This window comes from Zarconia sp. (assembly GCF_057467645.1).
In genome coordinates this window covers 1-57,671 of record NZ_JBRJXU010000028.1, presented here as the reverse complement: position 1 = coordinate 57,671, position 57,671 = coordinate 1, and the positions used below count along the sequence as shown (strand labels likewise).

The 57,671-nt window shown below is 50.9% G+C and carries 42 protein-coding genes and 1 tRNA gene (1 of these 43 running past the window's edge); 21 read left to right on the top strand and 22 right to left on the bottom strand.

What is annotated here, in order from left to right:
• The 4 genes from AC2215_RS04665 to AC2215_RS04650 all read right to left on the bottom strand — a co-directional run.
• Positions 1 to 386, bottom strand: partial view of a PH domain-containing protein gene (locus AC2215_RS04665; protein ID WP_486808795.1) — the 5' portion only. It extends 7 nt beyond the left edge of the window; the window shows 386 of its 393 coding nt (coding positions 1–386); the start codon lies at positions 384 to 386; its stop codon lies off the left edge, out of view.
• Positions 358 to 750, bottom strand: a complete 393-nt coding sequence (rnpA, locus tag AC2215_RS04660; RefSeq protein WP_486808794.1) for a ribonuclease P protein component — start codon at positions 748 to 750, stop codon at positions 358 to 360. Before rnpA ends, AC2215_RS04665 begins: the two co-directional genes overlap by 29 nt.
• A 6-nt stretch (positions 751 to 756) precedes the next feature.
• Positions 757 to 894, bottom strand: a complete 138-nt coding sequence (gene rpmH / locus AC2215_RS04655; protein ID WP_486808793.1) for a 50S ribosomal protein L34 — start codon at positions 892 to 894, stop codon at positions 757 to 759.
• A gap of 362 nt (positions 895 to 1,256) precedes the next feature.
• Positions 1,257 to 1,841, bottom strand: a complete 585-nt coding sequence (locus AC2215_RS04650) for a DUF2808 domain-containing protein (protein WP_486808792.1) — start codon at positions 1,839 to 1,841, stop codon at positions 1,257 to 1,259.
• Positions 1,842 to 2,709: 868 nt separating this feature from the next.
• Between AC2215_RS04650 and AC2215_RS04645 the strand changes: the two genes are divergently transcribed.
• The 4 genes from AC2215_RS04645 (at position 2,710) to AC2215_RS04630 (ending at position 11,585) form a co-directional block, all read left to right on the top strand.
• On the top strand, positions 2,710 to 5,352 hold the full coding sequence (locus tag AC2215_RS04645; protein WP_486808791.1) for an AMP-binding protein: 2,643 nt from the start codon (positions 2,710 to 2,712) through the stop codon (positions 5,350 to 5,352).
• A gap of 982 nt (positions 5,353 to 6,334) precedes the next feature.
• The gene (gene pntA / locus AC2215_RS04640; RefSeq protein ID WP_486808790.1) at positions 6,335 to 7,945 is read left to right on the top strand and encodes a Re/Si-specific NAD(P)(+) transhydrogenase subunit alpha; all 1,611 of its coding nucleotides are present in this window, start codon (positions 6,335 to 6,337) and stop codon (positions 7,943 to 7,945) included.
• 283 nt (positions 7,946 to 8,228) lie between these two features.
• Entirely contained in the window at positions 8,229 to 9,662 is a 1,434-nt protein-coding gene (gene pntB, locus AC2215_RS04635) for a Re/Si-specific NAD(P)(+) transhydrogenase subunit beta (protein ID WP_486808789.1), read from the top strand.
• 879 nt (positions 9,663 to 10,541) lie between these two features.
• Entirely contained in the window at positions 10,542 to 11,585 is a 1,044-nt protein-coding gene (locus tag AC2215_RS04630) for a class I SAM-dependent methyltransferase (protein WP_486808788.1), read from the top strand.
• Positions 11,586 to 11,649: 64 nt separating this feature from the next.
• Here the strand turns inward: AC2215_RS04630 and AC2215_RS04625 are convergent, their stop codons facing one another.
• The 4 genes from AC2215_RS04625 to AC2215_RS04610 form a co-directional block, all read right to left on the bottom strand.
• A complete protein-coding gene (locus tag AC2215_RS04625) occupies positions 11,650 to 12,018 on the bottom strand; it encodes a four helix bundle protein (protein WP_486808787.1) in 369 nt (122 codons plus the stop codon).
• Between the two features lie 87 nt (positions 12,019 to 12,105).
• Complete coding sequence (gene purH, locus AC2215_RS04620) at positions 12,106 to 13,656, bottom strand: bifunctional phosphoribosylaminoimidazolecarboxamide formyltransferase/IMP cyclohydrolase (protein WP_486808786.1); 1,551 nt, start codon at positions 13,654 to 13,656, stop codon at positions 12,106 to 12,108.
• Positions 13,657 to 13,960: 304 nt separating this feature from the next.
• Positions 13,961 to 14,716 (bottom strand): phycobilisome rod-core linker polypeptide, encoded by a 756-nt coding sequence (locus tag AC2215_RS04615; RefSeq protein ID WP_486808785.1) that lies wholly within the window; start codon positions 14,714 to 14,716, stop codon positions 13,961 to 13,963.
• Positions 14,717 to 15,148: 432 nt separating this feature from the next.
• Positions 15,149 to 16,744: an MBL fold metallo-hydrolase gene (locus AC2215_RS04610; protein ID WP_486808784.1), complete on the bottom strand. Its 1,596-nt coding sequence runs from the start codon at positions 16,742 to 16,744 to the stop codon at positions 15,149 to 15,151.
• A 242-nt stretch (positions 16,745 to 16,986) separates the two neighbouring features.
• Here AC2215_RS04610 and AC2215_RS04605 point away from each other — a divergent pair, with 242 nt between their 5' ends.
• The 4 genes from AC2215_RS04605 (at position 16,987) to AC2215_RS04590 (ending at position 21,677) form a co-directional block, all read left to right on the top strand.
• Complete coding sequence (locus AC2215_RS04605; RefSeq protein ID WP_486808783.1) at positions 16,987 to 17,511, top strand: GbsR/MarR family transcriptional regulator; 525 nt, start codon at positions 16,987 to 16,989, stop codon at positions 17,509 to 17,511.
• Positions 17,512 to 17,720: 209 nt separating this feature from the next.
• Positions 17,721 to 19,310 carry an efflux RND transporter periplasmic adaptor subunit gene (locus AC2215_RS04600; RefSeq protein ID WP_486808782.1) on the top strand — a complete coding sequence of 530 codons (1,590 nt, stop codon included), beginning with the start codon at positions 17,721 to 17,723 and terminating at the stop codon, positions 19,308 to 19,310.
• Between the two features lie 351 nt (positions 19,311 to 19,661).
• A complete protein-coding gene (locus tag AC2215_RS04595) occupies positions 19,662 to 20,879 on the top strand; it encodes an ABC transporter permease (RefSeq protein ID WP_486808781.1) in 1,218 nt (405 codons plus the stop codon).
• Between the two features lie 228 nt (positions 20,880 to 21,107).
• Positions 21,108 to 21,677, top strand: coding sequence for a DUF2808 domain-containing protein (locus tag AC2215_RS04590; RefSeq protein ID WP_486808780.1), 570 nt, complete (start codon positions 21,108 to 21,110; stop codon positions 21,675 to 21,677).
• Positions 21,678 to 22,336: 659 nt separating this feature from the next.
• Here the strand turns inward: AC2215_RS04590 and AC2215_RS04585 are convergent.
• Both AC2215_RS04585 and AC2215_RS04580 read right to left on the bottom strand, forming a co-directional pair.
• A complete protein-coding gene (locus tag AC2215_RS04585; RefSeq protein ID WP_486808779.1) occupies positions 22,337 to 22,894 on the bottom strand; it encodes a L,D-transpeptidase in 558 nt (185 codons plus the stop codon).
• Between the two features lie 341 nt (positions 22,895 to 23,235).
• Positions 23,236 to 24,207: a DUF3747 domain-containing protein gene (locus AC2215_RS04580; RefSeq protein WP_486808778.1), complete on the bottom strand. Its 972-nt coding sequence runs from the start codon at positions 24,205 to 24,207 to the stop codon at positions 23,236 to 23,238.
• Between the two features lie 249 nt (positions 24,208 to 24,456).
• Between AC2215_RS04580 and AC2215_RS04575 the strand changes: the two genes are divergently transcribed.
• Positions 24,457 to 24,606: a hypothetical protein gene (locus AC2215_RS04575; protein WP_486808777.1), complete on the top strand. Its 150-nt coding sequence runs from the start codon at positions 24,457 to 24,459 to the stop codon at positions 24,604 to 24,606.
• A 246-nt stretch (positions 24,607 to 24,852) separates the two neighbouring features.
• Here AC2215_RS04575 and hflX read toward each other — a convergent pair whose 3' ends face one another.
• A complete protein-coding gene (gene hflX / locus AC2215_RS04570; RefSeq protein WP_486808776.1) occupies positions 24,853 to 26,481 on the bottom strand; it encodes a GTPase HflX in 1,629 nt (542 codons plus the stop codon).
• A gap of 411 nt (positions 26,482 to 26,892) precedes the next feature.
• On the opposite strand from hflX, the gene AC2215_RS04565 reads away from it, so the two are divergent.
• Both AC2215_RS04565 and crcB read left to right on the top strand, forming a co-directional pair.
• Positions 26,893 to 27,567: a response regulator transcription factor gene (locus AC2215_RS04565; protein WP_486808775.1), complete on the top strand. Its 675-nt coding sequence runs from the start codon at positions 26,893 to 26,895 to the stop codon at positions 27,565 to 27,567.
• 61 nt (positions 27,568 to 27,628) lie between these two features.
• A complete protein-coding gene (gene crcB / locus AC2215_RS04560) occupies positions 27,629 to 28,078 on the top strand; it encodes a fluoride efflux transporter CrcB (protein WP_486808774.1) in 450 nt (149 codons plus the stop codon).
• Positions 28,079 to 28,327: 249 nt separating this feature from the next.
• Here crcB and AC2215_RS04555 read toward each other — a convergent pair whose 3' ends face one another.
• From AC2215_RS04555 to AC2215_RS04540, 4 genes are all read right to left on the bottom strand, one after another.
• Positions 28,328 to 29,053: a DUF928 domain-containing protein gene (locus AC2215_RS04555; RefSeq protein ID WP_486808773.1), complete on the bottom strand. Its 726-nt coding sequence runs from the start codon at positions 29,051 to 29,053 to the stop codon at positions 28,328 to 28,330.
• Positions 29,054 to 30,472: 1,419 nt separating this feature from the next.
• A complete protein-coding gene (locus AC2215_RS04550) occupies positions 30,473 to 30,742 on the bottom strand; it encodes a hypothetical protein (protein WP_486808772.1) in 270 nt (89 codons plus the stop codon).
• A 592-nt stretch (positions 30,743 to 31,334) separates the two neighbouring features.
• Positions 31,335 to 32,798 carry a glutamate--tRNA ligase gene (gltX, locus tag AC2215_RS04545; RefSeq protein WP_486808771.1) on the bottom strand — a complete coding sequence of 488 codons (1,464 nt, stop codon included), beginning with the start codon at positions 32,796 to 32,798 and terminating at the stop codon, positions 31,335 to 31,337.
• 76 nt (positions 32,799 to 32,874) lie between these two features.
• Positions 32,875 to 32,948: transfer RNA gene (locus tag AC2215_RS04540), tRNA-Asp, on the bottom strand.
• 189 nt (positions 32,949 to 33,137) lie between these two features.
• On the opposite strand from AC2215_RS04540, the gene AC2215_RS04535 reads away from it, so the two are divergent.
• Positions 33,138 to 33,380 (top strand): ferredoxin-thioredoxin reductase variable chain, encoded by a 243-nt coding sequence (locus tag AC2215_RS04535; protein WP_486808770.1) that lies wholly within the window; start codon positions 33,138 to 33,140, stop codon positions 33,378 to 33,380.
• Positions 33,381 to 33,728: 348 nt separating this feature from the next.
• On the opposite strand, the gene AC2215_RS04530 is transcribed toward AC2215_RS04535, so the two are convergent.
• Both AC2215_RS04530 and AC2215_RS04525 read right to left on the bottom strand, forming a co-directional pair.
• A complete protein-coding gene (locus tag AC2215_RS04530) occupies positions 33,729 to 33,959 on the bottom strand; it encodes a hypothetical protein (protein ID WP_486808769.1) in 231 nt (76 codons plus the stop codon).
• Between the two features lie 74 nt (positions 33,960 to 34,033).
• Positions 34,034 to 35,002, bottom strand: a complete 969-nt coding sequence (locus tag AC2215_RS04525; protein WP_486808768.1) for a diguanylate cyclase domain-containing protein — start codon at positions 35,000 to 35,002, stop codon at positions 34,034 to 34,036.
• Between the two features lie 848 nt (positions 35,003 to 35,850).
• Here AC2215_RS04525 and AC2215_RS04520 point away from each other — a divergent pair.
• The 5 genes from AC2215_RS04520 (at position 35,851) to AC2215_RS04500 (ending at position 42,718) form a co-directional block, all read left to right on the top strand.
• A complete protein-coding gene (locus AC2215_RS04520) occupies positions 35,851 to 36,648 on the top strand; it encodes a segregation/condensation protein A (RefSeq protein ID WP_486808767.1) in 798 nt (265 codons plus the stop codon).
• 333 nt (positions 36,649 to 36,981) lie between these two features.
• Positions 36,982 to 38,157, top strand: a complete 1,176-nt coding sequence (locus AC2215_RS04515; RefSeq protein ID WP_486808766.1) for a sugar phosphate nucleotidyltransferase — start codon at positions 36,982 to 36,984, stop codon at positions 38,155 to 38,157.
• A gap of 1,511 nt (positions 38,158 to 39,668) precedes the next feature.
• Positions 39,669 to 41,135 carry a carotenoid oxygenase family protein gene (locus AC2215_RS04510; RefSeq protein ID WP_486808765.1) on the top strand — a complete coding sequence of 489 codons (1,467 nt, stop codon included), beginning with the start codon at positions 39,669 to 39,671 and terminating at the stop codon, positions 41,133 to 41,135.
• A gap of 848 nt (positions 41,136 to 41,983) precedes the next feature.
• Complete coding sequence (locus AC2215_RS04505; RefSeq protein ID WP_486808764.1) at positions 41,984 to 42,160, top strand: hypothetical protein; 177 nt, start codon at positions 41,984 to 41,986, stop codon at positions 42,158 to 42,160.
• A 186-nt stretch (positions 42,161 to 42,346) separates the two neighbouring features.
• Positions 42,347 to 42,718: a hypothetical protein gene (locus AC2215_RS04500; RefSeq protein WP_486808763.1), complete on the top strand. Its 372-nt coding sequence runs from the start codon at positions 42,347 to 42,349 to the stop codon at positions 42,716 to 42,718.
• 228 nt (positions 42,719 to 42,946) lie between these two features.
• Here the strand turns inward: AC2215_RS04500 and AC2215_RS04495 are convergent, their stop codons facing one another.
• A complete protein-coding gene (locus AC2215_RS04495; RefSeq protein WP_486808762.1) occupies positions 42,947 to 43,249 on the bottom strand; it encodes a small RNA NsiR4-regulated ssr1528 family protein in 303 nt (100 codons plus the stop codon).
• Positions 43,250 to 43,407: 158 nt separating this feature from the next.
• On the opposite strand from AC2215_RS04495, the gene AC2215_RS04490 reads away from it, so the two are divergent.
• On the top strand, positions 43,408 to 44,034 hold the full coding sequence (locus AC2215_RS04490) for a class I SAM-dependent methyltransferase (protein WP_486808761.1): 627 nt from the start codon (positions 43,408 to 43,410) through the stop codon (positions 44,032 to 44,034).
• 42 nt (positions 44,035 to 44,076) lie between these two features.
• On the opposite strand, the gene AC2215_RS04485 is transcribed toward AC2215_RS04490, so the two are convergent.
• The 3 genes from AC2215_RS04485 to fumC all read right to left on the bottom strand — a co-directional run bounded on the left by AC2215_RS04485 (position 44,077) and on the right by fumC (position 47,248).
• Entirely contained in the window at positions 44,077 to 44,889 is an 813-nt protein-coding gene (locus AC2215_RS04485) for a CPBP family intramembrane glutamic endopeptidase (RefSeq protein ID WP_486808760.1), read from the bottom strand.
• Entirely contained in the window at positions 44,886 to 45,485 is a 600-nt protein-coding gene (locus AC2215_RS04480) for a helix-turn-helix domain-containing protein (RefSeq protein WP_486808759.1), read from the bottom strand. The genes AC2215_RS04485 and AC2215_RS04480 overlap by 4 nt, the downstream gene beginning before the upstream one ends.
• Before the next feature lie 356 nt (positions 45,486 to 45,841).
• Positions 45,842 to 47,248 (bottom strand): class II fumarate hydratase, encoded by a 1,407-nt coding sequence (gene fumC, locus AC2215_RS04475; protein ID WP_486808758.1) that lies wholly within the window; start codon positions 47,246 to 47,248, stop codon positions 45,842 to 45,844.
• Between the two features lie 719 nt (positions 47,249 to 47,967).
• On the opposite strand from fumC, the gene AC2215_RS04470 reads away from it, so the two are divergent.
• The 3 genes from AC2215_RS04470 to AC2215_RS04460 all read left to right on the top strand — a co-directional run bounded on the left by AC2215_RS04470 (position 47,968) and on the right by AC2215_RS04460 (position 56,579).
• The gene (locus tag AC2215_RS04470; RefSeq protein WP_486808757.1) at positions 47,968 to 50,322 is read left to right on the top strand and encodes an EAL domain-containing protein; all 2,355 of its coding nucleotides are present in this window, start codon (positions 47,968 to 47,970) and stop codon (positions 50,320 to 50,322) included.
• Between the two features lie 71 nt (positions 50,323 to 50,393).
• On the top strand, positions 50,394 to 50,525 hold the full coding sequence (locus tag AC2215_RS04465) for a hypothetical protein (RefSeq protein ID WP_486808756.1): 132 nt from the start codon (positions 50,394 to 50,396) through the stop codon (positions 50,523 to 50,525).
• Between the two features lie 252 nt (positions 50,526 to 50,777).
• Entirely contained in the window at positions 50,778 to 56,579 is a 5,802-nt protein-coding gene (locus AC2215_RS04460) for a PAS domain S-box protein (protein ID WP_486808755.1), read from the top strand.
• A 17-nt stretch (positions 56,580 to 56,596) separates the two neighbouring features.
• Here AC2215_RS04460 and AC2215_RS04455 read toward each other — a convergent pair whose 3' ends face one another.
• Positions 56,597 to 57,379 carry an RNA polymerase sigma factor SigF gene (locus AC2215_RS04455; RefSeq protein WP_486808754.1) on the bottom strand — a complete coding sequence of 261 codons (783 nt, stop codon included), beginning with the start codon at positions 57,377 to 57,379 and terminating at the stop codon, positions 56,597 to 56,599.
• Positions 57,380 to 57,671: the final 292 nt, after the last annotated feature.

Sequence of the window (57,671 nt, the reverse complement as noted above, 5' to 3'; positions counted from 1 at the left end):
CTGGCTGCCCCACTGGTCTTGCGAGCTTTGGGGGAAATTTTGTCATTAATATAGTCATAAATCTCGCGGAACCGAGGAATGGCCCTTAATTCTAGGCGACTACCGTCTTTGAGGGTGACGACCATATCGCCCCAACTTCCCCAGCCTCGGGGAATTTTCACGATTTTTACGATCTCCGGGTAAATCAAATCCGTACGATCGCGCCCCATCCAGCCACCGGTGACGGTGATGCGGCGATTGGTGATTCGGAAGCGCAACCAAACCGCCCGCACGATCGCCCCGATAGTAATTGGCAGACCGATAATTGTCAAACCGAGTAAAATCCCGATAATCAAATCGCCAACGTGCGGTCCACCTTCATAAAAGGTTTCCTCTCGAATGCCCATGCAGTACCTCTGCTTTTGCCAACAACTGCTTTAATTCTTGCAGAAATTGAGAATAATTGCACTGAACTGCACTGGGTTTGACAGAGAGGACACAGTCCCAACCCGGCTCGATCTTGGGTAAGAGCTGGCGCAGTGCCGATCGAATTTGCCGCTTAATTCGGTTTCGGCTGGTGGCTTTTTTGTTAACCTTGCGGCTAATCGAAATTCCAAAGCGAGTGGGGGGCTTTTCCCCACCATCGCCTTCAGCTAAAGTCGGGCGACGTAATGCTCTGAGCATCAGGACCTTTTCCTGTCGCCGAGTTCCGAGCTTGTACACGGCTTGGAAATCTTTCCAATGTCGAAGCCGATGGGCAACGGGCAGCACGACGCATTAAACGGCCAACCGATGCCGTCCCTTACGGCGGCGGGCACCGATCACTCTTCTGCCGGTTTTGACTCGCATGCGGACGCGAAAACCGGAAACTCTTTTTCTTTTACGGCTCGTGCCGTGTAACGTACGCTGGGGCATGGTATTTTTTTGAGATTATTTTTTATGAGATTTCGAGGGAAAAGTCACAGTCTCTCATTGTATCAGACTCATCATACCAATGTGACGCGCGGCACATCCAACCCATCGATTTTAGGGGTTCGATCGCATGCGGTAACGGTACCTTTCACCAAAGCCCAACGGGACGCTCGGTAATCAGTAATAAGTCGTATCCGTTAAACCCGAATTAAACGGAACGTGCGCCTCTGAGTTCGTGACGCAAAAATCTAGATTCAACAAATGAGTTGAATCTTTCGATCGTCAGCACGGGTCAAACCTATGACTTATTACCGATGACTTTCCACTTATTGCTTGTGAACCCCAAGTTACACGACGTTCGATTGCTAATTCCCGATGCTAATCACCCAAGTTCCCAGATACCGTAGTAACGGCAAATCACCAGGGGACAGAACTTTACAATTGAAATAGAACATCCCACCGTTGCGCGGGTTTTTCACGTTGGAAAAGACGAGTTCGACTTTGTAGCCGGCCGGAACGGGTTCGAGGGGATAGATTTCGACGATTTGATTTTCTTGGTCCCAAATCACTTCATCGATGGGGAGGGAAACGTAATCTCCATCTTTTTGGATGCGGATTTCAATGGGTTGATCGTCGGGTTCCTTTTCCGGATCGAACTCCAGATCGAATTTGCCCGAATAGTAGTCCGGGTAGTCGATGGAAAATTGCGCCACGGCGAAAGTCATCTTTTCAGCGGGGATGCGCAGTCGATAGCGATCGCTCGGATGGCGGCGAGTGCCGTAGTCGAGGCGGAAGTTGAGTTCGTTCGCCCGTTCTACACCACCAAAAATCGTCAATCCAGGGGTTCCTTGCGCCCAGCTGACGGTGGCTTTGGCGGTTGCCAAACATCCAGCAACGGCGAGAAGGCCCAAGAGTCGCCCGGTCGTAGCTTTGACTTTTGCAGACAACATAGCTTGAATAATAGGTCGCTTACGTGGTAAGGGATGAGGTTTATGAAGGGAATCTTAACAAATCCCTCGAAATTTTGGGGGATTCTCAACTGACGTGACCGCTTCAGATTGGTGAAAGTTCCGATTCGGGGGTTGCTCGAACATCGACCCCAAAAGCTCAAGACGATCGAACGCTCCCATGTTCATTCTCGAGCGAGTCATCGCTCCAGCTGTCGCCACTTCAAACGCAGACAGTTTGAGAATTCACCCGTGGTCTTTTTCCCCAGCAAGGCTTGCTCGCTCTGGGGATGTCCGAGCTGCGTTTCGCGACTGCGATCGATGCTCTCTTACTTCTTTAACGTCAGTTTTGCTTAAGCCCGTCGGGATGCCAACTCTCGATGATTTCGAGGCGAGGGTACAACACTGGGTACATCGAGTTGCTGGGGAGGAAAGTGCTCCATGCCCTATTCCCTACCCTCACCTGAGACAGTTTTATCTAAAACTGACGTTTCTTTATCAAAAAAATATTTTTAGTTTAACAAAATATTTTTTTGATTTTTTCATCTTGTGATATTAAGTAAATCGAAAATCGACATGACTAATTTTTTTTACACTTTGCATAAAAAAACGCAAACGTACTGAGAAATAAATAAGGCAAACCCGAGTCCTCTATCTCGAAATTCACGAGTGAAAATCTCCAGAGTGAATTGAATGTGTATCTCCAGGAAATTGTGCGAATTCAAGACCAAATCGCACTTAGGGTGTTGATTGAATTTCAATGTGGAGCGTACGGATCTGTGTAGATGACATCTCAGTCCCCAACACATCATCGAACGTTTCATATTTATTCCTTAAACAACCTTCATTACCAACCCATTTTTTGATTACGATGCATGCACTCAAAACCCACTGGAATGTCGAACAGAAACAAGTTATCGGTGTGGTTTCTGTAAATTCAATTGATTTTGTAAACGTCATCTTCGATTGTTTCGATCGAGGTCAAATTGTTGCCTTTTTACGCAGCGACACGGATGTTGAAAAGATTAAGGTGACCGGTGCGAGTGAGATTATTACGCCCCGATCGAAATTCGGCTGGTGCGATCGAAAATTTACCCCCCAGCCGCCAGCCTCCATCGCCCAGATTTCTTTCACCTCGGGCACAACCGGCCACCCCAAAGGGGTTCTACTCACCCATCGCGCCCTCAACGATGTCGTCGAACGCCTCAATGACATTATGGAAGTCGATTCGAGCATTCGAGAGTACGTTGGCGTTCCCACCAATTACTCCTTTGGTTTCGGTCGATGCCGCGCCGTTGCTACCGTTGGCGGACAGTTCTACATTCCCGAAACTGGGTTCAATCCCTTAGAAATCCGAGAGATGCTCCGGGAAGGCTCCATTAACGCCATCTCCGCCGTGCCCAGTTTGTGGCGGACCCTGTTTCAGTGCCAAGAGATTTTCGGCAACGAGACCGATGCCGTTCGCTGGATCGAAATTGGTTCTCAGTATATGAGCCGCGCGGAGAAAGAGCGGTTGCGCGTCCTTTTTCCCAAAGCCAACATCGTTCAGCACTACGGTTTGACCGAAGCCTCCCGCAGCACCTTCCTGAGAATCGATCGCACTAACGGAGAGCACCTCGAATCCGTGGGAAAAGCCTACGGACAAACCGATATCAAAATCTCGCCAGAGGGCAAGATAACGATCAAAGGGCCCCATGTTGCTGAAATGTTGCTGGTGGAGGGCGAACCGAAAACTAACCTCGATGCCGATGGATGGCACACCACCAACGATTTGGGGGCCATGAAAAATGGCTACGTTTACTATCAAGGTCGAGCGGACGACCTGATTAATTGCGGTGGCGTGAAAGTGTCTCCCGACGACATGGAAAGAGCGATCCGCAATCTCTTGAATATCCAATCTGGGATTGCCGTCGCCCGCGCGAAAGACCCGGTTCGGGGTGAGGTTATCCTAGTGAGTACCCTCGTCCAAGCTGGACTCGACGCGAAACGGGTGCGGGATGCTGCCCTCCAAGCCGCCGCAGCCCGCAACATTCACAGTCCCGATGCGGTTAAATTCCTAGAACTCAATGAATTTCCAACAACGGCGACGGGCAAAGTCAAACGAAAAGAACTCACCGAATGCTACGCAGTTCATCTGGCTTCCCTAGAGGCAGCACGACAAGTGCGAGAAGTGGGATTTTCTGAGGCCCAAGAGACCCTAAGCGATTGCGAACGAGAAATTATTGGGGTCTGGAAAAGCGTCCTCAACGTCGAACGTATTGATGCGGATAGTAATTTCTTTGAAATGGGCGGAGATTCTCTGACGGCCATCTCGGTGATGGTGAAAATGGAAAAACTCGGCATCTCACCAAAAATCGTCAAGGGAATGCTCCAGGGTTTGTCGGTGCGAGAGTTAGCCGAACGCATCGACAACACCGCACAGGAGAAACCCACGTCTCATACCCTCACCAGTCCTTATACGAAAACCGGCATGAATATTAACATCATGCGCGGCTTGTTAGTCCTCTGCGTCATTTTTGCCCACTGGTATGACGGCTTTGCAAATCTGCTGCCGGCGGCAATTGGTAGCATCAAACCTTACATCTCGCCCATTCTGGCTGCGGGGACTCCTGGATTTGCGATTGTTTACGGGGTGTCGGCGGGATATTCGATGTTTAACATCTTCCAACAAGATCGAAACCGCCTGCAAAAATTGCTCGGGTCGAGCTTTGCGATCTTAGCGGGGGGAATCTTTCTGAGTGCGTCACTGAGGTTAGGTCACGAGTTTGTTTCGGGTCAAATTCAATCTGTAACCGATATCACGAATGCCTTTTACTCGGTGCTGACCTACTATTTATTGATTACGGCGACTTTACCGCTGTGGTTCAAGGCGATCGAAAAGGCGAAAAATCCGGCGGCCAAATCGATTTGTATCAGTATTGGGTTGTATTGTCTTTACTATTACTTGATTTCTCGCCTGTCCGTCTACGAAACCTCGGGTTTGCTAGAACTCGCCAAACTCTCGATCGCGGCGAAATATAGCTACTTTAACCTGGCGGCGGGAACCCTCGGTGGTGTGGCGATCGGTCTGATCCTCCGCAAAAACAGCCAAAAGTCTGGAATGCCTAATAGTTTCGCTTGGGTGGGTTTGGCTTGTTTGGCTGCTGGATTTGTGGTTTCTTCCCACGCTGGAATGGCGGATAGTTGGTTTGTTTGGCCGACAAAAGGGACGAGTCTTTGGGGATGGCTTTTTTATGTAGGCTGGGTACTGCTCGGTTTGGATATTACCCACAAAATTCTATCGCGTTATAATCAGTTTTCTCCCGTCGCGAAGTTCGGGTGGCAAGCATTATCAACCATTGGTATTTTAGCCTTTCCGCTATACGTGACTCATGGGATGGTACTGCCTTTGAGACAATTGATGGTTGCCTTCGGTATGCCCGGTAGTTTCTCCCTATTAATGGCGATGTCGCTCTTTGTTGGCTCATTCCTGGTTATGTTTAAAAAGATTTACAGCGCTAACTTTACCTGGTAATTTTTTGTAAGCCATCAGCTTTCAGCTATCGATCGTAATAGCCGTACCGCTTCAGTCCTTCAATAAATAAAATAGACATCTAGAGTAAGCATTTAGCTGAGGGCTGAATGCTTACTTTGTACTGATTAGATGTTTAACTTTAAGCTAAGCTACAGCGGTTCTCATACTCGATACGGGTCATCTCTGAATGTTAGTTTGGGAGCGAACATCGTCAAAAGACGATTGATATTGAAAAATTACTAATAGCAATTCTCAGTCGTATAAGGAACACCCAAATTCTCTTTCCCATTCCCTATTCCCCAAAACCAGAAACTCTGTCTCTCATGAGTATGAAAACCGCTATATATTGAAAAATTACTGATAGCAATTTTTAGTCTTATAAGGTACACTCAAATTCTCTTTCCCATTCCCTATTCCCTATTCCCCGTTCCCTAAAACCAGAAACTCTGTCTCTCATGAGTATGAGAACCGCTATATTCCAACAAATTATTAATTTGTCAAGATCGGAATTTATACTTACTCCTCAAAAAATCAGTACTTTCACCGGTCTTGTGTAATAAAAATAAACTAAAATTTACGATTTTTGGTTTAAATGTTAGTCAATTCTCAATAGAGATTAAGACAAGTTGAAGATATCGATCGCTCCGTAAGGATCGGCATAGGATGCAAGGAGTACGATCGTCTACTTAAAGCGACTCAAAAACGCTTTTGCCAACAACACCAATTTGAGACATCTCCGTTTTTAGTACCGAACGTCCAAAACCTCACATCCAACAACTCAAGCCCACGCACCCCTCGGACCCAATATTAACGTTCAACCCGATCGCTCTTTCGTTCGATCGCACTGGTTAATTGAGGTTTGGGTGCGTGACTTTACTCAACTCGATCGCCACTCAGCACCAAAAGGGTTTCCTTTCATCGATCGAGTCTCTGTTGTGTCAGAAATTTTGACCCGCAATCCACAACATACCAAGGAGAATTTATGACCGTAGCGGTTCCCAAAGAGATAGCAACGCCTTCAATCCCCGAAAAGCAAACTCGCCTGAAAGTGGGCGTTCCCAAAGAAGTATTTCCTGGGGAATCTCGGGTTGCTGCCACCCCCGAAACTGCCAAAGTCCTGCAAAAATATGGCTTTGACGTACTGCTCGAATCCGGTGCGGGGGCGGCGGCAAACTTTTCCGACGATGCCTACCGCCAAGTTAGCTGCGAAATCCTCCCCGATGCGGCGAGTCTTTGGGAAAGTGCCGATATCGTCCTCAAAGTGCGTCCTCCCCAAGAGCATCCCGATTTAGGCAAACACGAATCGGAATTGCTCAAAGAAAACGGAACCCTGATTAGCTTCATTTGGCCGGCGCAAAACGGCGAATTGCTCGATCGCCTCGCCGCCCGCAAAGCCACGGTTCTCGCGATGGATGCCATCCCCCGGATTTCTCGGGCGCAGAAGATGGATGCCCTCAGTTCCATGGCCAATATTGCCGGATACCGGGCGGTGGTGGAAGCGGCGAATCGGTTCGGACGGTTCTTCACCGGACAGATTACCGCCGCCGGGAAAGTGCCCCCCGCCAAAGTGATGGTCATCGGGGCCGGGGTGGCTGGACTGGCGGCAATTGGGGCCGCCCGCAGTTTGGGGGCGATCGTGCGCGCCTTCGATACCCGCCCCGTGGTGAAAGAACAGGTGGAAAGCCTGGGGGCGGAATTCCTGGAGTTGGAATTTGAGGAAGATGGCACCGGACAGGGCGGTTACGCCAAGGTGATGAGTAAAGAGTTCATCGAGGCGGAAATGGCGCTGTTTGCCGAACAAGCCAAAGAGGTGGATATCATCATCACCACCGCCCTGATTCCGGGCAAACCGGCACCGTTGCTGATTACCGAAGAAATGGTATCGAGCATGAAAGACGGTTCGGTGGTGGTGGATATGGCTGCCGAACAGGGGGGCAACTGCGCTGTCACCAAACCGGGTGAAATTTACAGCTACAAGGGCGTCACCATCGTCGGTTTGACGGATTTGCCCAGCCGGATGGCCGCCCAATCGAGCCAACTCTACGGCACAAACCTCTGCCATCTCCTCAAAGATATGGGAGGTTCGGAGAATTATAAAGTCGATTTTGAAGATGAAGTAGTGCGCGGGGCACTGATACTCCACACCGGCGAGGTGACGTGGCCGGCCCCCAAACCGAACACGCCGCCTCCCGCCCCGACACCGAAGCCTGAACCGAAAGTGGTGACACCGGCTGCGGAAGAAGAAGAATCGAGCGGTGGTGGCTGGCTGTGGATGGTACTGGCGGGACTCGCCCTGGTGGGAGTGGGTGTCGGCGCGCCGTCGTCGTTCCTGTCTCACTTCACCGTGTTCGTGCTGGCTTGTTTTGTGGGCTGGCAGGTGATTTGGAACGTGAAACCCGCTCTACACACGCCGTTGATGAGCGTTACCAATGCCATTAGCGGCATTATCATTCTCGGCGGGATGCTGCAAATTTCCGGGCCGCTGAGTTCGCCGACGACAATTCTCGGGGCGCTGGCGATTTTGGTGGGAACGATTAATATTGCTGGGGGCTTTTTGGTGACTCAGCGGATGTTGAAGATGTTCCAGAAGTAGGGAATCCGGATGGGCGCGCTTCGGTGCCATGCGTATATATAGCCTTTGGATATTTGTGCTTGGATTTATCGTCTGAATATAAATCCGGAAGGGCATTAGCGTTAGCCATGCGTGAGGGCTATAGCATTTGGATAGCTAAGTTTGCGCAGGTGCGAGAAGTTATCGCCCAAATGCGCGCGCCCCTACAGCCCCTACGTGCCCTACAGGTCGCCCGAATGATGGGTTTGAAATGAATGTGCCCGATCGATTCGGGTTTAACAAGAGATTTGACAACAAGGAAAAGATGTCCAATAACTTGATAACTGTTGCGTATATCGCGGCCAGTGCTTTATTTATCCTCAGCTTGGGGGGACTTTCCAACCAAGAAACGGCCCGCAAGGGTAATCTCTTCGGAATTGCCGGAATGTCGATCGCCTTTGTGGCAACGGCATTGAGTGCGTCAGTGACGGGGTATGGAACCCTAGCGGCGATGATTCTCCCCGGTGCGATAATTGGGGCGATCGTTGCCAGTCGAGTGGCGATGACGTCCATGCCGGAATTGGTGGCGATTCTCCACAGTTTCGTGGGATTGGCGGCGGTTCTGGTGGGGATTGCCAACTACCTGCAACCGGATTCCACCTTAGTTGGGGCAGAAGCGACGATCCACGAAATCGAAATCTTTATCGGCGTGTTTATCGGGGCGGTGACGTTCACCGGTTCGATTATCGCCTTTGGTAAGCTGCGGGCAATCCTCAGCAGCAAACCCCTGATGCTACCGGCGCGCCACTTCCTGAATCTGGTAATGCTGGGGGCTTCGGTTTGGTTGGGCGCTCAGTTTATGGGCACCGAAAACGGACTGACTCCTCTGCTCGCGATGACGGGAATTGCCTGCGTGTTGGGGGTTCATCTGGTGATGGCCATTGGCGGCGCGGATATGCCAGTGGTGATTTCCATGCTCAACAGCTACTCCGGTTGGGCCGCAGCCGCAGCTGGGTTCATGCTGTCGAACGATTTGCTCATCATCACCGGGGCGCTGGTGGGCAGTAGCGGGGCAATCCTCAGCTACATCATGTGCAAGGCAATGAATCGATCGTTCTTTAGCGTCATTCTCGGCGGTTTCGGCGCAGCCGATGGTGCGGCAGCCGGTGGTGGCGGCACGCAAGTGGTTGGAGAAGCCACGTCTACCAACGTTGAAGAGACGGTGGAACTGCTCGAAAATGCCAAAAGTGTGATTATCACCCCCGGATATGGGATGGCGGTTGCCCAAGCCCAGCACGGTGTTTCTGAGATTACCAAAATTCTGCGCGATCGCGGTATCGAGGTGCGTTTCGGCATCCACCCCGTCGCCGGACGCTTGCCGGGACACATGAACGTGTTGCTGGCGGAGGCGAACGTCCCCTACGATATCGTTCTGGAAATGGACGAGATGAACGACGATTTCCCGGAAACCGACGTGGTGTTGGTGATTGGGGCCAACGATACGGTGAACCCCAGCGCCATGGAAGACCCCACGAGTCCGATTGCCGGGATGCCGGTTTTGGAAGTGTGGAAGGCAGCCAACGTGGTGGTGATGAAACGCAGTTTGGCTAGTGGCTATGCGGGGGTAGATAATCCTTTGTTCTACAAGGAAAATACCCAAATGCTGTTCGGCGATGCCAAACAAAATGTCAACGCGATTTTGAGTAAGCTGTCGGAGTCGAGTGCAAGTTCGACGAAGAAAGTGTTGACGACGGCGTAGTATTGATGCGATTGCCTTTGAAGGGCGATCGCTAACAGTAATGTTCCAAACAACTGAATCCTAAAAAAGCTTGCTGGGGATGTTTTTCCCTGGCAAGCTTTCTTTTTGGAAATTTCCAACTAATCGAATTGAACTCGATCGGTAGGGGGAGGCTTGCCCCAAGACCCAGTACGACACAAAAACTGGGGAGTTTCCAACTAATCCGATTTAACCCAATCGGTAGGGAGTTCGTCTGAGAGACCAGACAGAGCAAGGGTTTCAGGCGTCAAATCGATGCAGTATCGGTGAAATTGATGCACGAAAAAGCAAATTGGGGGAGAAAAAAGAGAAAAACTGAGGACGATCGCCAAGATAGAAAACGCTCAAACCCAAAATATGTAAAGGTTATTGCCATTTCAAATCGAGATCGAGATACCATGCAAAAGGCATAGAAAGGGGGATGTCTATTTTTGAGGGTAGACAGGGGCATTTCCCCAATTTTTTCTTGACATTCCCGAACGCTCCCTCAACATTTATAGTAATTCGCGAGCTATGTCACGATCGATTTTACGCATTTGGGAACGGAGAGTGAAAAAAAACGGTCATCCCGAGTAAATCTGCGATCGCCGCGATCGCCATTCAATCACGTTAGTCCGGATTGAAGGATATTTGAACATCCCGGAGGCAATGTGGGTTCGAGTCATTTTTGTAGATTCATCGATCGACACTGCCAAGAATCAACCCTAGAATGAGATGATAGCCCAGAACCCCATACCCGATTCACCCTTAAGCTGATGCGCATTTAAATCGTATATTCTCAAAACCTCTTCTCCGCGTCCCCGCGTCTCCGTGTCCCCGTGTCCGTCAAAACTAGTAAATTAGATGCGTGACAGCTTCGCAATGTCTCAATCTTCCCCCATCACCGATCCGGCTTTACTCGAACAAGCGATTCTTGGCAAAATCAACACCCGGACGACAGCGAAGGGGGAAATTACATTTCCGTGTTTGCCTCAGTTACTCGACCATTACCTTCGCCAAATTGAGGAGCTTTTCATCTCCCTGCACAAACCCTTCTCTGCCGGCGAAATCGAAAATATCCGTCAGATGTTCGCCCTAAATCTCGAACGGGGATTTCAGATAACACCTCACGCCTACGTCATCTTCAAGTACCAACCCGCACAACCCCCCAAACAAGGCTATCTCTGCAACTTTCAGCTCACGGGAGGGTCGGTCGCGCAGCAGTACGAAAATTGGGTACGCCATCGCAAACCGCCGCTATTCGGCACTCACCCCGATGCTAAAGTCATCGCCATTGCCAAACAATTACAACCGCCTCAAGCCAACCCGATTTTAGATGTGGGTGCGGGAACCGGGCGAAATACCATCCCCTTAGCGCAGTTGGGGCATCCCGTAGACGCGATCGAACTCACTCCCTCTTTTTGCCAACAAATGCGATCGAGTGCCGCCGAAAAATCCCTCCCCATTACCGTCACCCAAGGCAACGTGCTCGATCCCACCATCCGGATGCAACCCGCCCATTACCAACTGGCGGTAATTTCCGAAGTGATTTCTCATTTGCGATCGACTGACGATTTACGATTGCTACTGGCGAAAATGTGCGATTTCTTGCGTCCGGGGGGATTGCTCTTATTCAACCTATTTTTACCCGTAGAAGGGTACCCACTCAGCGATCGAGAACGGGAATGGGCTCAGATGACCTTCTCCTCGATTTTCTCGAGATCGGAACTCGCCGCAGCGGTCGATCGATTGCCTCTACAAATGTTGTCGGAAGAATCCGTTTACGAGTACGAAAAAGCCCATCTCCCCCCCCAAGCCTGGCCGCCGACGGGATGGTTTGAGAATTGGTCGACGGGACGGGATGTTTTCCCCGTTTTGGCACAACCTCCGATTTCATTGCGTTGGTTTTTGTATCGGCGATTGTAGGGGGTGTGGGGTGTAGGGGTGTAGGGTGTGGGGTGTGGGGTGTGGGGTTAAAAGTTGTAAAACTTCATTTCTCTAAGGCTTTAATCAACGCGAATAAGAGTCTCCCGACAGATTCACATTGCGTTAAAGCTACATTAACATTCTCACTTGTAGAGAGTTGAACTCTTTGAGACAGCAAAAGATGAGTTTCGAGTTCTTTAAGCGAGCCTTGGGCAATATACAGAAAGTGGATGTATTCTTTCCGATTTTTCCGTCCGTATCCCTCAGCAATATTCGCAGGAACTGAACTCGAAGCTCTACGAATTTGGGAAGTCATTCCATACATTTCTTCTTTGGGAAATCCTTTCGTTAGGCGATAGCAGACTTCTGCTAGATTCATCGCCCCTTGCCACGCTATCAAATCTCGATAAGATTCGATCGATGTATTTCCCATTAAATATCCTTCACTGTTCTCCTTACCAAAATCTTACCCCCACACCCTACACCCCTACACCCCACACCCTACACCCCACACCCTAATTTAATGCAAGAAATGCCGAACTCCCGTTAACACCATCACCAAACCCAATTCGTTCGCTGCGGCGATCGAATCCTTATCGCGAATGCTGCCACCCGGCTGGACGATCGCCTCAATTCCTGCCGCCGCCGCCGACTTCACCGAATCGTCGAAGGGGAAGAACCCATCACTGGCAAGGGTTGCTCCTGTTGCCTTATCTCCTGCTTGTTCGAGAGCAATTTTCGCCGCACCGACGCGGTTCATTTGTCCAGCCCCAATGCCTAATGTGGTGCGATCGCGAGTCACGACGATCGCATTAGATTTCACGTGTTTTGCCACCTTCCACGCAAAGAGTAACTCATCCAATTGTTGCGGTGTCGGTTGCTTTTCAGTAACCACTTGCCACTGACTCGGTTCTTCAACTAAATCGTCCGCCGTTTGCACCAAAAATCCACCGGCAATTGCTTTAATAATCTCCTTTTCTCCGGTTGCTAAACTCGGTAAAGTCAGCACCCGCAAATTCGATTTCTTAGCTAAAATTTCCTGGGCTTCTGCCTCGCAATCTGGGGCGATAATGCATTCGAGGAAGGTTTTAGTTAAAGCCGTTGCCGTGGGGGCATCGATGGGACGATTGAGGGCGACGATACCGCCAAAAGCCGAAACCGAATCGGCGGCAAATGCCCGTTCGTAGGCGATCGCCAAACTTTCATCCACGGCAACCCCGCAAGGATTGGTATGCTTGAGAATTGCCACTGCCGGGGGGCTGTTGGGATCGAGAAATTCGGCAATAATTCGCCGTGCCGCTTCCAAATCCACTAAGTTGTTGTAGCTGAGTTCTTTCCCCTGCAATTTTTTAGCCGTTGCCCACCCCGTTGGTGTTTGCCCCACTTGATACCACGAAGCGGGTTGGTGGGGATTCTCGCCGTAGCGGAGGGATTGGATTTGGGCGCCGACGATGCCGAATCGTTCCGGCATTCCTTCTGTTTCCGATGGGATTTCAAGATAAGTGGCGATCGCTCGATCGTAAGCTGCCGTATGCCAAAATGCCGCCTTGGCGCATTCTTCCCGGAATGCTGACGAAACCTCGCCCCCCCCGCGTTGCAATTGGTCGAGGTAAACATCGTAGCGGGACGGATCGCAAAGTACCGTTAAATACTTATAATTTTTCGCGGCTGCCCGCAACAACGTCGGACCACCAATATCGATATTTTCGATCGCCTCTTCGAGGGTAACATCGGGTTTGGCAATGGTGGCTTCAAAGGGGTATAGGTTCACCACCACCAAATCGATCGGACGAATTTGATTTTCTTCGAGTTGCGCCACATCTTCGGGAAAATCCCGTCGCGCTAAAATTCCCCCATGAATGCGCGGGTGTAGCGTTTTCACCCGTCCCCCCAAAATTTCCGGAGACCCGGTATAGTCGGAGACTTTGGTGACGGAAATACCCGCCTCCTGCAAGGTTTTCGCCGTACCGCCACTGCTAACGATCTCAAAGTCAAAGGATTCAACTAGCGATCGGGCGAATTCCACCAACCCGGTTTTATCAGATACGCTCAGCAGTGCCAGACGCGCCATAGCTCTTAATTCTCGCTCTTCGTAGATGACAGGAGAATTTTATTCTACACGTAAGGGGGTATAGGGTGATTTAGTGATGGGGTAATGGGGAAAAACGACCGGTCGATCGCACAATTTTTCGCCGTTGTCCGCGTTCTGTGTCGCGAGTGCGATCGATCGCCTAAAGATTAGGGGTGAGTCTGATAGAAAAGAGGTCGCGTTCTGGCGAAAATCTCTCTATCCAACTCACCCCATCGGGCAATTAGAACTGTAGAACAACCGAAATTTCGATGCCCAGCTGCCAATTGCCGAAACATATATGGGCTTAGCGCTTGGGCACCATAGCCATGTAATTCATGGATTGAGTCATGATCCGTCCGGTATTGCTGGGTCGAGCGTTGACGGAACGAGCCATATTCACGTACAGTTCGGGGCTGCCGGCTTTGGCTTGCTTCTCTTGGGGAGTAAAGCGACGAACCTGATTCTGCCACACCACTTGGGGGAAGCCCAAAACAGAGCGGTGGTATTCTCCGTAGCGAGGTGTCTTCAGGTTAAACGGTGTTTCACCGGTGGCCCGCTGGGGTAAGCTCCGACGGCGCTGATAGGGGACGATCGTATCGCCGTAGTTTTCTAAATACTCGTCGCTATCGAGCAACGTATCGATAAAGCCTTGGATGCCTTTGGTGGCAACGACGATCGACCAAGCAATCTTTTCGCGCTCGCTGTACACGTCGCGTCCTAACACCCGCTGCACGCAAATTTCAACAAAGCGATAGTTGCTATTGGTGTCGAAATTCAGACGACGGAAGGGATCGGAGAGCACCAGACCCCGAATGAACTCGCGCACGGTTAGGCGACCGTCTTTGAGTTGAGATTCTAAAAACTTTTGACGATTGCTTTTGAGAATTTGGTGCTCGCTAAAGATTTGACGATAAGCTGCCCAAATTAGCTCGTCCCAAGTTCCACCGGCGAGCAAGTTCTCGGCATCGTAGATTTTAGGCTGTTCTTCGCTCGGAACTTCATAACCGTTCACCCGCGCGTTTTGGGTAACGGGTTTGTAATCTAGTAAAGGAATTGCCACGTTAATTTCTCCGTAATCTTTTCCTGAAAATTTAAGCGTTGTGAATATTAACGCTTGGTGCAGCGTTGCCAACGATTTTTAGCGCTCGAGAGAAACCTCGACGTGCAAGTATCGTGGACGATGCTGGGGAAATGCCCCCAATCTCAAGGCTCGATCGCACCTGACAACGTTACACGAGGTAGACTCTGCACGATCGCGCAAACTAACCTTCAGATTAGGGGATTGCGTTAATACTTATCTCATTTTTATGAGTGAAAGTAACAATCTGTAATAATGGTCGTCAACATTTTGCAAAACTTCGTAATATTGCAAAGCCTCGGGCAATCGGACTTCGCTAGCTCTGTGAAGTCGGAGACAAGGAGAGAGACAGTAACGCGGTGATGGGAGACGCGGTGATGAGGTGAATAACGATTGACTGTATTTCATTGTTCGTTAATCGATTCCTTCAAACACCGGACAACGACCATCCGGGGTAACTTTAAACCCAAACAGGGGAGAAGCTTGATTCCAGCATTGCTGTCCCCGACAGTGAATGCAGTTGGCACAACATGCCACATCAAAAGGAATGGGACGATCTCGACTTCGATCGAGAAGTTCTCGCTGGGGAACGCCGCGCAGTACCAGTTCGTCTCCCTGCCAGCGGGTTTCGATCAAACCGGTATCGGCAAAATTTTGCCATCGCGGATCGGCAAGAATGGACTCGGGTAAGGTAATCGTCACGGCGCGATCGAATTCCGTTAACTCCCCTTCGTAGTGAGTTTCGGTTTGTTCGGTTTTGATAAACTTCTCCCGAATCGGCAACTCAACCAGGAGACCATTTGCCGGACAGTGAACTTGATAGCGGTTGCGGAGTTCTTCTAAATTCGTTAAATCCGCCAGATAGTTCGGCGAACCGTGAACGAAAATAATGTGTTGGGGACGAATGTTGTGAATGGCTTGAGTGGTTCCGGAAACATCGCAATGTTCGCTGAGGACGTAGGTTTCGATTTGGACGTTGTCTGGCGGCTGCCAGTCCCAGTTTTCTTCCGGGAGAGGATAGCCGGGATGCTGCTGACACAGCACTAACCAAGAACCGGATTCCGAGTAACAGTATCGACTCAAATCGTTTGTTTCTCGGGCAAGAACGATCGAAGGGGAGCTGCCGAAGGTCGATCGATCCGCCTCGACAAACCGTCGCATCCGAGGACGAATGCGATCGTCCCAAAATAAGGGTTGGTGACGGGCGAAGTTTTGGACGGCGGTGGGTAACTGGGGCAAAATATCGAGGTAGGCATCGCACCCGGCAGCTACTGCACTGTCGACCCAGATATCGATATCCCGTCCGGTAAAATGATGGTGGGAACGCAACAGCATCAGCAGTTCCTGGGCCAATCCCAGGGGAGAAACGGGAAGCAAAATCGAATCGCCGCGCGCGATCGCCCGATCGATGCGTTCGGCGAGTTGGTTTTCTTGGGTGCGCCGTCTCGGATAGCGGGCCGTGCCGTAACTGCCCTCGACAATCAGTACGTCGGGGGAAGAACCGCGTAATTCTTCTAAGGGCAATCCTTCCACCAGGCGGGAGTTGGAGAGTAAAAAATCCCCGGTGTATGTGAGGGTGTAGGTGAGGGCCGAACTCATATAGCTGAGGCGGACGATCGCCGCACCGGGTAAATGACCCGCCGGCAGCAGTTCGACCCATAAGTCTTCTTGGAGTTGCACGGGATTTCGCCAGGGCAATCCTTGGCAAAACTCCGGTGGGTTCTCGATTTCGGGCCAGTTGAGGGGAAGCAGGCGCGCGGTGACTTCGCTGGCATAAATTGGCAGTCCGGGCATGGCGCGGTGCAAATCCAGCAACCCCCTGGCATGGTCGGCGTGGGCGTGGGAACATACCACCACATCGGCAATATGCAACCGTCGATCGCTCTCTAAAAGACTCGAAATATCTCGCAGTCCGCAATCGAGCAAAATGCGGTGGGGCCCCATTCGCACCCACACACAGATACCTTCATCGGTATGACCGACACCGTAAGGTAAACATTCGAGTTCCATAAGCACTTGCCCTCGGTCGGGGATGGGGAGTCAATTGACAGGGAAACGCAGGCGATTGTCATTTACCCCTTCACCGCATCCGGAGCTTCTCCCCTTTCTGAATTCCGAATTCTGAATTCCATACCTTGATGCTATCAAGTTCGGGGATCGCATCTCGATTGAGTTTGTTTAGTCATTACTGAACAAACGAAACGTGCTAATATTAGAGTAGATAAAAAACTCAGTTTAACAAGGTACGACGCTTGGCAGATCGACAACACCAACAGAAACACTTTATTGAAGAAGTCGGCTTAGCCTTTGAGAAACTGGGTCTACCGCGAATGGCGGGTCGCGTCCTGGGATGGTTGTTAGTGGCCAATCCCCCGCACCAATCCCATAAGGAACTCGCCGAAGTACTCGCAGCCAGCAAAGGCTCTATCAGCACGACCACCCGGATGCTCATCCAAGTGGGTTTAGTTGAAAGAGTCAGTTTACCCGGCGATCGCCTCGACTACTTTCGCATCAAACTCGGAGCGTGGTCATCTTTGATGGAGCAGCGCATGGGGCAAATTTCTGCCATTCGCCAACTCGCCGAACGGGGTTTGGAGTTAGTCGATCGCACGAATTCCGAGCAGTGCCAGCGACTTCAAGAAATGTACGATCTCCACGCCTTCTTCGAGCAACAGTGGCCGCAGCTTTTAGACAATTGGCAGCAAAAACGCCAACAACAACTCCAAAGCGACTCTCTCCAAACGCACAATTCACCGACAGAAGCGGTTAACGGATAGTCTCCGCTTTCGATTTCGAGTACTCGATCGAAACTCATCCGCTTTCCACTCCAAATGGCAATCGGGTTTTCCTTCGATTCCTTCTCGATCGCATTCCTCAATCCTCTGACTGTTCCATTTTCGGCAGTCTAGTCCGAACTCGCCCTTGAGACGTTTATTCTTTCCGTCCGATCGTGCAATTACCATTCAGCGAAAAATTTAAGCTTCCAATGCCAGCCATTGTTGGGTTAGTCATCGTGGGTGTCGTGGGAACGGCAGTCACTGGTGTCACCATCGCCCGACGGGGCAATACCCAACAAGCGGCCATCGAAGAACTCCTCGTCACCGTTGCCGCGGAGGATGTCACCGTCCGCATCGAAGCCAACGGAGAAGTGCAACCGGTGCAGCGAGTCAACGTCAGCCCCAAAACCCAAGGTCGTTTGGCGAAGATCCTCGTCGAACAGGGAGATCGGGTCACGGAAGGTCAAGCAATCGCCCAGATGGATGCCGAAGAAATCGAAGCCCAACTACGGCAGATGGATGCCCGTCTCGATCGCGCCCGAGCCAACTTAGAGCAACAGCTTAACGGTTCGCGCCCCGAGGAAATCGATCGTGCCCGAGCTCGCCTGGAGCAAGCACAAGCTAATGAAGAACAGAGCTTGTCTCGGGTCGAGCAAGCCAAAGCCCGAGTGCGGCAATCCGAAGCGCAACTGGCGCAACTCGAAGCCGGAACCCGTTGGGAAGAAATTGCTGAAGCCGAAGCGAGCCTCTCTCAAGCCAGAGGACGAGTCGATGAGGCTCGATCGCGCTTGAGCCTGGCTCGTCTCGATGTCGAGCGCAATCGTCGCCTGGAATCCGACGGTGCTATTTCCCGCAGCGATCTCGATATCGCCATCGATGAAGAACGCCGCGCCAGCGCCAATCTAGAGCAAGCCAAAGCCGGAGTAGCCGAAGCTCAACGACGATTGGAACGGTTGCAAAACGGGACTCGTCGCGAAGAAATCGATCGCGCCGAGGCTGAAGTCGCCAGTGCCCAAGCCGATGTCTCCAGCGCCCAAGCTGAAGTTTCCAGTGCTGATGCGGCGGTTTCCGAAGCCCGCGCCCAACTCGAAGAACTCGAAAACGGTACCCGCATCGAAGAAATTGCCCGCGCCGAAGCCGATGTCGTCGATGCCGAATCCCAGGTGGAAGTTTACGAAACTCGACTTGAAGATACGAAGGTGCGCGCCCCCTTTACCGGCATCATCACCCAACGCTATGCCGACCCCGGTGCCTTCGTCACGCCGGCAACCTCTGCATCGAGTGCGGCATCAGCCACCTCCACTTCGATCGTCGCCCTTGCTAAGGGGTTAGAAGTTCTCGCCCAAGTCCCCGAGGCGGATATCAGCCAAATTCAACCGGGTCAAGAAGTAGAAATCGTTGCCGATTCCTACCCCGATGAAGTGTTTGCCGGACGGGTGAAACTGGTGGCCCCGGAAGCGGTGAAAGATCGGGATGTGACAGTGTTTGAAGTGCGATTGGAAATTGAAACGGGGTTAGAACAGTTGCGATCGGGAATGAATGCCGATCTAACCTTTTTGGGCGAGCGCCTCGAGAATGCGTTAGTAGTTCCCACGGTGGCGATCGTTACCAATAAGGGGCAAACCGGAGTTCTGGTTCCCGCAGCCGAGGATGATGTGGAATTCCAAGAAGTGACCATCGGACCGACGGTGGGCGATCGCATTCAAATTTTAGACGGGGTAGAACCGGGAGAGCAGATTTTCTTGGGTTTACCGGAAGGGCAAAAGTTAGAGGAGATTTTAGAACCCGAATCTTTCTAAACTCAAAAATTCTCTCCGATCTAAATCTATTTACGCCATGTGCAACTTTAGATCGACTTCCGTGGTGACAATACAGACCATATCCCCTTTTCCTTTGACCCCATGTTGTCAGATTTTGGAGAATTCGTTGCACAGAGCGTTATTTTTATGTCAAGGTAACGCTCTGTGCAATCTTTTTGCGCTCGCCATGTGGTGAGCGAGCAGACTTCTCCCTCTTTTCCTCTTCCCCCTTCCCCTTTGACCCCGTGCTGTCAGGTTTTGGATCGTATAAGTTGCACATGGTGTTAAAGGTAATGCTCTTCTTTACCCCTTTCCCCTTCCCCTTTAACCCTTCTCCTTTTTCGAAAAACCATGAATGCTTTTGAATCCTTTAAAATGGCAGCTCAAACCCTAGTTGCCAATAAAATGCGCAGTAGCTTAACGATGTTGGGAATTATCATTGGGAATGCATCAGTAATTGCCATGATTGGTGTCGGAGAAGGGGCGCAAAAATTTGTCTCCGACCAAGTTTCATCATTGGGATCGAATCTGTTATTTATTTTACCCGGTAGTCCCGAAGCCCAAAGTCGTCCGGTGTTTTCGCCACAAACCCTCGTTCTCGAAGATGCGATCGCCATTGCCGAACAAGTACCTGCCGTTAAAGAAGTTGCCCCTCAACTTAATAGCAGCGAACTGGTCAGCTATCGCAATAAAAATGTTTCCACCCTCATTTACGGCACGACACCCGAGTTACTGTCCGTGCGAGATTTTGATGTCGCGCGGGGTCGATTTCTGACGGATTTAGACCTAAAACGCAATCAACAAGTGGTCGCGATCGGTTCAGAACTAGCCGAACAATTATTTGGAAATGCCAATCCTTTAGGCGAACAAATTCGGATCAAAAATGTTTCTTTTACCGTGATTGGCGTGATGCAGCCAAAAGGTTCTTCCTTTGGGACAAATTTGGATGAAACGGCATTTTTACCCGTGACTACGATGGCGAATAGAATCGTGGGAAAAAACTCTCCCTACGGTCTAAGCGTGACGTTTATTAATGTCAGTATTAAAGACGAAAATCAAATGCGGGCGGCGCAGTTTCAAATTGAAAACTTATTGCGGCTGCGCCATCAAATTACTGACGAAGATGACTTCACCGTTCGCAACCAGCAAGACTTGCAAGAAACCACCGGAGCGATTACCGGAGCGCTCAAAATAATGCTGGCGGCGATCGCCAGTATTTCTCTACTCGTCGGCGGCATCGGCATCATGAATATCATGCTCGTTTCAGTGACCGAACGGACTCAGGAAATCGGATTGCGCAAAGCTATCGGCGCATCGGCGCGGGATATCCTGGTGCAGTTTACCATCGAAGCGGTGATTTTGTCGATCGTCGGCGGTGCGATCGGGACAGGAGTGGGGGTAAGCGGGATTCTGGCGGTGAGTAACTTCAGCGACTTCGATGCCGGAGTCTCCCCTGTGGCGATCGCCCTAGCAACCGGTGTATCCGGGGGTATCGGTCTGTTTTTCGGCGTTTTCCCCGCCCAACGCGCCGCCAAACTCGATCCGATCGTCGCTTTAAGAACGGCTTAGGGATGAATTCGGAATTCGGAATTCGGAGTTCGGAAAGGGGAGAGAAGGAGATGCTCCGAACGCCCGGAAGGGGAGAAAAACAATTGCTCGGTCTTCGTTGTCAATTGTCAATTGTCCATTAACGTTCAGTGGATGTTTAGGGCGTTTTCATCAAATACTCATATGGATGGAATTCAATGAAAAGTAACAAAAGTCCTCGATCGCCTACACAATCAAAAATTAAAACTCATGTCTGCAACCCCCTCCACTTCCGCTTCCCTCTGGCAAAAATTTGGACAAAAACTGAGTATCGGTGCTGCGCTCTTCGGTGCTTCCGGTTTACTCTACGCTCAGTCAGCCCAAGCGGTGCGTCTGAGCAACGGACAGATGGCATTCGAGCAACCCCCCAGCTTAGTCGAAGCCAATGCCAGCTCCAGCACTCCCGACGCTCCCGCCACCTATTACTTCACCATCGAAGTTCCTGAAAATGCCGGGGAACCCTTGGGTGCGGTGACCATCGACCTTCACGAAGGCGTTGAAGAGATTTCCTATAAAACTGACTCGACTCGGGCATTTACCGGCGATCGCGACGAACTGACTCTTGCCAGTATTGGTGGAATGTCCGACGATCCCGATGCCGTCACCGTCGAATTCGATACCCCCGTGGCTCCCGGCAATACCGTCACCGTGGCTCTCAAATCCAAGCAAAATCCAGGCTTGGGCGGTATTTATCTCTTCGGCGTGACCGCTTATCCGGCAGGGGAACAGAGTCAGGGTCAGTTCCTAGGCTTCGGTCGCCTGCGCTTCGTTGACCGCTAATTACCTTAAACCGCTCGGGGACACAAGATGAGATATGGAAGTGGGAGCGTCTGGCTCCCCTCATCTCAGATCCAGCTGACTCAAATCCGGTTGAATTATGGGATGTGCGGGAAAATAGCGCACCAACCATCACCCCAGTTTTGGATAAGCTCAAACCTGCATTCTATGCGTTGTGGAAAAATGAGCGAAAACCCGACTCTCTCGTTAGCTCGATCTAGATTTGGCTTTTAACTAAAACTAACGTCAACGGTCGTTGACTCCTACCATAATTTCAACGCGAGTACGGGTTAAAGATGTTGAACGATCGTTCCTGAGCCTGGATGATTCACAACGCCGATCGTCAATGCCTGAAACCCTGAACAGTAGTGGAATTCGGGAATTGTCGCTCGATTACAAACTGTAATTGGGACAAAACCCGCCAATCCACTGATACTGAAGGATTTCGGCTGTTTGAAGAAGGTTTTCATGAATAATCCAGGTTAGCCCAAACAACGTAAATTTCTTCGCCCCATTATGCAATGGACAACACTGAAATAAGTGTTTGAGCGTATCCCGTACTGACGTGAATTTGAAGGTCGGGATTACCGGAGACCGGGAAAGTTGAAGATATCGAGCGTTCTCCCCTTTCTCCCTTAACCCTTAACCTTTCTCCCTCGTTTCTAATAATGAACCACGACCGGCGTTCCGTAAGCAGCCCAGTAGTACAACCATTCTGCATCCCCAGTGGGCATATTCACGCAGCCGCGACTGACAGGATAGCCGAAGGAATTGTGCCAATACGCGCCGTGAATGGCGTAGTTCCCATAGAAAAACATCGCGTAAGGTACGTCGGGAACGTAGTAATCCGCACCGGACATCGGGGTGGAGTAGTATTTCGTTTGGATCGAAAAGACACCGGTGGGGGTGGGGGTAGAATCGACGCCGCTAGAGATATACGTGGAGTACACCAGACTCGAACCCGACCACGCCGTCAGTAACTGCTGGGAGAGATCCACCTCGATCCAGCGCTGCCCGGAATTTTCCAGATACCGAATCTCGGCCATAATGCTTTGGGCGAGTTTTTGTGGTTCCGGTTGGGCGGTCTCAAACGGAGTATTTCCGGTGGGGGCAGCACGTCCCGGTGCGGACAAAATACCGAGCGCGCCGACACTAAAAACGGTCTGAATGGCTGCAAGGGTAACACAGCGTCGAAGCAGTGAAGAAAAGAAACGAGACATAGGTTTATTGCTTGTAAAATAGCCGATCGCGGTGATATGTCTAGCTTAACTGTGATAATGGACAACGGACAATTGACAATTGACAATTAATAAGGATTAATAATAAATCAATTGTTTGTCTCCTCGTCCTCCTTCTGGTCTTCCTTTTCCCCACTCCGCGCTCCCGTTGGCAAAGCACAGGCTATGCCCATACTCAGAATTCCCAACTCCGAATTCCGAATTCCGAATTCTAAATGCAAGTGGGGACGCACCCGCGCAGTGCATCCCCACAAACCATCGACATATTGAATTGCCTGTAACTGTCTGTAACCTGTCAGTCAAAATCTGCCAATTTCGTTAGATTAGCGAGCAGACCCGACGAGGCGATCGAAACTGCCCAATTGAGCCACGAGTTGGGCGAATTCAGCGCGCTGTTCGGAGGTAAGCACTCCGCGAATTTCCATCATGCCGTCGAAGTGCAAATCCGAGAGGTCCGCTTGCAGTTCGCGCACTTTCTTTTGCTGGCGGCGGAGGCTGCGGGTAGAAGTATCTTCGGCCATCATTTCCGTCAACCGCGCCTGAACTTGTTGCAACTCGTTGCGAGTGGTGGCAGTGCGCGCCGTGTAGGTTTGGCGGATAGCGGCAATCTCCCGCGTTTGCTCGGTGGTGAGTTGGAGGCGCTCGGCCACGGTGGGTTCGCTAGGCTTGACGGGGGTTTCCGGACGGACGACGGGACGGGGAGTCGGACGAGAGACCACGGGAGAGGTTTCGGCCAGTTCGCTCAGGGTGAGGTCGTTGGTGAGGTAGTGATGACCCAGGGTGCGACCTTGGTAGTTACGCTTGGTAAAGCGCCAGCCGGGGTTGAGTTCGAGCTTCACGAAACCGGAAGACACGCCATTGGCACGGGCGATTTCCAGGGGGGGAACGTTACGACGACCGAAGGGAACTCCCATCAGCACCAAGTCATCTCCTTGTTCCTCGACACGCAAGGAATAGCGCATTCCCATGTCTTCGCCGCCGACGCGGATGGAGTAGCCGTTACTATCGGTAGCGCGACCGCAAACGCCGGAGAAATTGAAGTTGAGGAGGAGGGGATCGATTTCTACGGGGTTGGCTCCGGTTTCGTTCCAGCAAGCCCGAGTAGAGGAGATTTGTTCGAGAACTAGCAACTGATGACGAGAGGTTTCACCCACCGGTGCGGCGATCGCAATCACTTTATCCTGGTTGACTTCCGTTTGTCCGAAGGTGCTGGCAACGGCCGTCTGGGGAGTGAAGGTAGAAACGGCAGTCAGTGCGGCGGTGGCGAGGGCGGCGAAGGGGAAGGAAGCTTTCATGTCGTCTGTCCGGTGGGGGTTTGTTTGCTATGTCCTTATTGTGGGGGTAAGCTTTTTGGGATTGGCGGGCGATCGGTCTACTTTGGTAATTGTCCATGAATAGTTGTGACAGTTGGGTGGGTTGGTTAGTGCGGAATTTCGCGGTTTTCCGTGGGTTGGGCGGTGCGAGTGGGGGTTGGGGCTTGGGCAATCCTTGAGAGTGTCACGGGGGTTTTGGGAATCGGGGAGGTAGAGGAGGAGGCAAGTAGGATGGGCAAGCATCAATCTGTTGCAAATGGCGATCGCATCAAACCCCCCTTCTCCAGAACATCATCGACACCGTTAATCGATCGCAGCCAGGGGACCTGTGGAGCAGCATCGGACAGACACACCGGACGCGGTGAGGATGAGTACGAGTAAGGATGTGTAAGGAGGGTAAGAATCAATGGGTCTCAAATAGCGATCGCATCCCAATCCCCTGTCCCACCACTGGGCACTGACGTTAATTTCTTCCCCCTTCCCCTCAAACCCATTTTCAACAGATGCACCCCGCGGATGGTATGGCACTACGCAAATGCATTCGGACATTGACGAGGATGAGTCTAGGGAGCATCAAACGCATCGCGAGCATTCGATCGGAGTTGGGTTGTACGAAGCATCATGGGTTTAAGCGGAAGATTCGGCGTAATCCACTAACAGGGAAATCCGCTGGCGCAACGTCGTCAAACCGAGATTGTTCGCCGCTGAAATAAACGCTCCCTGGGGAAACTCCTCCTGGGCGATGGCTAAGGTATCCCCGTCCACGCGATCGATTTTATTAAACACCACTAAAATCGGCCCCGGCGTCACCGGCATTTCCGCAAGAATTTCCATGACCGATCGAATATGACTCTGCCAGGCTGGATGGGATAAATCGACCACGTGCAGCAAGGCATCGGCTTCCGTCACCTCCTCCAGGGTAGCTCGGAACGCATCCACCAACGCCGGGGGCAACTCGTGAATGAACCCCACCGTATCCGTGAGCAAAATTTGGCGCGCTTCCCCCGTATCCGCATCGGGAACCGCAAAGCGGCGCGTTGTGGGGTCGAGGGTGGCAAATAATTGATCGGCCGTGTAAATCTCGGCGTTGGTGAGGACGTTGAGCAGCGTCGACTTGCCCGCATTGGTATATCCCACCAGGGCAACCGACGGCACTTGCTGGTGCTGGCGGCGCTGGCGCATCCGTCCCCGATGGGCTTGCAGGCGATCGACTTGTTCCTGCAATCGGGAAATGCGGCGACCGATGGCGCGGCGTTCGGTTTCCAGTTTCGTTTCCCCCGGTCCTCGGGTACCGATACCGCCCCCCAGTCGAGACATGGCTTGCCCCCGTCCCGTCAGTCGAGGCAGAGTATATTCCAATTGCGCCAACTCCACCTGCAATTTCCCCGCTTGGGACTGGGCCCGTTGGGCAAAGATATCGAGAATTACTTCCGTGCGATCGACCACTCTCACACCGATACGAGCTTCCAGGTTGCGGACTTGGGCGGGGGAGAGATCGCGATCGAACACCACCAAATTGGCCCCCAAAGTTTGGGCTGCCAGGGCGATTTCCTCCACTTTACCCGCCCCGACAACGGTTTGGGGATGGGGGCGCGATCGACTCTGCTGCATGGTTTGCAAGACCGTGCCCCCAGCCGTATCGATGAGTCGGGCGACTTCTGCTAAGCCTTCTTGAAACTGTTCGGTCTTGATGCCATCGGTTCTCACCCCCACGAGCAAGACGTTATCGCCATCGGACTCTACCTCGCGGGCGACGAATTCTCGCTCGAATTCCGCTTCGAGTTCTTCTACCATTTCGACGAAATCTCGCTCCCCGAGAACGTCTAAATTCAGGGGTTCGGAAACCGTCCACGCCGCTTCGGTGGCATTGGGAACCAGATGGGCGAGATAGGCGGCTTTGACGTATCCCGTATCCCCCCCACCGCGACGCTGGAATCCCGATCCCGTCAGCGTCAGCACTACCAAAGCATCCAGGCGCTGAATTGCCATTGCCGTCAGGGCCGCCGTTCCCGGTTCTCCGTCTTTGAGTTGGGTGGCAATGCAGCGAATCCCACTCAGGCGACTTACCCCGTATCGCGGCAGTTCCAGGGGGGGAATCTGGGTTTGGCGCGGCGACCCCACCCCCACGCGAATGACCTGTCCCCGGCGGTTGAGGTAGGCGCACATCGGCTGTCCGACGTCGGTACTAATGGCGGCCAGTCGTTGGGCCAGTTGGGACGTAGCGATGCGATCGCCGGGTATGCGCTGGTGGTACAACCGCTGGAGTTGCTTGAGTTGGTTGGCTTTAAGACCTTGAAGGTTTCCGTGGATGGTATCGATAAGTGTCTCTAACCAGAAGTCTGGTTCCCCGAATCGAGTCAGAATATAGTTATTTTAACGACTGAAAGGGTGATGGGGATGGGGTGTGGGGTGTGGTGTGGAGAATGAATTAATTGAATAATTCTCTTCTTCCTTGTCTCCTTGTCTCCCCAAACAAACCCCTTGACCAATGGCGCATAAGCTTAACCTTTTACCAATCGGTGTGGGGAAGAGTTAATTGAATAATTCTCCTCTCCCCAACCTCCCCCTGCCTTTCCCCAAATCCCTGGAGCAACTGCTATACAATAGGGACTTAGCCCAGCATCAGGCTGCGGTCGATCGCCCGCATCGTTAATCTTGGCTCAAACTATGAGTGCAAACATTCTAGTTGTCGAAGACGAGGTCAAACTCGCTCAATTTATCGAACTCGAACTCAAATTCGAGGGCTATCAAGTCAGTATCGTCCACGATGGGTTGGCCGGGTTGACTGCCGCGCGAGAAACCGCGCCGGATTTGATTATCCTCGATTGGATGATTCCGGGGATTTCTGGGGTGGAGGTGTGTCGCCGCCTCCGCCAAACGGGAGATCGGGTTCCGGTCATTCTGCTCACCGCGAAAGATGAAATCGGCGATCGCGTCGCGGGATTGGATGCGGGGGCTGACGATTACGTCGTTAAACCCTTCAGCGTCGAAGAGTTACTCGCGAGGGTTCGGGCAAATTTGCGACGCACCCAGGAAGAAGATCCCGATTTGCTCGTGTTTGAAGATTTGAGCTTGAATCGTAGCACCCGCGAGGTTTTTCGGGGCGATCGCGCCATCGAACTGACGGCGAAGGAATACGATTTGCTCGAATATCTCATCAGTCACCCCCGGCAAGTTCTGTCCCGCGATCGAATCCTCGAACAGGTGTGGGGATACGATTTTATGGGAGACTCCAATATTATCGAGGTTTACGTTCGCTACTTGCGCCTCAAGCTCGAAGCCAATAACGAAAAACGTCTGGTGCAAACGGTTCGTAGTGTGGGGTACGTCTTGCGCGAGTGATGGGGAAAATTTTAGGTTCTAGATTCCCTGTACTGTCGTCTGTTTCGGGGAGTACTTTCCAATGAAAAACTGGCTGACGTGGTTGATGGCAGTCCCAAATTCTGTGGCGACGGTCCTTCAAGAGTCGAGCCTGCGAAACCCGATCGCCATTAGTTTCGGAGCGATTGCCGGGGCGCTCAGTCGCTACTATCTCGGTATCTGGTTCGCGGGACGATTGGGTCGCACTTTTCCCTACGGCACTTTGTTTGTCAATCTGAGCGGTTCGTTGGCGATGGGATTTTTTGTAACGTTGGTCTTGGAACGGGCGATCGTTGTTTCTCCAGAAGTGCGTTTGTTCGTCGCTGTTGGGTTTCTGGGTTCGTACACCACGTTTTCCACTTACGAACTCGATACGATTGCCCTACTGCGCTCTCAACATCTGTGGCTGGCTGGTCTATATTGGCTCGGGAGTGCGTTTCTCGGGGCGATCGGAGTTTATTTGGGAATCGTTGCTGCTCGATCGCTTTCTTAGATATAGCTAAGCGCATGGCGGTTAAGACAATAAATTCGGGTTGAGTTGTTAGAAATCTTGTAGGGGTCAACGGCCGTTGACCCCTACGGTATTTTCTGTGCAAAATTAAATGTCCTAAGCACTACGCGCTTAGCTATATCAATACTTCGCTCTATTCACCTAGAAAAATATTTAAGAGAGCCCGATCTCCTTTCAGGCTCTCTTTTCGAGGCAAAATTGTATGCCGATTACGCGCAATTGAGGATCGTTCTATCGACCTAAAGCCGCATCGGAAATGCCACCTAAACCCACAGATTGAAGAAGGTCTTCCCAAGTTTGCTTCAACTCAATGTTATGGGGTTGAGCGAGGCGTTGCTCGAACAACGTAACGATCGTCTCTTGCCAAATCCCCGCTTCCGCATACAAGGCGGGATAAGCCGCCGGAGATTCCCCAGCCAACTTTTGACTTAAGTACGGATCGAGATCGACTCGCTTGACCCATCCTTCTACAACTGGGTTGGCCGAGCGATCGAGATCGTCGCAAATCAAGCTCACGTACCATTGATAGGGTTTGCCAACGGTCAGCGGCGGCATATCTGCATCGGTGAGAGTGAAGCCGACGATCCCCGGAGCGTTCGGTAAAGGTAAATTCTTGCGAACCATTTCCGTACCATCTTCTCGGGCGACAATTAGTTCTAGATTTTGACCCGAAGATGAGGGGACGTAAACCAACAGCGTTGGGTGTCCGGCAGTGGTCAAGCCAATTTGCGCGTTGGGTGTAATGGCCATCAAGCCTTCGCTGCTCGACAAGCACGCACCTGTGCCCCGACCGGCACCTCCAGTCGTGCGGTACGGTGCATCTTCTCCGGGAGAGTCAAATTGGATGCCCGCAGAGGCAATCTCATCTAATCTTTCAACGGCTTTTGCACCATAGGAAAAGCCGCATAACAATGCCAAGGATAACGAGAGAGTCAAGGGAACTGTTTTGCAATTCACGATCGGATAACCTCACAAGTAAACAACAACAGAAGAACTGCGGTTATGCGTTCGAACATTTTTTCACTTGCGGTTGCTGTCTTCTTCAAAGAATGAAACTTCTAACCTTAGGTCGATATTCCGTTCGAGAAACAAATCTCAGTAACGGTTCTGTTATTCCAATGCTAGCCCGTTCGATCCTTCGAGAAATATTTCACTTCAAGTTTTTGAACTTGAATAAAAGATTCAGAGCTTTTGCTTCATGAATCTTATCGATCGACGTAAGAAATGCTGTTTGTGTTTTGATAGAAAAACTAATTTTGACTTTAACAGAACTTCTCAGTCGACTTACACTCTAAAATACCCAATCACCTCAGTAATATTACCAATTCTATCTACTTTTTTCGTAAAGATACCTGCAATACTTTATTTTTTACTTAAAGATTATGTAAAGTCTAGCGCCGAACAAACTTTTTTAATCTTTAATGCATGCAGATTGAGAGATAGAATCACGTGGCGACTCATATCCTAGCAGAATTTTAAGGTAGTAAACTGAGAAAATGCTGAAAATCGAAATTGTGTTGCTCGCAATCCAAATATAGAAGATAGTTCCAAGATAACTATATGTCTTGAGAGTTATCTTACTGCTAGCAATGATATTTTTTGCTCCTCACCCCAGCATAACGCAAGTCAATCGGAGACGATATGAGTGGGGTCATACTCCACCCCACTTTGAGAGTGTTAGATTCTTGGCGTCGTCATCTCGATCGGGACAAGAAGCTTAAGCCTGTTTTTGATTTGAGTTAATGAAATATCCTAGTGCAGGGTGGTAGGAATGATTAGACAGTAAAAGTATCGTCTAAATAGATTTTCAGAGTCTTTGAACCTGATTGACTGACAAAACTCAGAAGCCTTAGACTACCCGCGCCCTTACTGAAAGTAGCGATATCGGACGAAATACTGGAGAGAGCGACAATTCGGCAAAACTCGGTACACTTCGAGTGGTCATGGTCGCATTCATTAAAATGAAAAGGGCGCGAACGGCGATCGCAAGGATTCGAGTCCCAATCATAGAAGCCTGAAATTATAAGGGTTTAAACCCATTTTGAAGGGAGGGGGTGGATCCATAGCGCTTAGCGCTTGTTTATTGATACAAATCGAAGAAATCGGTATGTTCCATTGCCCGTTCCCTATTTCCCATGACGGAAAATTTGCAATGAGACCGGCGCGAACTGCTATAAATCCTAATTCCAGCAAGGCTTTGGGTCCCTTTCGAGATCCAAAGGGACTTGCCAAAAAATAAGAGACCAGCTTGCCAACGACTTGCTGTAGGGTTAACGGTCGTTGACCCCTACGATTGGTATATTATTTTCCCGCAGATCCCAAAGTTGTCAAAAGACCACTGTGCTGGCCAGGTTGACTGACAACTCACCAACTCTATTACTTCACGATTCCCCGTCGCGTTCTCTCCGTCGAGACTGAGGGACCGTGACTGCCACGAAGTAAACGATCGCTGAAGTTGCAGGTATTTTCCTGGCAATCCATTTGGGCGAGGCGCAAACGAGACTCAGTCAAAATGGTACGAAGTCCAGAAACGTTGATGGCGCTTTTGGCTTCGATCCGACCGGACATCAGCGCCACCAGGATCGTGAAAATGAAGGCGCGAAGTAGCATCGAAAGGTGGGAAATTCGCTCGGTTCGATCTGACATAACCCTTGCACTCAAATGCGACGTTGAACGATCTCGCCACCAATTCCAAACCCACTTACAGGAAGTCGATCGATTTAGATTTCCCGAACGCCAAACAGAAAATGTGTTTAGTGCAGCGCCGATAATTTGCATTCGAGAACGATCGATCTAAGACGAAGAAGGGTTGCTATCCGCCGAAAACCCGCAATTTTCAGGGAGAATCATTGAAGGAAAATCAAGCGAAAGCAGCTCGGAGAATTTTAGGAATGATATCGGTCAGCGATAGAACTTGGGGTTAGCACTGCAACGTAGCTTTTAACTCTATTCTTCTATTATCGCGTATTTATACTGAGGTAGGAGCGATCGACATCGCTACCAGTCCGCGATCTCTCGGAATTATTTTGGCGATCGATATCACAAGAGCATTCTAGATCGTTCTCCAAGAGCCTTATTGTCTCTAGTTTTGATTCGGTACGACTTGCGCGATGGATGACTTGGGGGAGTGAGTGAAAATTTTTTCTTTTTTAAAATTTCACCCAGTATACCAGCCCCCAGGTCAACTCAGAAATGGTGTTGGCACGGGAAGACAACCCGATCCCGATCGCAGCAACCTCTATTCTTCGCCACTCGAGGTCTGACCCACCTCACAAGCCTTCTCCAACCGTGCCCGATCCCAGCCCCGTTGATGCAGAATCAGCCAAGATTGGATTAAATCGGGACCTTTGAGCGCTCCGGTCAATCCAGCCCGCAGGGATTTCATGACCAACCCCTTCTTGACCCCTTGCGCCTTCGTCACCTGTTTGACGATCTCTTTGGCGGCATCTTCAGTGAGGGGAGCATCCGCATCGATTTTTTCCCATACTGCTTGGAGTAGAGGCACGACCCCTTCTTGGCGCACTTGCTGGGTTGCATCTTCGGTAAACTCCACCGATTCCACCATCAATGCCCGACTCATCTCCACGGCGTCTGGCAGTACCGTCAGACTCGGACCGATGGTTTGAGTGAGTGCCTTCAGCCACGGCAGATCGCCTTCGGGATCGAACTCGTAACCCCCCGCTTGCCAGTAGGGAATCAATGCCGCCATCAACTCGTCTGCGGGCGTTTCGTGCAAGAGCTGACCGTTAAGCCAATTGAGTTTATCCCAATCAAACTTCGCCCCGGCTTTATTGACGCGATCGAAGCCAAATTTCTCGGCCGCTTCAGCCAGGGTAAACCGCTCCTGACTATCCGGCGGCGACCAGCCCAACAACGCCATGTAGTTCGCCATCGCCTCGGGAGTATACCCCATCTTCTGGAACTCCGACACCGAAGTCGCCCCATCCCGCTTCGAGAGTTTCTGCCCTTTAGGATTGAGAATCAACGGCGTGTGGGCAAATTTCGGTACGGCTGCCTCCATCGCCTCGTAGAGCAAAATCTGCTTGGCGGTATTGGCAATGTGGTCTTCCCCGCGAATGACGTGGGTGATTGCCATATCGATATCATCGACCACAACCGCCAGATTATAGAGCGGCTGTCCCACTTCTCCGGGGACGGCAGCCCGCGCCACCACCATATCACCACCTAAATCGCTGCCTTTCCAGGATAGGTTGCCCCGCACTAAATCATGCCAGGTAATCGTGCGATCGTCGTCAATTTTGAAACGAATCACCGCCGTGCGTCCCTCCGCCTCAAATTCCTGTTGTTGTTCGGGAGTCAAGTTTCGATGGCGGTTATCGTAGCGGGGAGCGAGCTTAGCCGCTCTTTGGGACTCGCGCAGGGTTTGGAGTTCTTCGGGAGTGGCATAGCAACGATAAGCCAATCCCTTATCGAGTAAAGTTTGAATCGCTTGTTGGTATAGGTGGGTGCGATCGCTTTGGAAAATCGGACCTTCATCCCAATTTAAACCCAACCACTGCAAACCATCGAGAATATTTTGGGTATATTCTTCCCGAGAGCGCTCTCGATCGGTATCCTCCACCCGCAGAATGAATGTTCCCCCTTGATGGCGAGCGAACAGCCAGTTAAATACGGCAGTACGAGCCGTACCGATATGCAGATTTCCAGTAGGACTCGGGGCCAGACGAACGCGAACAGACACGACTAATTTTCTCCGCTCTAATAACGACACTCTAGATTGTAGAGCTTCGCTGAGACCAAAAGCTAAAATTTTTGAACGGGACTGACGGGGCTCGAACCCGCAACTTCCGCCGTGACAGGGCGGTGCTCTAACCAATTGAACTACAGTCCCTTGCAGGTGTAATAACTATTGTGCCTACTCTGGATCCATTTGTCAAATTATTTTGGGAAAATTCTGAAAAATCTTTCAAACTCACCTCAAATCCAGGTCCCCGATCGCCTCTCAACTTCTTGGGCAACGACGAGTTTGCCGACAAATCGACCTAAAATCAATGATGATGAAAAAACACGTTGAGTTTGTATGATGAAAGTTGGCGATCGCGTTCGCGTTATCGAATCTGTTGTGATTTACCATCATCCCGAACATCGCAACCAGCCTTTCGATATCAAAGGAACCGAAGGAACGATCCGCACGATTATGGAAGACTGGAAGGGGCGACCCATCAGTCCCACCTTACCAATTGTCGTTCAGTTCACTCTGACCAAGAAAAAATTGACCGTTCATTTCAAAGGCGAAGAACTCGAAATCGTTGCGGACGAATAGAGATCGATAAGCCAGAGCTGGGGCAATCCGGGAAGAAAGCACTCCGTAGAATTGGGAATTTTCCGATTCCGGTCAATGACTCGGAGCTGACATAAGTGGTTCTTCCAACCATCCCCGATGGAGATCGCAATGGGGAAGAGATTTGTTTTCCCCGATCTGTCGTCCTCCTTGTCTTTCCCACCCCCGCCTCCCCATCTTCCCTCAAGAATCAATCGGAATATTGCTGCAGCCGTTCGGGTCGCGGAATTTTGCCGAGACACCGAAAACCGAAAAACCCCCATCTCACTCGAACAAGCCGATCGACAGTTCGGACTGAATGCTGATGGAGATCGGTGGTCATGGCGATCGCTAAGAGCGGGATTGGCGTTGAAACCAGCTCAAAATATTGAGTTCTCCTTCCATTCTCTTCATTTCCTCTTGGTGCATTTTTGCCGTCGCGTAGTACCACTGACAGTAACGCTCGAAGCTTTGGCGATATTCCACTTCCCGATAGAAATCCTGGCTTGTGCGATAGCTCGCGAGCCATTCTTGGACGGCGCCCTCGCCCATGGGGAGATTGGGTCGAAATTCTTCAAACATAATGCGAAGGTTGAATTTCTCTCATTCTAAACAGCAGGTGTGGCGAATGACGAACGCTCAGAGCCGATCTCGGGTCACTCTAGAGAAACGCAGCAGCGATCGCGACCTTGTTCCTTGGCTTCTACCAATGCTTCTTCGGCTGTGGCAATCAGAACCCCGGGGGACAGATCTGACGCGGGAACGTGCGTGCCGATTCCCGAACTGATGGTAATGTATTCGCTAATGCCGGGTTGGTGGTGGACAACTTTTAAGCGCTTCACCTGCAATCGAATGAGTTCGGCCACTTGTACTGCGCCTTCGAGACTGGTGTTCGGTAAGATAGCGGCAAACTTTTTCGGACCGTAACGGGCGATAAAGTCAGCCGGACGCTTAGCTGTGGCACGAATCGCCTCGGCCACTTGTTGCAAGCACCGATCGCCAGCCTGATGGCCGTAAGTATCGTTGTACTCTTTGAAATAATCGATATCGCACAAAATTAACGACAGTGGTTGTCGATCGCGTTTGAGCCGTCGCCACTCTTGGGTAAGGTGTTTGTCGAATTGGCGGCGATTGGCCACTTGAGTCAAGCCATCTAATTGGGTCAGATGTTGCAGTTGCTGGTTCGCTTGGGCGATCGTCGCTTGTTGCTCGGCGACTTGGAGTCGCAGTTGGACGAGTTCGAGTTGGGTCTTGACCCGAGCAATCGCTTCTTTCGCCTCGTAAGGTGCGACCAGGTAGTCATTTCCTCCCACTTCAAAAATCTTACTTTTATCTAAGTCAACGGTTGAGTCGAGGGATAAAATTACGGGAATTGCGCGGGTTTCTGGAGAGGTTTTGAGGATTTGACACACTTCATAACCATTGGTTCCCGGCAGGGCGACATTTAAGACGATCGAGTCGGGAAGCTTCGTTTTCATGGCCGCAAACGCACTGGCAGAATCGGCAGCCTTTCTGACTTGATATCCTTGACCGATGAGTAGAACGGAGAGCAAATATTGGTTGTCGGGATTGGCGTCAACGACCAAGATATCTGCTTTATGTGTTGATGCGCGATCGGAACTCATAGGAATAAAAGTTAAGTGGGAAACTCAGTGGCTAGAGTGTTATCGCTATTGGGGCAATCTTGCAGATTACCCCTGTTCGACAAGTGAAATAACCAGAACGGATGATATAGAAAAATAGAGAGCGACCTCCGCAAGAGAGTCTCCTGTGAGAGTCTCGTGTCTGAGTGGGTTGGGTGTACTTCCGTAATGGACAACCCCTTAAAACTGAAGCCGATCGATCCCCCCAGTCCGGGAAAAACTGGGAAATATCGCTTGGACTCGACTCGATTGGCGAGCGTTGTTGTCAAAGGTCTTCTCTGTCCAACCTCCGCGCTCGTGCTGGGGAGGGGAAACAACGCTGGGAAAATCCATGTTGCAAAGTTAGCAAATCTGGGAGCACCGCGCCAGTGACGCGCCGTCTGCATCAGAAATACATCAGAGATACACAAGGGTGCGATCTCCTCGTGACGTGCCGATCGGATCTGACACGTCGAACCCCACACACTCCGGTCAAAGTCGCACTCGGTCGATTGTCAAGAAATTTTTAGGTACTCTTGGGACACTCTCGAACACCATACGAACTCAGCGATCGATATCGATCTTGACTTCTAAAAGCAGTTTACAGTTTTACTTCCAAAAATCAGTAAAGAATGAGTTTTTCAAAGGGGTCGGTTTAAGGTAACTTGAGGAAAACTCTGAAGGTCAGGGACACATAGACCGAGAAAACCAGGAAGATCCAGAAAAAACTAGAGATGAGAATTTTAAATGTTTCGTTCTCTGCCTGGGCTTCCTGGAACTTCCCCGACCCTCAAAGCTCTCTGAGCTGATGGTGTTCCTAAACTCAAACCCAATTCGCACCCGAACTTGATATGACCCTTTCTCTGGCTCAAGATGCGATTTCCGTGCTGATCGACCTCGCCGAACGCGGAGAAATCGATCCCTGGAATGTGAAAGTCATTGAAGTGGTCGATCGCTATCTGAGCGAACTCAATCCCGTACCGGAAAAGGGTACGAGTCCCTACTATGCAGATTTATCGAGATCGGGACAAGCTTTTCTCTATGCCTCTATGCTGGTACTGCTCAAAGCCGATAGTCTGCTGCAATCGACGTCTGAAAGCGAAGACGCGGATCTAGAAAATGCCGAGGAATGGTTTGAGGAAGCCCGAGACGCGATCGCCACCTTGCCCCTCAAGCTCGAAGAACAGTTACATCGTCGTGCGGTGGCCCCTCCCCCCCGAAAACGCCGGGTCACGCTCCAGGAGATGATCGCTCAGCTGCAACTGATGGCTCAAACCCTCGCCGAACCCGTACGTCGTTCTCGCTCCCGTCGCGCGCTGCGGCAGGCGAAATCAAAAGCCGCTCGCGATATTACCCAACTCGCCCACCAGGAAAACTTAACGGAAACCGCGACGGAGTTGGAACAATTTTTGCGCGATCGGCAATCGGAGATCTACGATAACCGCGAGTGGCTGCCTTTTGAAGAACTGCTTGTCGTGTGGACTCCGACCGCCCCGCCATCCCCTCACGCCTCGGAAAACAGCGATCGAGTCGCGCTTTTTTGGGCGTTGCTACTGCTCTCCTCCCAATCTAAAGTAGAACTCGAACAAGAAGAATTTTACCAAGATCTCAAAATTCGCCTGACCCTCGATGCCAACGGCACTTCATGAAAACTTTAGAAACGGGGGAATCGAGGGGGGTCCGTGTTGGATTGAGGGAGATCGAGATCGATAATGGAGAATCCCGTCTGGAGGGAAAACCTCCTTCTCATAAGGCTTCTGGGAGCCTCCCATGCAGACTCTCACTCATGACTTTGCGTGCTTGCGTCATGCCATACCCACTTGTGCGGTTGGGATCGACACACCCTAGACAGAAGCTCGTGTCGATCGTTAAATAAATAGAGTTCGATCGCGCTCGTTAGAACTAGCAAATGTAAGCTAGATTAACATTGGGAAGACTGTTTCCCAAATCAAAGCGTGCCGAGGGTTGAATAGGTAAAGCGTATGAAAGCCATGATTTTGGCGGCAGGGAAAGGAACCCGCGTCCGCCCGATTACATACACAATTCCCAAACCGATGATTCCCATCTTGCAAAAGCCGGTGATGGAATTTTTGGTGGAATTGCTGCGCCAGCATGGATTCGATCGAATTATGGTCAATGTCAGTCACTTGGCAGACGAGATCGAAAATTACTTCCGTGACGGTCAGCGATTTGGCGTTCAGATCGGATATTCCTTTGAAGGTCGAATTTCCGATGGTGAGTTGATTGGAGAAGCGCTCGGTTCCGCTGGCGGAATGAAGAGAATTCAGGACTTTTCACCCTTTTTTGACGATACTTTTGTCGTGTTGTGCGGAGATGCACTCATCGACTTAGATCTCTCGGCGGCGGTGAAGTGGCACAAGGAAAAAGGTTCGATCGCTACGGTGATTATGAAATCGGTCCCCAAGGAGGAGGTTCCCAGCTACGGGGTCGTCGTCACCGATGAGGAGGATCGCATCAAGGCTTTCCAAGAGAAACCCTCGGTTGAAGAAGCCCTCAGTACGAGTATCAACACGGGTATTTATATCTTCGAGCCGGAGGTGCTCAAATACGTTCCCTCCGGTCGTGAATACGATATCGGTGGCGATCTCTTCCCCCAGCTGGTGGAAATGGGCGCTCCGTTCTACGGTTTGACCATGGACTTCCAATGGGTGGACATCGGTCGCGTCCCGGACTACTGGCGAGCCATTCGCAGCGTCCTTCTGGGTCAGGTGAAAAACGTGGCTGTTCCCGGCAAAGAAGTGGCCCCCAACGTCTACGCGGGTCTGAACGTGGCGGTGAACTGGGACAAAGTGGATATCCAAGGTCCCGTGTATATTGGTGCGATGACTCGCATTGAAGACGGCGCGAAAATTATCGGTCCGGCAATGATCGGTCCCAACTGCTGTATTTGCGGTAACGCCACAGTGGATAACAGTGTGATTTTCGAGTATTCTCGTCTCGGACCAGGGGTGCGCTTAGTCGATAAGCTGGTTTTCGGGCGCTACTGCGTGGATAAAACGGGCAATACCATTGACGTACAAGCAGCAGCTCTCGATTGGTTGATTACTGACGCGCGTCAATCTTTGCCGATGGAACCTCCCACGGAACATCAAGCCATCCAAGATTTGTTGGGGGCCGAAGAAAACTCTCGGGTTTGAATTGAGTGGTCTGGGGGTTAGGAAAAGAGCACAGCGTCCATCGATGGACTCTCTTGAAATGGGTTTGGGGCATGGGAGATCGAGTGTGGGAGCAAGTTCCCCTCTTCTGATGAGGATAGTACCTTGCCCTCAAACTAACTTAAGGGACTTGCCAAAAAATAAGAGACCAGCTTGCGAACGACTTACTGTAAGGGTTAACGGCCGTTGACCCCTACGATTGGTATATTATTTTCCCGCAGATCCCTAAGTTTGTTCCGAGAAGTGTGACTCAGTTCCGGCTGAGTTTTCAGGTCTGGGAATCAATCTTTCAACTTTTCTTGATGTCGGCATTACTTACCGAGTAATCCGCCAAGCTAACTTTGCCCGGCGCTAAGATTCTCCGCCTCCCCGTTTCTCCGTGTCTGGTGCGTTAGTCTTCACCAGTCATTTTTGCTTTGGCGAATTACTAGTCACGCCATGTGCAACTTAATTCTCCAAAATCCTCTCGCACGGGGGGGGAGGGGGAAGGGGAAAAGGGGGATAAGTCTACTCGCTCACCATATCGCGAGTGCAAAAAGAGCGCACACCGCGTTAGTCTGGATCGTTTACCAAACGCGCTCGAACCCGATCGCGAGCGAACCTCAAGCCAACAGACGGTTTTTCAGGTCAATTGCCAGCTTGCTTGGTACCGGCAAGGCTTTGAGCTATTTTTGTCGAACCTCATGAATAATGTAGGCGAAAATATCCAACGCGCTCTATTGCAATCGTTGGGTGTTTTCGATTGTCACATCTAAAAGAGCGTACCCCCGGTTGCCATCAGAAGTTTCGACCAACTGGCTGCGGCGTAATTGAATAATCGGATGAGTATATTCCTTTAAAAAATAAGTGATTATACTGAATTTTCGATCGAATTTTTAAAAAATAAGTGATTATACTGATACAAAAAAATCGATCGATCGGAAATTTTTACAAAAAATATTAGTTTTTAAACTGCTTGCAGATCGATTGAGATATCAAAAATACGACAGAACTTGCTTCCTAAATAGAGTTGAGCTCGTAATGCTACCCACAAATTATCGATCGATATAATATTAAACTTAAACAACAACTGCGTATTTATACGAGACTCGATCGAAATGGGGATAAAGAACTCCGCAATAACCCCAATAAGAATTTAACCCTCGAAATTAAAGTCACCGTGAGGCTTCGGAAGTGACGCTATAATACAAAAACTAATATGGCAGTTTCGTTACAGATGCTTAAACTTTTTCCGGATAAGTGCATGTTTTAAGTGCATTTTTTAGTGTATGCCTAACTCAACAGAGTGGTGGTTCCCAAGCTTATTAAATCAGCGGCGATCGTATCACTCTCTCGAACATTATCAATTTTCAAAAACGCTCCTTGGAATGTAATTTGCTGCCATGTAAATTGCGATAGCACAGCTTGAAGTGCAACATCCAAGGATTTCTTGTTCTTGGGGCGTCCGTACCTAGCCACACCCATTGCAACATTTCCCAGACACAAACAGATCTATGCAGGCAATCGATCCCGTACTTCGATATCATTCAGATCCCGCACCCTATCAAGCTTGGAAAAAAGCAGTCAATCATACCGGCATTGAATTTGCGCCTACCCCCCTCAAAGCCGTCTCCGGTCAAATTCCTTCCGGTTTGCGAGGTTCTCTCTATCGCAACGGGCCTGCTCGTCTAGAACGAGGGGGACGTCGCGTCGGGCATTGGTTTGACGGAGATGGGGCAATTTTGGGCGTACATTTCCAAGAGAATGGGGCAACTGGTGTTTATCGCTTCGTCCAAACTCAAAGCTACTTGGCTGACGAACGCGCCCGAACCCTCACCTGCGGCAGTTACGGCATGGTATCCCCTAAACCCAAGCTGCTGTCGATGCTCAAACCCGTGCGCCAGCTTCTGAAGAATCCAGCAAGTGTCTCGGCTTTGGCACTGTCCGATCGCCTCCTGGCATTATGGGACCAAGGACATCCCTACGTCCTCGATCCCGAAACCCTCGAAACCCGAGGACAAGACACCCTCGGCGTTCTCCAAGAACATCAACCCTATGCCGCTCATTACAAGCGAGACTCGCGCACAGGGGAAATTTACAATTTCGGGATCACCTATGGCATGAGTGCCACTCTGAATGTTTACCGCAGCAACCCGACGGGACGCATCGAAAGGCAAACGACCATCGACCTGGGATGTTTGCCCATCGTTCACGACTTCATTATTGCTGGGGCTTATCTGGTATTCTTCGTTTGTCCCGTACGCCTCAATCCCATTCCCGTGGTTACCTATCGTAAAAGTTTTAGCGATTCTCTGTCTTGGCAGCCGGAATGGGGGACGCAGATTTTAATTCTCGATCGCGAAACCTTAGAAGTGGTCAGTCGTGGCGAAACCGATCCGTGGTACTTGTGGCATTTCGGTAACGGCTACGTGGATACCGATGGCTCGATCGTTGGAGATATGGTGCGTTACGAAGATTTCAAAACCAACGACTATCTCAAAGAAGTGGGTCTGCTCGATATTAAAACAGGCGCACCGGGAACCCTGTGGCAGTTCCGAATCGATCCGAAGTCGGCCAACGTTCTGGAAATGGAAGAGGTTTTGCCTTTGGGTGGAGAATTTCCGGTGGTTTCCCCTCGCGAAGTGGGGCAATATTCTCGATATACCTACCTTTCCACCTTCCGACCGGGAACCGATATTTCCCGAGACCTGTGGGGGACGATTTCTCGATTCGACTATCGAACTGGGGAGGCGACGATCGCCCAGATGGGTCCCAACCACTATCCCACGGAACCCATTTACGCACCGGATGCCGAAAATCCCGATCGCGGTTGGATTCTGACAGTAGTGTTTGATGGCGATCGCAACCAAAGCGAAGTTTGGATCTACGATGCCGAAAAACTCGATGGCGAACCGGTTTGCAAACTTGCTCTACCGGGAATTATCCCCATCGGTTATCACGGTACTTGGAAACCGGCTTAGGCGCGAGTTGGGTTAAACACTGACGATTTGGAGTGAGGCGATCGTAGGCAAAAATAGAGCGATCGAATAATGAGATGCTGGGAAAGGCGAACGCGGATACGTTCGTGCGGGCACTAACTTATCGCTTGTTTTTAACTGAGGGGAGTTTGAGGGGAAGAGCAAGTCCCGCCCTCTACTCGGGACGATCGTCGCCAATCTGGCGATTGCGCCGTCCTACGAGTGAGGGTCGGGATACAGCAACCTCAATGCGAAAATTAAGGGACTCGATGTCCGGCAAATTTTCAACCAACACGTCTTTATTTCCCGGAATGTCCATGCTTTGTGCTATAGAATAGCAATGGTTGGAGCCAATTACTCGACCCACTCGACTGACGCACGAGGCAACCGTAGCGGTATAAATGTACTCGGCTCAGATCGGGGAATAGGCGGAGTCACGCTTAGTAAAAGCCATACTTAGCCTCACGTAAAATCGTCAAAACCCATACGCATACAAATAATTTCTGCCTTGGGAACCAGGGCGGCTGCCGGGTCACTGAGCGTAGTCGAGGTGTAGCTGTAAGTGTCGGGAAACCGAGCAAGACCAGTGGACGCTGTGTAAGACCCAATCATCTTCGGATGAAAAGGCAACGGCGGATGAAACCGGAAGCCAGCGCTCTGTTGTCGGGAGTGGCGTAGCCGCGACCTATGACAACGAGCGTCTGGTAGTTCACACCATCATTCATTCTTTAACGCCAGTTCGGGATAAGAAGTATCCGGTGAAGGTGGGGAACGGGGAATGGGAAATGGGGAATGAATGCCCCACTCACCCGAAGAGGATATTCACCACCTGTGGTGAACTCAGTTGTGACATGTTCACCGAGTTCGCCTCGGGTGATTCTCAAATCTCACCCAGAGTGGGCATTACCGCCTATGGCTTAACCCGCGCCTCACGTTTCTTTACCCTTCTTGAGGTCGATCGCCCAACATTCGTCAAAATTTATATTATTCACAAATCGTTCGTGCGATCGACGACTTGGAAGAAGTGAAGGCTAGAATGTCAGCAACACTCGTCGGAGAAAGATTGCCTTGTGCAGACAAGATGGCTCGTAGGATCGCTGAAAACTCGAGTATTGTTGATGGTTGTGCTACCCACGACGATCTTACTATCGCAGTGCCGATATTCCAGCTCTGTCACAATAGAGAGCAAAATCCAGAGGTCGATCGAAGTGGAAATGGATTCTAGCAAAAACGATCGACCTCGCTCGGGGGTTTTTGCTCAGAACTGGGGTTCGGCATGCTCGTTTTATCGCCAGGGAACCCGTTCGTGTTCGATCGAATTCGACGGCTTAGAGCGACAACGATGCGAAGTCTGTCGCGAAGGGAAATCTTGCTTTAGAGCCACGGAGCGCGGACGCGAGAGGCAGTTGTGTGAGGCATACCGAGAAAATAAGTCTTGCTTTTTGGCACTGGACTCGGGAATCGATCGGGATTGGTGCGAGCACCTCAAAGAAAATAAGTCCTGTTTTTTCGCATTAGATGGGAGCGATCGCACCGACTGTGAGAACGGTCGAGTTCCCATCGATCATTGGTTTTGGCTTAACTAAAGAGAGTGACGCGACTTGGACCGATCGTGCGATCGCAACAACGACATTGCCCGTCTAGCGGGCGATTGAGTGGCTCGAGATCGATCGCGAAAACACAGGTACGTTCATCTTTTTACAAATAATCTTGCCAGTCGTGAGAGTTTACAAATCTGAGAAGATCGCCTCTTTTTGACTCCAGGGTTAAATTCAAGTGTGCTGCATTTTTCGTTGCGCAGGTTGCAACCGATATTACTTACCGCTGTAGTAGAAGGCAATTTCTTTATCTTTGAGGGGAACGAAATCGGCATCGAGTAGCATTTGGTTTAGCTCTTCTTGCAGGAGATGCTTGGCACCAATGCGGACGATGCGCGATCGCATGGTATTGGTAACACCACTGCGCTGCCGCTGACCTTCAAGTGCCATCACTCGATTGTAGAGTTCGAGCTTAGTTTCGGGAATGGGGGAACCATCGAGATCGAGTCCTTTAGCGATCGCGGCATCAACGGCATCAGCTCCCGTGGACGGAGAAGAGGCGGGGGTTTCAGAAGACATGGCAACATCTGTACATAGGACTTCGGGATTATACCACTGCAGCGATCGTCCTTCTTAGAATCTGATGAAGCGCAACTTATTAAATGTCTCTACCGCTAACGTAAGAATTTGAGATAGACTCGATGGCGCGATCGCATCCAAATTTGGAGGGCTAACTTATGAATCAATGGACGTCTAGCGAACACGCCCTAGACTATCTCGCCCGCGCCGATAAAATTCCCCATCGCACGGAGGGAGAAGCCGTACTCCTAGATTTAGTGCCCAAAACCGTCAAGCGAGTTCTGGATTTAGGAACGGGGGACGGGCGCTTGCTGGCATTACTCAAACTCGATCGTCCATCTTTTGAAAGTATTGCTCTGGATTTTTCCCCGACGATGCTTGTCGCTGTCAGGCAGCGGTTTGCAGAGGATAATACCGTTGAAATTCTCGAGCGCGATCTCGATCGACCCTTACCCGAATTCGGTCAATTCGATGCGGTGGTATCCAGCTTTGCCATCCACCACCTCGACGACGATCGCAAACGCGCCCTCTACGCTGAAATCTTCGAGATTCTCGAACCCGGGGGCATTTTCTGTAACCTGGAACATGTCGCCTCTCCAACCCCCAGATTGCACGCCCGGTTTCTCGATACAATCGGCTACACCCCAGAAACAGAAGACCCCTCGAACCAGTTGTTGGATGTGGAAACCCAACTCAGATGGTTTCGAGAGATCGGCTTTCTCGATGTGGATTGCTATTGGAAGTGGTTAGAAATGGCGCTGTTGGCGGGGGTGAAACCTGTTTGAATGCAAAATTAAAAATTAAAAATTTCGACTCCTCTCAACGCCCTAAAAAAGTCTCGATATGCCGATAGAGATCGCAACGACGATATGACTGGTGGCGTGGGCAATGGCGGCTGCTTCTAAACTGCGCTTCCAGTACAACCAGCCGTATACCGCACCGATGCCGTTAAGAGCGATCGCCCGTACCACCAGTAACGGAGTGAGGGGAACGAGGGCGGCAGTTGCGGGGAGATGTCCCAAGCCAAAGAGTAGGGTAGAAATGGCGATCGCCCCCCACATCACTCCAGGATGGGGTGTACCCCGTCGCCGTTGCAGCAACCGCCACCCAATCCAAGCCAGTAGCGACATGAATCCCCACCGCATTATCAATTCTTCCGTGATGCCTCCGTAGAGAATTCCCGCTAAACTCGTCAGTGGGTTGTAGGGCATCGCGTCGTTGAGTGCCCGAACTGCCGGAATCCAAGAAGAAAGTACTCGATCGAGTCCCAGAATTCCCAAACTGGCGATCGCCCCTAAACTAGCAGCAAACTGCAACTCAGATCCGATCGCCTGGAGTGAGGATTTCCCAGCGGTAAGGGCATTGCACAGATGCGATCGCAGTCCGAGAGGTTTAGCGAAAAGAATGCCCAGAGTCGTGGCGATCGCCAGTAAAATTACCGGTTGAATGAGGGAAAGTACCACCAGCAATGGCAGGGGCATTTGAGCGATTTCGGGGGGAATTTCGGGATTTTGGACGAGTCCATCCCTCATGTTCGTAATGCTGGGAATCAATGCGATAATTCCCAGACAACCTAAACTAAACAAAAGGCGAAACTGTTGCCAAAAAGAGGGTTTACGGGCAATTGATGTTTGAGTCATGTTGTTCGATCGGGTGAATGAATTTCAGGATCGAGATCCTCGGTCGATCGAGCGATCGATCCGGGTTCTCCAACAGGCATGAGAATGGTCGATAGGAGGCGACGACGGCGATCGGGTCTCGGCTTGAGTTCCAAAAAGGGTTTGAGTACCCCTTGAAGTGCCGCAACCATCTCTTGAAACTCTTCATCGTTGAGGTACATTGCCGCCTGTCGGTATCCCACCCCATCCCCGAGTAAATCGATCTCGTTTCGTTCCAGATAACGAGCGTAGTCTTCGAGCAAACTCGCCACGAAAATCGTGAAATACTGCAAATGGTCTTCTCGACTGGTATTGGCAAGATCTGCAGGCGATAGATTCGCGCGGACTTCCTGCAAGGCATAGACTTTTTCGACGGTTCCTCGGATCGGATGTTCGGCAACGACCGTTAAAATGTCGGCTTTCGTGAGTTTTTCAATATGCCGGTAAAGGGTAGCGATCGCAATATCGGGCAAGGCTTCGGCAATTTGTCCGGTGGTCAGTTGAGTGCCACCGAGGAGGGTTTGGAGAATACGCAGACGGACGGGATGGAGAATGAGGTCGGCTTTGGCTGATTTCACAGTAGAAACGTTCGATCGGGTCATCTCTCCATCCTAGAGAGGGAGTCGATCGCTTTTTAAAACGTCTCGAACTGTGTTTTTATATTCTCACTACTAATTATATTATCATTTTTGATAAAAATAGATCGAATAACCTCTGTCCAGTCGTTCTAAGCTTCGGGGGCGCGATCTCAGATCGGGTTGAACGATCGTAATATAAAGAATTCACGGATCGTTTTTTCCCTTCCTTCCCTCTGACAGGAAATGATTTTTTAGAATTGGGCAATTTAGGTCGTGGCAGAAACGAAAATGCAAGGGTTTTGCTCCCCCGCTTCCCCTGCCTCCCCCCTCTCCCTTGTCCCTTTTCCACCAGAAATCTATTCCGGATGCGCCATCTTCTGGGGATCGACCTGACGATCGAATTCTTCTGCCGAGATATAACCCAATTCCAAACAAGCTTCTTTAAGAGTGAGGTTTTTCTCCAGGGCCCAATGAGCAACTTTCGAGGCTTTGTCGTAACCGATGGAGGGACTCAATGCCGTTACCAGCATTAGGGATTGGTTGAGATGGGTTTCGATTTGCGATCGATTCGCTTCGAGTCCCTCCAAGAGAAAATCGGTGAAATTATTGCAACTATCCGCGAGAATTTCGATCGACTGCAACAGGTTGAATACCATCATCGGCTTAAAGGCATTCAACTCGAAATGACCTTGAGAACCGGCAATCGCGATCGCCGTATCGTAGCCGATAACCTGGGCGGCTACCATCGTCATCGCCTCGCATTGGGTGGGGTTGACTTTCCCCGGCATAATCGAAGAACCGGGTTCGTTCGCCGGTAGAGTGAGTTCGCCGATACCGCAGCGCGGGCCGCTACCGAGGAAGCGAATATCATTGGCAATTTTCATTAACGAACAGGCGAGGGTTTTGAGGGTGCCGCTGGCCATCACCATCGCATCGTGGGCGGCGATGGCCGCAAACTTATTGGGGGCGGAGACGAAGGGTAACCCGGTTATTTGCCCAATGCGATCTGCGACGAGATCGGCAAATCCGGCAGGTGCATTCAAACCGGTTCCAACAGCCGTTCCGCCGATGGCGAGTTCGTAGAGATCGGGTAGGGCATTCTCAATGCGCCGCAAGTCTGCATCCAGTTGGGCGACGTAGCCGGAAAATTCTTGTCCCAACGTCAGGGGTACGGCATCTTGAAGGTGAGTGCGCCCAATTTTAACGATATCGGCAAATTCCTCGGATTTGACGTGCAGTCCGTCCCGCATCTTCTTCACCTTAGGCAGCAGGCGATCGTGTAGGGCTTTTGCCGAGGCGATATACATTGCGGTGGGGAAAGTGTCGTTGGACGACTGGGACATATTAACGTGGTCGTTGGGATGAATGGGGGTTTTCGATCCGGGTATTCCTCCTGAGAGTTCGATCGCCCGGTTGGCGATGACTTCGTTGACGTTCATATTGCATTGCGTCCCGCTTCCAGTCATCCATACCCGCAAGGGGAAATGATCGTCGAGTTGACCGGAAATAATTTCGTCGGCAGCGCGAGTGATAAGGGAGGCTTTATCTTCCGGGAGTTGTCCCAGTTCTTGGTTGGTGAGGGCTGCCGCTTTTTTGAGGATGGCCATGGCTTCGATGACGCTTGGGGGAATGCGATCGCTGCCAATGGAGAAATATTTGAGCGATCGCTGGGTTTGCGCCCCCCAGTAGCGATCGGCGCGGACTTCGATTTGCCCCATGCTGTCGGTTTCAATGCGCGTCTTGGACGGTGTGGCGTCGTTCATGCTAGATCTCCCAATCTGGATTTTGGTCTATTCGATCGCTATAGTGGCGATCGGGGACTGCTCACCAAACTACTCCCAATCGGTCAATTCGGTCAAAACTGCGAGCAAATTGGGCAAACTTATCGAAAATTGCTAAATCTCTGGAATTTAAAATCTAAAAGACCTGAAGTTTGCCAAAATTCAGGAATATTCTTTATTTTTTGAAGGCAGCTTCAGTAATATTACGAGGATTAGATTACTTTGAACGATACCTTTTCGCATTCGGACTTAGGCAATCGGAAAATTTACGGATTTTTTAATCGTTCGGATCTGTATTTTTACTGATTTTTTTTGACTTGTCAATCTAAATATAGCGTTATAGTATTATTAATACTGTTTTAACGTTAATACAAAAAACCTAACCTCTTCAAATTCTATCTATTACCGTTCAAGAGATTTCATTTTTGCAACGATTGATATCGAAAGTTAATGATTTGAAATTTATTTGTTTCAAAAATAGAGAGTATCGATTAATTTTACATTCGTTGCCATCGATGCAATAGGGGTTTATTTTGGTCGTTTTTAAGTACATATGTCTTGATAAAAAAAATAAAGCATAGTACGATAGCCTACTGTCTGCGTCGAGAAAAATCGAAAAAATTGAAGTTTTGGTGCGAGCTAAAAGCAGTGTAAGGTGCGGTCTATGAACTGGGTTCGAGGGTAACGTTGAGCCGAAAAAAATGACTCAGCAATTACCGAACAACGCGAACGTGACACAAATGGAATTTTGCATGAGTCTGGAAACCTTTGATTCGGTTGCCATCTTAATTGTTGACGACACACCGAGTAACTTGCATCTGCTATTTACCTGTCTCGAAGAAGTGGGCTTCAAAGTCCTTGTGGCTCAAAATGGAGAAAGCGCCTTAGAGAAAGCCACCTACGGACAACCCGATTTAATTTTGCTCGATATTTTGATGCCTGGAATGGATGGTTTTGAGGTTTGCCAGCAATTAAAATCTCAAACATCGACCCAGGATATTCCCGTGATTTTTATGACGGCTCTCTCCGAAACCGTAAATAAAGTGAAAGGATTCGATCTGGGGGCAGTCGATTACATTACGAAACCCATCGAGCAGCAAGAAGTCCTCGCCCGCATTAAAACTCATCTCACCCTTTCCATCCTGCGCAAGCGCCTTCAAGACCAAAATAACTTACTCCGAGAAGAAATCGAGCGACGTCAAGAAGCAGAAGCCTCCCTGCAAGAAGCTCGGGACGAACTAGAACAGCGGGTTCGAGAACGGACGGCAACTCTGGCACAAACCAACCAACGACTGCGCCAAGAAATAGAAGATCGCACCCGCATCGAACAGGCACTCTTTGAAGAAAAAGAACTCGCTCAAGTCACCTTAGAATCGATCGGCGATGGGGTGATTACCACCGATGCCCGAGGGAACGTCGGTCATCTCAATCCCGTTGCCGAACAACTCACGGGTTGGAGAACCGGCGAAGTTAAAGGACGACCGATTGCGGAAGTGTTTAAAATCGTTTGCGAAATTGCCCGCAAACCCCTAGACAATCCCGTCGAGCGAGTGTTGCAGGGTCATCGACCCGTTGGTGTGAGCGATCGCACCGTACTTATCGCCCGCGATGGTAGCGAGTACCCCATCGATGATTCTGCTGCCCCCATTCGCGCCCGAGACGGTCGAACCATCGGTGCGGTACTCGTCTTTCGAGATGTGACCCGATCGCGCCAACTCGCCCATCAGCTGTCCTGGCAGGCAGCCCACGACGAACTCACCGGTTTGTTAAATCGACGGGCATTCGAGCAGAAATTAGCGGGTGCCATTGCCAGCGTCCGAGAGAAAAACCAACATCACGTTCTGTGTTACCTCGATCTCGATCAGTTCAAAATCGTCAACGATACCTGCGGTCATATTGCCGGAGACGAATTGCTGCGCCAGGTCACGATGTTGCTGCAAAAACGGGTGCGCACTACCGATACCCTCGCCCGCCTGGGGGGAGATGAATTCGGTCTTTTACTGGCGCGATGCTCCCTCCTAGAAGCAGAAAAGCTCGCAGAAATCCTGCGTAAACTGATTCACGAGTTCCGTTTCGTGTGGCAGGGAAATGCCTTCGCGCTGGGAACGAGCATTGGTTTAGTGGCGATCGACGAAAATACGCGAGATTTAACCCATATCCTCAGTGCTGCCGATGCCGCTTGCTACGCCGCCAAAGCCCGAGGTCGCAACTGTTTTCACGTCTATCGAAGTAACGATCGCGAACTGGCCCGGCAGCGCGGCGAACGGCAGTGGATCGTCAGAATCAATCAAGCCCTCGAAGAGAATCGCTTCTGTTTGTACGCCCAACAAATCGCCCCCGTGGTTCCCAATGCGGGAGAAAACCATTACGAAGTACTGCTGCGCTTGCTCGATAAAAAAGATCGACTCGTTCCCCCCATGGCTTTTATTCCGGCCGCCGAACGCTACGATCTGATGCCGGAGATCGATCGATGGGTGATTGCCACTTTCTTCAGCGGCTATCAACTCTTTTTACAGACCCATCCCAACTGCGCTCCCACGGCCTATACCATCAATTTATCCGGGGCAAGCGTTAGCAATCGGGACTTTCTCGATTTCCTCAAAGAGCAATTCGCACAATACCCCATTTCCCCTCAAAGTATTTGTTTTGAGATTACCGAAACCGCCGCGATCGCGAATTTATCTCAAGCCATCCAACTGATCGACGAACTCAAACAACTCGGCTGCCGCTTTGCTCTCGATGATTTCGGCAGTGGCATGAGTTCTCTGACTTACCTCAAAAACCTGCCCGTGGATTACTTAAAAATCGATGGTAGTTTCGTTAAAAATATTACCCAGTCTCGTATTGATGCGGCGATGGTCGAAAGTTTTAACCGCATCGCCCACGAAATGGGAATTCAAACCATTGCCGAATTTGTCGAAAATCAAGCGATTCTCAACAAGTTGCGGGCGATCGGTCTTGATTACGCTCAAGGTAATGGGATTGCCAAGCCGCGTCCTCTTTCATTTGGCAAAATCCAAAGGATGGGACAGCTATGGTTGAAACACGAACGGTAAGAAACGTCAGTTTTGGATAAGACTGTTTCCGGTGAGGGTGGGGAATGGGGAATGGGGAATGGGGAATGGGGATGGAGTACTTTCCTCCCGAGCCAGGAGATGTAGCCAGTGTTGTCGCTTCGCTCTCAGGAGGCTTGCCAACCGCCCGAACGTCACCCAGAGTCCGCATCCCGGCGAGGTGGCTGAAACAAAACCGCCAATAGGTTTAGGGTTTCGGGGAAGAGGCGCGGGGTGGGCGGATGCGATCGGTCACAGAGTATATCGCTCGTAATGATTGATGGCTGAAGAAACCACAGATTGAGGGTTGACAAATTACACACAATTCTAACCGTCCACAATTGGGTGGCTCTCGGGCATCAAGTTGCACGTGGTGTATCCGATTGTCGGAATTCCATCAGACAAGTGATTCGTTTTACAATCCAGAAAACCTGCCCAGTTCGTCCGGGATTGTCGCCATGTCCGATCGCACTGCCAACGAGTCCCGATCCCAGCCTCCAAGTCGCCCCGCCAACTTTTTCGTCGTTGGGATCGGGGCTTCTGCTGGGGGATTGAAAGCCCTTGAAGAGTTCTTTGAAAATATGCCCGTGGATAGTGGGGCGGCATTCGTGGCGATCCAGCACCTATCCCCGGACTTCAAAAGCCTGATGAACGAACTGTTAGGGCGGCGGACTCGCATGGCGATCCATCTGGCAACCGATGGCATGACCCTCGAACCCAACTCAGTGTACCTGATTCCACCGGGCAAAAATTTAGTTCTCGAAGGACAACAGCTCTATTTGCACGATCGCGATCGCAGTAGCAGTCGAAATCGACCCAACTTTCCCATCGATCTCTTTTTCCAAACCCTTGCCCGAGAAAAATCCGATCGCGCCATCGGCATCGTCCTCTCCGGAACCGGTAGCGACGGCACTCGCGGCTTGCAGTTCGTGCGCGAAGCCGGGGGCATTACCCTCGTCCAAGATCCCACCACGGCGGAATTTGACGGGATGCCCAATAGCGCTATTTCTGCCGGTCCGGTCGATCGCGTACTCTCACCGCCCCAACTTGCCCAAATTGTTTACCAGGTCGTCGATTCCTCAATGGATCGCCGAGACTTAACCGACACTCAAAATGTCCCCGTCGATGCCCTCAAAATTCAAGAAATCGCCCAAATTCTCGCCAAGTTTGAAGATACGGATTTCTCCCACTACAAACGCAGTACCCTGAGTCGGCGAATTTTCCGTCGATATCCCCTCGTTCGCTCGGATATCGACGGTTACATCAACTTGCTGCGAAACTCTCCTGAAGAACGAAAAATCTTGCGTAACGATCTCCTCATCGGCGTTACCCGTTTTTTCCGGGATGCACCGGCTTGGGAGGTTCTCAAAACGCAAATCCTGCCCAAACTGGTCGATAGTGTCGAACTCGACGAAGAACTGCGCTTTTGGGTGAGTGCTTGTAGTTCTGGGGAAGAGGCTTACTCCTTGGCAATCCTGGTCGATGAAGTCCTCGCAGAGTTCCCCAAGCCGCTGAGCTTCAAGATTTTCGCCACGGATCTCGATCGCGAAGCCCTCGAAAAAGCCGATCGCGGCATTTACCCGGAAACGATCGCCTACGATGTTAGCGAGGAACGACTGGTGCGATATTTCACTCACCAGGATGGAGCCTTTCAGGTGGCGCGCAAACTTCGAGAAAAGCTCATCTTTGCTCCCCACAATCTCACCAAAGATGCGGCCTTCACGCGAATGCATTTGGTGACCTGTCGGAACGTGCTGATTTACATGCAATCCGACCTGCAACAGCAAGTTTTGCGGAACCTGCATTTCTCCCTCCGACCCCAGGGAACTTTGTTCTTGGGAGAGTCGGAAACCTTGGGTGCGATCGAAGAAGAGTTCGAGACGCAGGACAAAAAATGGAAAATTTATCAGAAGAAGCGGGACGTGCGACTGCCGCTACCCATGAAAACCCTCGATAGATTCTCCCAAATCACGTCCCGCCCCAAACCTCGGGCAATCCGTCGGACTCAGTTCGAGCCAATGCTCGAAGAAACCCTGCGACAACTCGCAATCGATCGCAACACCACCTATTTACTCGTCAATCGAGATCGTCAATTGCTCCACGTCTTCGGTCGTTCTCGCGAGATTTTTAAAGTCCCCGACGGTCGGGTCACCCAAGATGTGACTCAAATGGTCGTATCGGCTCTGGCACTGCCGTTAAGTACCGCACTTCACCGCGCGCGGCGAGAACACCGTCCGGTGTTGTTTGCCGGGATCGAGTTGGGTGACGATCGAGATCGGCACTACGTTAACTTAAAAGTCACGTACCAGGAAACCCAAAAGATGGCGGGGGATTTTTCGATCGTGGCGATCGAATTCGACGACCGCCTGTCTGTATCTCTTTCGAGCGAACCCTTTCAAGCCGATACCGAAACCCAACGACAGATTGCCGAACTCGAATACGAACTCCAGCAAAGCCGCGAGAATCTCCAGGCCACCATCGAAGAACTCGAAACCACCAACGAGGAACAACAGGCCACCAACGAAGAGTTGATCGCCTCCAATGAGGAACTGCAAAGTACCAACGAAGAACTCCATTCGGTGAATGAGGAACTCTATACCGTTAATTCCGAGTACCAGTCCAAAATTCAGGAGTTGACGGAACTCACCGACGATATGGATAACGTGTTGCGGAGTACGGAGATCGGCGTGATTTTCCTCGATGGCAACCTGAAGGTTCGCAAATTCACCTCTGCTGCCACTGCTGCCATTAACCTCGTCGGAACCGATATCGGTCGTCCCCTGGCGCATCTGTCTCATAACACGAATTGCGAGGATCTGTTGGGATTTTTGCAAGGGGCACTTCGAGCCGAACGACCCGTGGAATGCGAGGTCAAGATTTTGGCAAGCGAGCGCCACCTATTGATGCGAGTCCATCCCTATGCTCAAGAAGACGGTCAAACCGATGGGGTCGTCCTCACATTTATCAATATCGATCGCGTGAAAAAAGCGGAACTGGCTCTCCAAGAAGCCAATGTCGCTCTCCAACAAAGCCAAGACGGACTCAATCTGGCCCTGAGTGCCACCAACATCGGTACCTGGCTTTGGGAACCCCTGGGAGATTCTTTGATGTGGGACGAACGGATGGCTCAGTTGTACGGTATCGAACCCGACGCGCAACCCCACAGTCTGGAGGCGTGGTTGCAACTGATTTATCCGGAGGATCGCCCTCTCGTCGAAGAGTCCCTCAGGCAAATCCCCAAGCGGCAAAACCCCACCCGAACGCTGGAATTCCGAATTTTGCTCCCAGACGGGACGCCCCGGTTTCTCTCTTTGCGGGCGAAGGTCTATTGGAACGACAATCGCGAGTTCAGCCACATCACCGGCATCAACTTAGATATTACAGATTCCCGACAAGCCGAAGCGTACCTCAGAGAGTCGGAAGCCAAACTGCGAGGACTCAACGAACAGCTCGAGCGACGAGTCGAAGAGCGCACCGCAGCAATTGCCAGTTTTAGCGGAAACCTGAAAAAACTGCACCGCATCACAACCACTCACTACGATAGTATCGAAGCCCTCTTTCGCAACTACCTCAAAACCGGTTACGAGATTTTGGACTTATCCACCGGAATCATCGGGATTCTCGAGGGAGACACTTACGTCCTTCATGCTGTGGAACCGGAAACCAAAACGCGGAAGGTGGGCAAACAGTTCTCGTGCCGAGAACGCCCTTGCTCGCCCATTCTCGAATGCAAAGAAACCCTGACCTACCATGTAAAATCTCTCAACAAGCTGCAAAAATATCCGCTCTACAAAAATCGACGAGTGAGATCGTTTATCGGTACTCCCATTTGGGTGAACGATCGCCTTTACGGCACGTTGGAGTTTTTCTCGCCAACATCCCGCCAAGAGGGATTTGCCCTGCACGAAAAAGAAATTATCGAGCTGATGGCCCAGGGTATCGGCACCGCCATTGCCACCTATACCGCCCAAATCAAGCGTCGGCAATCGGAGCAAGCTTTTCGAGAAAGCGAGGAACGGTTCCGGGTGACTTTCGAGCAAGCCGCGTTGGGTTTAGCTCATTTAGCCCCCGACGGACGCTGGCTGCGGGTGAATCGAAAAATCTGCGATATCGTCGGCTATACGCGAGAGGAACTGCTCGATACAACATTTTGTTGTATTACCCATCCCGATGATGTCCAACGGGATTTGGGTTATGTCGAACGTATGCTTTCGGGTCAAATTCAAACTTACTCTTGCGAAAAACGCTACCGTCACAAAAATGGAGCGATCGTGTGGGTGAATGTTACGGTCTCTCTGGTACGAGACGCCGCCGGACAACCCAAGTATTTCATTTCAGCCATTGAAGATATCGGCGATCGCAAACGGGTTGAAGCTTCTCTGCGCGAAAGCGAAGAGCGCTTCCGCACCCTGGCTGATAGCGCCCCGGTCCTGATTTGGATCGCCGATACCCATCAACGGTATACCTTCGTCAATCAAATGTGGCTGCACTTTACCGGGCGCAATCTTGAAGCCGAACTTGGCGACGGCTGGCAACAAGGCATACATCCCGAGGATTTGGAGTTTTACCATGAAACCTATGCCGCTTGTTTCGAGGCACGCCAACCCTTTCAAGTCGAGTACCGCCTCCGACGGGGTGATGGTGAGTACCGTTGGCTGCTGGATATGGGAACGCCTCGGTTGACCGGCGATGGCGAGTTTGTCGGCTACATCGGCTGCTGTACGGACATCACGGAAATGCAACGGACGCGAGAAGCTCTGTGGCGGTGGAATCTAGAACTCGAACGTCGGGTAGAGGAGCGTACGGAAGAGTTAGCCGGGGCGAAAGAAACCGCTGAAATTGCCACGCAAACCAAAAGTGCTTTCATCGCTCACATGAGCCACGAATTGAGAACGCCTTTGAATGGTATTTTGGGGTTTACCCAAATTCTCCAGCAAGATATCAAGCTCACCAGCGCCCAAAGAAAGGGAGTGAACGTCATCCATCAATGTGGGTCTCATTTGCTGACACTCATTAACGACATTCTCTATCTCTCCAAAATCGAAGCCGGGAAACTAGAATTAGCAGTGGACGATTTTTATTTTCGATCGTTTCTGGATAGTTTAGTGGAAATCGTTCGCGTGCGGGCCCTTGAAAAGGGGATTTCTTTTACCTTTCAAGCTCAAACTTCCCTACCGGCTGCAGTGCGCGGCGATGAAACTCGCCTGCGGCAGGTGTTGCTGAACCTACTGAGCAATGCGGTGAAATTTACCCAAACCGGTGGGGTCATCTTCACACTGGGTTCTGTTGAAGAGGAGGGAACAGACAAGCACAAACTCCGTTTTACCATTGAAGATACCGGTGTTGGGATTCCGAGCGATCGCCTCGTCGATATCTTTTTACCCTTCCAACAATTAACCGATACTCAAAGTCGATCGGAAGGCACGGGATTGGGGCTGACGATTTCTCAAAACATCGTCCGCCAACTGGGGGGGGAGATTCAAGTGCGCAGTACCCTCGGTTGCGGCAGCCAATTTTGGTTTGAGGTAGAACTGCCCGAAATCGAGATGCCTGATGCTCATCTTCCGCGCGAATCCCAGCGCCGAATTATCGGGTTTTGCGGGGAACCTCGTCGGATTTTAATCGTCGATGACAAACACGCCAATCGCGAAGTCTTGCGGTCTTGGCTGCATCCGTTGGGATTTACGCTTGTCGAAGCCCAAAATGGTCGTCAGGCATTAACCATTGCCCTCGAACACCAACCCGATCTGATTTTGTTAGATTTGGTGATGCCAGTATTAGACGGGTTTGAAGTCGCCCGACGCATTCGCCGAGAACCCACCCTCGAAGATGTCCCGATCGTTGCCAATTCTGCGAGCACCCTCGCCAACGATCGCGCCGGTTGCTACGATGCCGGTTGTAATGCATTTCTGGTCAAACCCATCTCATTCGATCGATTGCTGGATTTACTTCAAGAACAGTTGGGACTCGAGTGGATTTACGAAGAAGCTATCCTTCCAGCATCCCCCGAAGGCGAACTCAAGTCTCAGGGGCGATCGGAGGAACTGTTACCCTTAGTTTACCCCACCGCTGAAACCCTCACACCATTGCTAGAATTAGCGCGGCAAGGAGATATTCGCGGGATTCTCCGACAAGCGGAGGAGCTAGCGCAATCGGAAGAACAATGGATTCCCTTTACCGAGCGCGTTCGCCAACTGGCTGAAAGTTTTCAGGAGGTTAAGTTACGCCAATGGATCGAAGAAATATTGACAAAAAATTAGTTTTATGATAAGAGACCTTAATCGTTCGAATCGCTTGAATTCATTAAAGTTTTCATCATCGCCAATCCTTTTTTAACTCTTCGGGACACGGTCACCGAGCTAATGCCCATGCGTTCTGCGGTTTCTTTCTGGGTTAAATCGTGCAAGAAAACAAACTCTAAAACTTTACAGGTTCCCGCTTCCAATTTAGCTAGCGCCTGCTGCAACAGGATTTGGTCTTCTTGCGCCAACTGAAAACTGCGATAGCGGTGGTCTGGAACCATTTCCCCCAGGGCTGTTCTACCCTGCTCTTCATCGGACACTGGTGCGTCTAAACTCAAAGGCGCGCGGTTGCAGCAAGCCAGCTCGATTTCTTGTAACTCATCTGGAGAAATGTTGAGTGCGGCGGCAACTTCCGCTTTGGTGGGGTCGCGATCGAGCTGGTGGTGAAGGGTTTGGGCAACCTTCGTGGCTTGGCGATTGAGACTCACCCAATGGCGGGGAATGCGAACCGAGGGGCTTTTATCCCGGAGATAATGCTGAATTTCGCCGCGAATATAGGGTACGGCAAACGAGCTAAAGGCATTGCCCTTCGAGAGATCGAAGCGCTCGATGGCTCGAATCAGACCCAAACAGCCCACCTGCAGCAAATCATCGTAGCTTTCACTACACCGATCGAGCCGGAGATGTACCTCTTTTCGGACTAAGCCGAGATTGAGCTGCACGAGTTGATTGCGTCGGTTGGTCGATGGAGACTGATGGTATTGACGCAGTAACTCCAAGCAGTCATTTTTTGACTCGTTTGTGACTCTATACATCATGACGACGTGCGCTTAGGTAGACCTGACTTAATCCGTAGATGCGGCGATCGGGCGATCGCAATTTGTCCAGGACTCCGGAATTGAACCTTTCGATCGCCCAGAGCTAGGAATTTCAAAGTCTCGCATCGATTTATGGGTTTCCTAGTCCAGAATATCAAACATGAGATAGAGTCAACCTCCGTTAAACCAACTAGTTGATTACTTGTAGCTGGGAGGGGGAATGGGGAACGGGGAATGGGGAATGGGGAATGGGGAACGGGGAATGGGGAATGGGGAATGGGGAACGGGGAAT

Bases quoted from the DNA above. Each gene is read 5' to 3' on its own strand.
- rpmH (WP_486808793.1), bottom strand. From the start codon at position 894: ATGCCCCAGCGTACGTTACACGGCACGAGCCGTAAAAGAAAAAGAGTT.
- AC2215_RS04650 (WP_486808792.1), bottom strand. From the start codon at position 1,841: ATGTTGTCTGCAAAAGTCAAAGCTACGACCGGGCGACTCTTGGGCCTT.
- AC2215_RS04645 (WP_486808791.1), top strand. From the start codon at position 2,710: ATGCATGCACTCAAAACCCACTGGAATGTCGAACAGAAACAAGTTATC.
- pntA (WP_486808790.1), top strand. From the start codon at position 6,335: ATGACCGTAGCGGTTCCCAAAGAGATAGCAACGCCTTCAATCCCCGAA.
- pntB (WP_486808789.1), top strand. From the start codon at position 8,229: ATGTCCAATAACTTGATAACTGTTGCGTATATCGCGGCCAGTGCTTTA.
- AC2215_RS04630 (WP_486808788.1), top strand. From the start codon at position 10,542: ATGTCTCAATCTTCCCCCATCACCGATCCGGCTTTACTCGAACAAGCG.
- AC2215_RS04625 (WP_486808787.1), bottom strand. From the start codon at position 12,018: ATGGGAAATACATCGATCGAATCTTATCGAGATTTGATAGCGTGGCAA.
- purH (WP_486808786.1), bottom strand. From the start codon at position 13,656: ATGGCGCGTCTGGCACTGCTGAGCGTATCTGATAAAACCGGGTTGGTG.
- AC2215_RS04610 (WP_486808784.1), bottom strand. From the start codon at position 16,744: ATGGAACTCGAATGTTTACCTTACGGTGTCGGTCATACCGATGAAGGT.
- AC2215_RS04600 (WP_486808782.1), top strand. From the start codon at position 17,721: ATGCCAGCCATTGTTGGGTTAGTCATCGTGGGTGTCGTGGGAACGGCA.
- AC2215_RS04595 (WP_486808781.1), top strand. From the start codon at position 19,662: ATGAATGCTTTTGAATCCTTTAAAATGGCAGCTCAAACCCTAGTTGCC.
- AC2215_RS04590 (WP_486808780.1), top strand. From the start codon at position 21,108: ATGTCTGCAACCCCCTCCACTTCCGCTTCCCTCTGGCAAAAATTTGGA.
- AC2215_RS04585 (WP_486808779.1), bottom strand. From the start codon at position 22,894: ATGTCTCGTTTCTTTTCTTCACTGCTTCGACGCTGTGTTACCCTTGCA.
- AC2215_RS04580 (WP_486808778.1), bottom strand. From the start codon at position 24,207: ATGAAAGCTTCCTTCCCCTTCGCCGCCCTCGCCACCGCCGCACTGACT.
- AC2215_RS04575 (WP_486808777.1), top strand. From the start codon at position 24,457: ATGGGCAAGCATCAATCTGTTGCAAATGGCGATCGCATCAAACCCCCC.
- AC2215_RS04565 (WP_486808775.1), top strand. From the start codon at position 26,893: ATGAGTGCAAACATTCTAGTTGTCGAAGACGAGGTCAAACTCGCTCAA.
- crcB (WP_486808774.1), top strand. From the start codon at position 27,629: ATGAAAAACTGGCTGACGTGGTTGATGGCAGTCCCAAATTCTGTGGCG.
- AC2215_RS04550 (WP_486808772.1), bottom strand. From the start codon at position 30,742: ATGTCAGATCGAACCGAGCGAATTTCCCACCTTTCGATGCTACTTCGC.
- AC2215_RS04535 (WP_486808770.1), top strand. From the start codon at position 33,138: ATGATGAAAGTTGGCGATCGCGTTCGCGTTATCGAATCTGTTGTGATT.
- AC2215_RS04530 (WP_486808769.1), bottom strand. From the start codon at position 33,959: ATGTTTGAAGAATTTCGACCCAATCTCCCCATGGGCGAGGGCGCCGTC.
- AC2215_RS04525 (WP_486808768.1), bottom strand. From the start codon at position 35,002: ATGAGTTCCGATCGCGCATCAACACATAAAGCAGATATCTTGGTCGTT.
- AC2215_RS04520 (WP_486808767.1), top strand. From the start codon at position 35,851: ATGACCCTTTCTCTGGCTCAAGATGCGATTTCCGTGCTGATCGACCTC.
- AC2215_RS04515 (WP_486808766.1), top strand. From the start codon at position 36,982: ATGAAAGCCATGATTTTGGCGGCAGGGAAAGGAACCCGCGTCCGCCCG.
- AC2215_RS04510 (WP_486808765.1), top strand. From the start codon at position 39,669: ATGCAGGCAATCGATCCCGTACTTCGATATCATTCAGATCCCGCACCC.
- AC2215_RS04505 (WP_486808764.1), top strand. From the start codon at position 41,984: ATGTTCACCGAGTTCGCCTCGGGTGATTCTCAAATCTCACCCAGAGTG.
- AC2215_RS04500 (WP_486808763.1), top strand. From the start codon at position 42,347: ATGGATTCTAGCAAAAACGATCGACCTCGCTCGGGGGTTTTTGCTCAG.
- AC2215_RS04495 (WP_486808762.1), bottom strand. From the start codon at position 43,249: ATGTCTTCTGAAACCCCCGCCTCTTCTCCGTCCACGGGAGCTGATGCC.
- AC2215_RS04490 (WP_486808761.1), top strand. From the start codon at position 43,408: ATGAATCAATGGACGTCTAGCGAACACGCCCTAGACTATCTCGCCCGC.
- AC2215_RS04485 (WP_486808760.1), bottom strand. From the start codon at position 44,889: ATGACTCAAACATCAATTGCCCGTAAACCCTCTTTTTGGCAACAGTTT.
- fumC (WP_486808758.1), bottom strand. From the start codon at position 47,248: ATGAACGACGCCACACCGTCCAAGACGCGCATTGAAACCGACAGCATG.
- AC2215_RS04470 (WP_486808757.1), top strand. From the start codon at position 47,968: ATGACTCAGCAATTACCGAACAACGCGAACGTGACACAAATGGAATTT.
- AC2215_RS04465 (WP_486808756.1), top strand. From the start codon at position 50,394: ATGGAGTACTTTCCTCCCGAGCCAGGAGATGTAGCCAGTGTTGTCGCT.
- AC2215_RS04460 (WP_486808755.1), top strand. From the start codon at position 50,778: ATGTCCGATCGCACTGCCAACGAGTCCCGATCCCAGCCTCCAAGTCGC.
- AC2215_RS04455 (WP_486808754.1), bottom strand. From the start codon at position 57,379: ATGATGTATAGAGTCACAAACGAGTCAAAAAATGACTGCTTGGAGTTA.